The organism is Xanthomonas hortorum pv. cynarae (assembly GCF_002939985.1).
Taxonomy (GTDB): domain Bacteria; phylum Pseudomonadota; class Gammaproteobacteria; order Xanthomonadales; family Xanthomonadaceae; genus Xanthomonas; species Xanthomonas hortorum_D.
The window spans coordinates 1-49,531 of sequence record NZ_MDFM01000034.1; the positions used below are offsets into that span (position 1 = coordinate 1).

The 49,531-nt window shown below is 63.3% G+C and carries 41 protein-coding genes; 7 read left to right on the forward strand and 34 right to left on the reverse strand.

Annotated elements, in window-relative coordinates; all coding sequences use genetic code 11:
* Positions 1-336: 336 nt before the first annotated feature.
* Both XcyCFBP4188_RS18835 and XcyCFBP4188_RS18840 read right to left on the reverse strand, forming a co-directional pair.
* Positions 337-750: a VanZ family protein gene (locus XcyCFBP4188_RS18835; protein WP_006452636.1), complete on the reverse strand. Its 414-nt coding sequence runs from the start codon at positions 748-750 to the stop codon at positions 337-339.
* Positions 738-1,991 carry a class I SAM-dependent methyltransferase gene (locus XcyCFBP4188_RS18840; protein ID WP_172839279.1) on the reverse strand — a complete coding sequence of 418 codons (1,254 nt, stop codon included), beginning with the start codon at positions 1,989-1,991 and terminating at the stop codon, positions 738-740. The genes XcyCFBP4188_RS18835 and XcyCFBP4188_RS18840 overlap by 13 nt, the downstream gene beginning before the upstream one ends.
* Here XcyCFBP4188_RS18840 and XcyCFBP4188_RS18845 point away from each other — a divergent pair.
* Entirely contained in the window at positions 1,990-2,727 is a 738-nt protein-coding gene (locus tag XcyCFBP4188_RS18845) for a pteridine reductase (RefSeq protein WP_043910734.1), read from the forward strand. The two genes, XcyCFBP4188_RS18840 and XcyCFBP4188_RS18845, sit on opposite strands and share 2 nt — an antisense overlap.
* Positions 2,728-2,866: 139 nt before the next feature.
* Here XcyCFBP4188_RS18845 and folK read toward each other — a convergent pair whose 3' ends face one another.
* The 5 genes from folK to XcyCFBP4188_RS18870 form a co-directional block, all read right to left on the reverse strand.
* Positions 2,867-3,415 (reverse strand): 2-amino-4-hydroxy-6-hydroxymethyldihydropteridine diphosphokinase, encoded by a 549-nt coding sequence (gene folK / locus XcyCFBP4188_RS18850; protein WP_104592625.1) that lies wholly within the window; start codon positions 3,413-3,415, stop codon positions 2,867-2,869.
* 93 nt (positions 3,416-3,508) lie between these two features.
* The gene (locus XcyCFBP4188_RS18855; protein WP_006452632.1) at positions 3,509-5,011 is read right to left on the reverse strand and encodes an ATP-binding response regulator; all 1,503 of its coding nucleotides are present in this window, start codon (positions 5,009-5,011) and stop codon (positions 3,509-3,511) included.
* 3 nt (positions 5,012-5,014) lie between these two features.
* Positions 5,015-5,455, reverse strand: coding sequence for a response regulator (locus tag XcyCFBP4188_RS18860; RefSeq protein WP_006452631.1), 441 nt, complete (start codon positions 5,453-5,455; stop codon positions 5,015-5,017).
* Positions 5,452-7,263, reverse strand: a complete 1,812-nt coding sequence (locus XcyCFBP4188_RS18865) for a sensor histidine kinase (RefSeq protein ID WP_006452630.1) — start codon at positions 7,261-7,263, stop codon at positions 5,452-5,454. The genes XcyCFBP4188_RS18860 and XcyCFBP4188_RS18865 overlap by 4 nt, the downstream gene beginning before the upstream one ends.
* 277 nt (positions 7,264-7,540) lie before the next feature.
* On the reverse strand, positions 7,541-7,912 hold the full coding sequence (locus tag XcyCFBP4188_RS18870; RefSeq protein WP_006452629.1) for a BON domain-containing protein: 372 nt from the start codon (positions 7,910-7,912) through the stop codon (positions 7,541-7,543).
* Between the two features lie 150 nt (positions 7,913-8,062).
* On the opposite strand from XcyCFBP4188_RS18870, the gene XcyCFBP4188_RS18875 reads away from it, so the two are divergent.
* Positions 8,063-9,133, forward strand: coding sequence for an oxidoreductase (locus tag XcyCFBP4188_RS18875; RefSeq protein WP_006452628.1), 1,071 nt, complete (start codon positions 8,063-8,065; stop codon positions 9,131-9,133).
* Positions 9,134-9,187: 54 nt separating this feature from the next.
* Here the strand turns inward: XcyCFBP4188_RS18875 and gnd are convergent, their stop codons facing one another.
* The 8 genes from gnd to XcyCFBP4188_RS18915 form a co-directional block, all read right to left on the reverse strand.
* Complete coding sequence (gene gnd / locus XcyCFBP4188_RS18880; protein ID WP_074058285.1) at positions 9,188-10,129, reverse strand: phosphogluconate dehydrogenase (NAD(+)-dependent, decarboxylating); 942 nt, start codon at positions 10,127-10,129, stop codon at positions 9,188-9,190.
* A gap of 20 nt (positions 10,130-10,149) precedes the next feature.
* Positions 10,150-11,451: a hypothetical protein gene (locus XcyCFBP4188_RS18885; protein ID WP_104592626.1), complete on the reverse strand. Its 1,302-nt coding sequence runs from the start codon at positions 11,449-11,451 to the stop codon at positions 10,150-10,152.
* Positions 11,452-11,576: 125 nt separating this feature from the next.
* Positions 11,577-11,957: a glycine zipper 2TM domain-containing protein gene (locus XcyCFBP4188_RS18890; RefSeq protein WP_023905143.1), complete on the reverse strand. Its 381-nt coding sequence runs from the start codon at positions 11,955-11,957 to the stop codon at positions 11,577-11,579.
* 124 nt (positions 11,958-12,081) lie between these two features.
* Positions 12,082-12,885, reverse strand: coding sequence for a DUF2242 domain-containing protein (locus XcyCFBP4188_RS18895; protein WP_167393572.1), 804 nt, complete (start codon positions 12,883-12,885; stop codon positions 12,082-12,084).
* A gap of 74 nt (positions 12,886-12,959) precedes the next feature.
* Positions 12,960-14,024 (reverse strand): DNA methyltransferase, encoded by a 1,065-nt coding sequence (locus XcyCFBP4188_RS18900; protein WP_104592628.1) that lies wholly within the window; start codon positions 14,022-14,024, stop codon positions 12,960-12,962.
* Complete coding sequence (locus XcyCFBP4188_RS18905) at positions 14,017-15,117, reverse strand: hypothetical protein (protein WP_006452622.1); 1,101 nt, start codon at positions 15,115-15,117, stop codon at positions 14,017-14,019. Before XcyCFBP4188_RS18905 ends, XcyCFBP4188_RS18900 begins: the two co-directional genes overlap by 8 nt.
* Before the next feature lie 22 nt (positions 15,118-15,139).
* A complete protein-coding gene (locus XcyCFBP4188_RS18910; protein WP_074058290.1) occupies positions 15,140-16,543 on the reverse strand; it encodes a nicotinate phosphoribosyltransferase in 1,404 nt (467 codons plus the stop codon).
* Between the two features lie 128 nt (positions 16,544-16,671).
* A complete protein-coding gene (locus XcyCFBP4188_RS18915; RefSeq protein WP_104592629.1) occupies positions 16,672-17,727 on the reverse strand; it encodes a bifunctional nicotinamide-nucleotide adenylyltransferase/Nudix hydroxylase in 1,056 nt (351 codons plus the stop codon).
* A gap of 170 nt (positions 17,728-17,897) precedes the next feature.
* On the opposite strand from XcyCFBP4188_RS18915, the gene XcyCFBP4188_RS18920 reads away from it, so the two are divergent.
* Entirely contained in the window at positions 17,898-18,776 is an 879-nt protein-coding gene (locus XcyCFBP4188_RS18920) for an endonuclease/exonuclease/phosphatase family protein (protein ID WP_043910723.1), read from the forward strand.
* Positions 18,777-19,235: 459 nt separating this feature from the next.
* Here XcyCFBP4188_RS18920 and XcyCFBP4188_RS18925 read toward each other — a convergent pair whose 3' ends face one another.
* From XcyCFBP4188_RS18925 to XcyCFBP4188_RS18940, 4 genes are all read right to left on the reverse strand, one after another.
* The gene (locus tag XcyCFBP4188_RS18925) at positions 19,236-21,395 is read right to left on the reverse strand and encodes a carboxy terminal-processing peptidase (protein WP_174705863.1); all 2,160 of its coding nucleotides are present in this window, start codon (positions 21,393-21,395) and stop codon (positions 19,236-19,238) included.
* 256 nt (positions 21,396-21,651) lie between these two features.
* The gene (lipA, locus tag XcyCFBP4188_RS18930; protein ID WP_023905152.1) at positions 21,652-22,665 is read right to left on the reverse strand and encodes a lipoyl synthase; all 1,014 of its coding nucleotides are present in this window, start codon (positions 22,663-22,665) and stop codon (positions 21,652-21,654) included.
* A gap of 15 nt (positions 22,666-22,680) precedes the next feature.
* The gene (gene lipB, locus XcyCFBP4188_RS18935; protein WP_006449337.1) at positions 22,681-23,379 is read right to left on the reverse strand and encodes a lipoyl(octanoyl) transferase LipB; all 699 of its coding nucleotides are present in this window, start codon (positions 23,377-23,379) and stop codon (positions 22,681-22,683) included.
* Positions 23,367-23,645 (reverse strand): YbeD family protein, encoded by a 279-nt coding sequence (locus XcyCFBP4188_RS18940; protein ID WP_006449336.1) that lies wholly within the window; start codon positions 23,643-23,645, stop codon positions 23,367-23,369. The genes lipB and XcyCFBP4188_RS18940 overlap by 13 nt, the downstream gene beginning before the upstream one ends.
* Positions 23,646-23,918: 273 nt before the next feature.
* On the opposite strand from XcyCFBP4188_RS18940, the gene XcyCFBP4188_RS18945 reads away from it, so the two are divergent.
* Positions 23,919-24,980: a lipid A deacylase LpxR family protein gene (locus XcyCFBP4188_RS18945; RefSeq protein ID WP_074058294.1), complete on the forward strand. Its 1,062-nt coding sequence runs from the start codon at positions 23,919-23,921 to the stop codon at positions 24,978-24,980.
* A 123-nt stretch (positions 24,981-25,103) separates the two neighbouring features.
* Here the strand turns inward: XcyCFBP4188_RS18945 and XcyCFBP4188_RS18950 are convergent, their stop codons facing one another.
* The 4 genes from XcyCFBP4188_RS18950 to XcyCFBP4188_RS18965 form a co-directional block, all read right to left on the reverse strand.
* Entirely contained in the window at positions 25,104-26,309 is a 1,206-nt protein-coding gene (locus XcyCFBP4188_RS18950; RefSeq protein ID WP_006449334.1) for a D-alanyl-D-alanine carboxypeptidase family protein, read from the reverse strand.
* Positions 26,310-26,594: 285 nt separating this feature from the next.
* On the reverse strand, positions 26,595-27,995 hold the full coding sequence (locus XcyCFBP4188_RS18955) for a septal ring lytic transglycosylase RlpA family protein (RefSeq protein WP_006449333.1): 1,401 nt from the start codon (positions 27,993-27,995) through the stop codon (positions 26,595-26,597).
* Positions 27,992-29,131 carry a lytic murein transglycosylase B gene (gene mltB, locus XcyCFBP4188_RS18960; RefSeq protein WP_104592631.1) on the reverse strand — a complete coding sequence of 380 codons (1,140 nt, stop codon included), beginning with the start codon at positions 29,129-29,131 and terminating at the stop codon, positions 27,992-27,994. Before mltB ends, XcyCFBP4188_RS18955 begins: the two co-directional genes overlap by 4 nt.
* Positions 29,132-29,592: 461 nt before the next feature.
* Positions 29,593-31,002 carry a glycoside hydrolase family 28 protein gene (locus tag XcyCFBP4188_RS18965; protein ID WP_104592632.1) on the reverse strand — a complete coding sequence of 470 codons (1,410 nt, stop codon included), beginning with the start codon at positions 31,000-31,002 and terminating at the stop codon, positions 29,593-29,595.
* A gap of 30 nt (positions 31,003-31,032) precedes the next feature.
* Here XcyCFBP4188_RS18965 and XcyCFBP4188_RS22690 point away from each other — a divergent pair, with 30 nt between their 5' ends.
* Positions 31,033-31,410, forward strand: coding sequence for a hypothetical protein (locus XcyCFBP4188_RS22690; RefSeq protein WP_139051539.1), 378 nt, complete (start codon positions 31,033-31,035; stop codon positions 31,408-31,410).
* 6 nt (positions 31,411-31,416) lie between these two features.
* Here XcyCFBP4188_RS22690 and XcyCFBP4188_RS23685 read toward each other — a convergent pair whose 3' ends face one another.
* The 11 genes from XcyCFBP4188_RS23685 to XcyCFBP4188_RS19015 all read right to left on the reverse strand — a co-directional run bounded on the left by XcyCFBP4188_RS23685 (position 31,417) and on the right by XcyCFBP4188_RS19015 (position 45,268).
* The gene (locus XcyCFBP4188_RS23685; protein WP_325176181.1) at positions 31,417-32,406 is read right to left on the reverse strand and encodes a peptidoglycan-binding domain-containing protein; all 990 of its coding nucleotides are present in this window, start codon (positions 32,404-32,406) and stop codon (positions 31,417-31,419) included.
* Positions 32,387-35,023 (reverse strand): hypothetical protein, encoded by a 2,637-nt coding sequence (locus XcyCFBP4188_RS23690; protein WP_325176182.1) that lies wholly within the window; start codon positions 35,021-35,023, stop codon positions 32,387-32,389. The genes XcyCFBP4188_RS23685 and XcyCFBP4188_RS23690 overlap by 20 nt, the downstream gene beginning before the upstream one ends.
* A gap of 29 nt (positions 35,024-35,052) precedes the next feature.
* Entirely contained in the window at positions 35,053-35,706 is a 654-nt protein-coding gene (locus XcyCFBP4188_RS18975; RefSeq protein WP_043909304.1) for a DUF1629 domain-containing protein, read from the reverse strand.
* Positions 35,707-35,981: 275 nt separating this feature from the next.
* A complete protein-coding gene (locus XcyCFBP4188_RS18980; protein ID WP_006451130.1) occupies positions 35,982-36,479 on the reverse strand; it encodes a hypothetical protein in 498 nt (165 codons plus the stop codon).
* 67 nt (positions 36,480-36,546) lie between these two features.
* Positions 36,547-36,969, reverse strand: a complete 423-nt coding sequence (locus tag XcyCFBP4188_RS18985; protein ID WP_006451131.1) for a hypothetical protein — start codon at positions 36,967-36,969, stop codon at positions 36,547-36,549.
* A gap of 86 nt (positions 36,970-37,055) precedes the next feature.
* Entirely contained in the window at positions 37,056-38,753 is a 1,698-nt protein-coding gene (locus XcyCFBP4188_RS18990) for a type IV secretory system conjugative DNA transfer family protein (RefSeq protein WP_046933762.1), read from the reverse strand.
* 292 nt (positions 38,754-39,045) lie between these two features.
* Entirely contained in the window at positions 39,046-40,164 is a 1,119-nt protein-coding gene (rodA, locus tag XcyCFBP4188_RS18995; protein ID WP_104592633.1) for a rod shape-determining protein RodA, read from the reverse strand.
* On the reverse strand, positions 40,161-42,221 hold the full coding sequence (gene mrdA / locus XcyCFBP4188_RS19000) for a penicillin-binding protein 2 (protein ID WP_104592634.1): 2,061 nt from the start codon (positions 42,219-42,221) through the stop codon (positions 40,161-40,163). The genes rodA and mrdA overlap by 4 nt, the downstream gene beginning before the upstream one ends.
* Positions 42,222-42,224: 3 nt before the next feature.
* Positions 42,225-42,710, reverse strand: coding sequence for a rod shape-determining protein MreD (mreD, locus tag XcyCFBP4188_RS19005; RefSeq protein ID WP_006451888.1), 486 nt, complete (start codon positions 42,708-42,710; stop codon positions 42,225-42,227).
* Positions 42,707-44,056, reverse strand: coding sequence for a rod shape-determining protein MreC (gene mreC / locus XcyCFBP4188_RS19010; protein WP_046933158.1), 1,350 nt, complete (start codon positions 44,054-44,056; stop codon positions 42,707-42,709). Before mreC ends, mreD begins: the two co-directional genes overlap by 4 nt.
* Before the next feature lie 165 nt (positions 44,057-44,221).
* Entirely contained in the window at positions 44,222-45,268 is a 1,047-nt protein-coding gene (locus XcyCFBP4188_RS19015; RefSeq protein ID WP_006452025.1) for a rod shape-determining protein, read from the reverse strand.
* A 276-nt stretch (positions 45,269-45,544) separates the two neighbouring features.
* Between XcyCFBP4188_RS19015 and XcyCFBP4188_RS19020 the strand changes: the two genes are divergently transcribed.
* Together XcyCFBP4188_RS19020 and XcyCFBP4188_RS19025 are read left to right on the forward strand one after the other, a co-directional pair.
* Complete coding sequence (locus tag XcyCFBP4188_RS19020; protein WP_006452026.1) at positions 45,545-46,477, forward strand: carbohydrate kinase family protein; 933 nt, start codon at positions 45,545-45,547, stop codon at positions 46,475-46,477.
* Positions 46,478-46,831: 354 nt separating this feature from the next.
* Positions 46,832-48,805 (forward strand): sigma-54-dependent Fis family transcriptional regulator, encoded by a 1,974-nt coding sequence (locus XcyCFBP4188_RS19025; RefSeq protein ID WP_006452027.1) that lies wholly within the window; start codon positions 46,832-46,834, stop codon positions 48,803-48,805.
* Positions 48,806-49,531 lie beyond the last annotated feature (726 nt).

Below are 49,531 nucleotides of genomic sequence, written 5' to 3' on the forward strand. Positions count from 1 at the left end.
CGTATATCGCTTGCTGCTCATAGACACCTCCGAATCGACCATTTTCCATGGCCTTGAGATGTCTAGGAAACCCTGGGCGTATCAGTGAGTCGAGCGCGCGGTGCCCTCACCAAACAGTTTGCTGGTTGCTTGAAAACATGCACACCGACCATCTCGACTGGTCCTTGCCCGCCCACCGTCGCGGGACCTTACGCGGCATGGATGCCGCGTAAGAACCTACATGGACGTACTTGCGGCGTGTCCCGCGACGGTGGGCGGGCAAGGGCCCTGCAGCCAAACTGCAGCCCTGAGCACTACGTTTTGCCAGTCATTCCAAAACCGCAAAACACAGAAAAATCAGCGCGCCCCAAACACCCGCTGATCCACCCGCAACATCACCAATCGCAGCCGCGTCCACGCAAGACACAACCCGGCAAGGATGCCCAAGGTATCGGCCAGCGCATCGTAGGGATCAGCACTGCGATTGGTCGTCAATGAACCTTGCGCAATCTCGATACCGATCCCCAGCAACACCAACCCGAACGCCGCAAACAACAACGCCCGACGTGTGGCGAACAATTGCACCGCACCCCAACACAACAACGCGAACGTCAAAAAGTGCTCGGCCTTATCGCTGTTGGAAGGTAGCTCCGGAAACTCTGGCGGTGGCCCCAGGCACACCGCAATCACCACGAAAATTGCCGCGATCCACAAACCCACCCACAACCACGGCCGATGAAACGGACGCAGCGCAGACGTTACAGCCGCCATGTGAGATCGCCCGCCAGAAATGCAGGCGCAAAATCGACATCGCGCGCAAAACCCATCACCTGGAATCGCTCGCCCATTTCGCTGGGCAAGGTCAAGCGTTTGATCTGCTCGCGCAAGCGCATGCGCCCCACCTCATCGGTGCGCGTATCGGCCTGGGCCAGCAATGCATCCAGACCGTTGCCGAGCAGAAAGCTCGATTGCGTGCAGTAACCGGCCAACTCGAAACCGGCACCGGTGCCGGCCTCGGCCAATGCCGTGAAGTCTACCGACGCGGTCAGATCCTGCAGACCCGGCCAGCGATACAGATCTTCATGCATGCGATGGCGATAGAACGCACGCAAGGTGCCGTCTTCGCGTTGTGCACGATAGAACTCGCCACGCGGGTAACCGTAGTCGACAAACAACATCGCTCCGCGCTTCAGACCACCGGCCACCGCCTGAATCCAGTACGGCAACTGCGGCAACAACTCCGAACGATAGCCATCGGCGAAGGGCTGCTGCAGATAGCGCTCCAGATGACGCACCGCTGCACCCAGCAACGCATCGGCCGGCTGCTCGCCACGTGCAAACTGCTGCTGCGCATCCAGCACCACGGTTTCCTCATACACCTGCCCATCGCGCAGTGCGAAGCGCGGCGTGGGCAATGCATCGATCACTTCGTTGGCGAACAGCACGCCGTCCCAATCGTCCGGAAACGGTGCATCCAGCCACTCAACCAGATCGAACACCGGCGGTATCAGCGTGCGCCCCAACCGCTCGCGCTGACGTTCGCGCAAGTCTGCACTGGGCTCCAGAATCGCGTAACGCTCGGGCAGCGCATCCAGCTCGAGCAGGCGCTTGAGCGTGACTTCGGCAAATGCGCCGCTGCCACCGCCTACTTCGAGCACGCGGGCAGTTGGGCCAAGTTGCTGCAACACCGGCGCCAACGCACCGGACACGGTCGCTGCGAACAGCGGCCCAAGCTCGGGCGCAGTGACGAAATCGCCGGCCTCGCCAAATTTGCTGGAGCCGGCGCTGTAATAGCCAAGACCCGGCGCATACAGCGCCAGCTCCATGAAACGCGAGAACGGGATCGCACCACCGGCAGCGGCGATTTCGGCGCGCACATGCGCAGCCAGGCGGTCGCTATGCGCCAAGGCGTCCGAATCGGGAATGGGGAGGTCGGCGTGCATGCGGGCACCGGTTGCGGGGACAATGCACAGGATAGCCGAGCCCTTTGCAACGCCGAGCGAGTACGCCATGACAGACAGTTCCAAGGTGGTCTTGATCACCGGCGCAGGCCGCCGTATCGGCGCCCAGATCGCCACCACCCTGCATGCGGCAGGCTATCGCGTAGCCTTGCATGCACACCGCTCCGGTGAGGCGCTCAGCGCGCGCGTGGCCGCGTTGTGCGCGCAACGCGCAGGCAGCGCACTGGCCTTGCACGCCGATCTGCGCTTGCCGGAGGCACCGGCGCAACTGGTCGCCGACTGCATCGCCGCATTCGGCCGCCTGGATGGCGTGGTCAACAACGCCTCGGCGTTCTATCCCACCGCGCTGGGCGAAGCGACCGCAGCGCAATGGGACGAGTTGTTTGCAGTCAACGCGCGCGCGCCGTTCTTCATCGCCCAGGCTGCGGCCGCACAACTGCGCCAGCACCGCGGTGCCATCGTCAACCTCACCGACCTGCATGCCCAGCAACCGATGCGCAATCACCCGCTGTACGGCGCCTCCAAGAGCGCGCTGGAAATGCTGACGCGCTCGCTCGCACTGGAACTGGCACCGCAGGTGCGCGTCAATGCGGTCGCCCCCGGCGCGATTCTGTGGCCGGAAGAAGGCAAGTCTTCCGACGCCAAGCAGGCCCTGCTCGCGCGCACGCCGCTGGCACGCATCGGCACGCCCGAAGAGATCGCCGAGGCAGTGCGCTGGTTGCTCGATGAAGCCAGCTTTGTCACTGGCCATACCTTGCATGTGGACGGTGGCCGCCAGCTCAGTTGAGCAACTGTCCAGGCGGCCAGGCGTGCTGCCGCGCACACTCGCTCCATGTGCGCTGCGGATAACGCGCTACCTGCAGACTCGACCATGACGGTTCCGGGCGGCATCTTTCACGCCTGCCTACGACGATCCGCAAGCGTTGTCAGTCACGCCTTGCCGGTACTGCAGCGCTGCGCCACTGCGCCACAGCCGCCGCGACGGGGGCCGCATCCAGCTCCACCGTCGTAAACGCGGTGCCGTGTTGCGAGTGCGACTGCCACAGCGCCGCCAGCGTCTGCCCGCTCAACGGGTCGATGAAATCGGGTGCGATATCGGCCAGCGGCTTCAACACGAACGCATGCTTGAGCTCCGGCCGCGGAATACGCAGATGCCCGGGCCCTTCGATGATGCAATCGCCGAAGAACACCACATCCACATCCAGCGTGCGGTCGCTGAAACGCGGGCCGCTGCGGTCGCGGCCGTGCGCGTCTTCCAGCGCATGCAGCCAATGATCGAGCGCGTGCAGATCCAGATCGGTGTCCAGCACCACCGCGCTGTTGACGAAATCCGGCCCGTCGAAGCCCACCGCCGGCGTGCGGTACGCAGGCGACACGTCGAGCTGGCCAAAGCGCGCGCGCAAGGCGTCGACGGCCAAGCGCAGGTAGTGGGTCGGCTGGACATTGCTGCCGAGGCTGAGAAGCACGGTGGTCATGCGTTATTCGCGCATGCGGCCGGCGTGGGCGTCAACTGTTGCAATCGCATTGCACTTGAACAAGCACGCCCGCAACGCGCGAAAACCCCTGGATCAGGCCATTTCGAGCGCGTGCGACACGGCACGGAACACCCGGCGCATTTCCAGCGGCTTGCGCAGCACATGCACCGGGATATCCGCCGGAAAGTGCATCCGCTGCAGCGGCGCACCGACATCTTCCAGCACGATCGCCGGGCCCTGATAGCCCAGCTCCTGCATGCTCAACAGCACGCTCACGGCCGAGAGCAGAATGATGTCGCTGTCGATGATCACCAGGTCGGGCATGGCGTGTGGCTGCACCAGTTGCAGCGCGGCCGCGCCATCGGTGGCCAGCTGCGGCTGATAGCCCTGGCTGGACAGTGCATTGCCCAGCAGCGACAGGCGCGTGGCTTCGCCGTCCACCAGCAGGATGCGTTGCCCATGGCCCAGCGGCAGCGGCGGCTCGGTGTCGGCAATCGCCACCGCGTTCGAGCGCATCGGCACCAGCATGTCGAAATGCGTGCCCTCGCCCAACCGGCTGTCGACCAGGATGCTGCCGCCGTAGCTTTCGATGATGCGCTTGCACGAAATCAGCCCCAGCCCGGTGCCATCGGCCTTGGTGGTGAAGAAGGGGCTGAACAAGCGTGCGCGGGTTTCATCGCTCATGCCCACGCCGGTGTCGGCCACGCTCATGCGCACACGCGCATCGTCATGGCGATCGGCCGACAGAATCAATGTGCCGCCACCTGGCATCGCCTGGATCGCGTTCAAGCCCAGGTTGAGCAGGCATTGCTGCAGTTCGGTGTAATTGGCCTCGATGGTCAGATCCAGGGCGATCGTCTCCATCTGCAGGCGCACGCCATCGGGCAGGCTGCTCCTGAGCAGCATCTGCACGCCCTGGAACAGACTGGCGACGGACACCTGCTCGCGCGGCTTGTTGGAGCCGCGCACGAACGAGAGCATCGACTCGGCCATCTCATGCCCGCGCCGGCCGCACTCGGCCACCACCTTGGCCAACTGACGCAGCTGCGGGTCATCGGTGCGCCCGGCCAGCAGGTCGGGCACGATCAACAACGGCTGCAGAATATTGCGCAGGTCGTGACTCAAGCCGGCCGCCAGCATCGCCAGGCTTTCCAGCCGCTGTGCGCGCATCAGCTCGCTCTCCACGCGCTGACGTTCCAGGTCGGCACGCGCTTCGCGGATCGCGCGGATCACCGCACTCGGCAAGCGGGTCGGGTTGTGCTTGATGATGTAGTCGTTGGCGCCGTCCTGCAGCGCCTTGACCGCAGTCTCCTCGCCCATGGTGCCGGAGACGAAGATGAAGGGCGTGGCGCCGTTCTGGCGCACCAGACGCAGTGCCTGGTGGCCGGAAAACCCGGGCATGCTCAGATCCGACAGCACGATGTCCGGCTGGAATGCATCCAGCGCGCTGCGCAGCGAGCGTTCGCTGTCCACGCGCTCGAACGCCGCGTCGATGCCGGCATCCAGCAGCTGATCGGACAACAGCTCGGCATCTTCCGGTGAATCTTCCACCAGAAGGATCTTCAGCTGCTCCAGTTTGCCACCCTCTTGCAGCATGGTTCAGTCCAGCTCCGGTGCCTGATTGATGACCGCCCAGAACGTGCCGAGCGTCTTGACTGCATTGAAGAACTGATCGACATCCACCGGCTTGACCACATAGGCATTCACGCCCAGGTCCCAGCTGCGGGCCAGGTCGCTCTCTTCGCGCGAGGACGACAGGATCACAATCGGCAAGCGCTTGAGCGTCTCGTCGCCGCGCACCTGCTTGAGCACTTCCAGGCCATCCAGCCGCGGCATCTTGATGTCCAGCAGCAACACCGCCGGCAAGCCTTCCTCGCGATCGGCGAACGCGCCACGACGCAGCAGGTAGTCCATGGTTTCCACACCGTCTTCGACGTGCACGATGGGGTTGGCCAGGCGGGCTTCACGCAGGGCGTCGACCGCCATTTCTGCATCGGCCGGGCTGTCTTCTGCCAGAAGAATGGTACGGATGGCACTCATGCATTGAACTCTTGGTTGGGCGCTTCATGCGCAGGGGGAAGCACAAAATGGAACGTGGCGCCCTCGTCGACGACACCCTCGGCCCAGACCCGGCCGCCGTGGCGCGTCAACACGCGCCTGACGCTGGCCAGGCCAATGCCGGTACCGGCGTATTCGCTGGCCTTGTGCAGACGCTGGAACACACCGAACAACTTTGCGCTGTACTCCATATCGAAACCGGCACCGTTGTCGCGCACGCTGAATTGATGGCCGCCGTCCGGCAGCGGCCGGTAGCCGACCTCGATCTTGGCCACTTCGCGCTTGGCGCTGTACTTGACCGCATTGCCCAGCAAGTTCATCCACAGCTGGCGCATCATGTTTTCGTCGGCCACCAGCACCGGCAGCGGGGCGATATGCCATTCCACACGGTGGCCGGTGTTTTCGCTCTGCACGCTGGAATCCAGGATCGCGCGCGTCTCCGACACCAGCGATTGCATGTCCACCGCCTGCAGGCGCAGCGCACTGCGGCCCAGGCGCGAATACACCAGCAGATCGTCGATCAGCGACGCCATGCGCCGCGCCGAGCTGCTGATCACTTCCATGTAGTGACGCGATTTTTCGTCCGCCGCATCGCCCAGGTGACGCGCCAGCTTGTCCGAAAAACCGGCCACATGCCGCAACGGTGCGCGCAGATCGTGCGAGACCGAATAGCTGAAGGCTTCCAGCTCGCGGTTGACCTCGGACACCTGATCGACCTTGCCTTCCATCTGCCGGTTGAGTTCCTGGATGCGCTGTTGCGAGGCTTTCTGCAGGCTGATGTCGCTCACCGTCATCAGCACCACATCTTCGTCGTTGGTATCGGGCAACGGCATGCGTCGCGCGTTGATCAACATGGTGCGCAGCACACCATCGGCGCCGCGCTGCTCATGTTCGTAATCCCACAACTCGCGGTCGCGCAGCAACACGTCGGCAAGCCGCTGATGAATCTGCGCATCGCGCCACACGCCCTCGCCCACGTCCTCCAGCGACATCGATTCGTTACCGCGCTCTTCCAGGCCATACAACTCGGCGAAGGCCGGGTTGTGCAGCATGATGCGCTGTTTGTCATCCAGCAGCACGATCGGCTCGCGCACGGTCTGCAGCACCGAACTGGCGCGGCCATTGGCACGCAGATATTCCTGCTCGGCCGCCAGGCGGCGGCGGATCTGCCGCTGCAGCAACCAGATCACCGTGCCCAACAGCAGCAACTGCACGGCCAGCGTCGCCCAGCTCAATACCGCGTAATGCGTGCGTTCTTTGGCGGCGCGCGTACTGCGCAGTTCCAGCAACTTGCTTTCGGCGCTTTGCAACTCGTCGATCAACAGCCGGATCGGGTTGTTCAAGGTCATGTCGTCGATCAGCGCACGGATCAGCGCCGGATCGGTCGCCACGGCGATACGCTCGGCCAGTAGCAAGCGGCGCTCGATCGTGCTCTGGATACGCCCCATGCGCACTTGCTGAGCCGGGTTGTCCTTGGTCAGCACGATGAGCTGATGCACCGCCGCCAGCGCTTCACGCCGGCCACGCCGCATGCGCTCCAGCAAGGCAGGGCGCACCACACCATGCGAGCGCATCAGCGCCGCCGATTCGGTGTCGCGCATCGCCGCTTCCAGACGCTGCGCGGTCTCCTGCACGTCCTGGCTATGCGAGACCCACACCGCAGCCTGATTGGCGTTGTGCGCCATCTGCTGCAACAGCAACGATGGCACCACCACAATCAGGAACACGGCAACTGCCAGCAAAGGCAGGCGCCAGCGATCCCATCTGTCTGCTTGGACCGTTGTCTGCATTACTCGATCTGTATCCGCTCGCTGCAAGGACCCGAAGGCGCGCCGGTATTATCCCCGACCAGACCCAAGGTGAGATTAATGATTCAGATTTGTCACGCCGATCCGCGACATAGCTGAATGGGCATATCATAAGTGCAGCAAACGTGAAAATGGTGAGAGCGAACGCCACCTGTCGGCTGGCCTGCGACACACCAACAAAAAAGGCGCACTCCGTAGAGTGCGCCTTCGTGCTCAGGCCAACCGCCTCGTCGCGGCGGCCCGGCATCCGTGACTGCGATTACTTCTTCGCAGCAACAACCTTCAGACCCACCGACTTGACGCTCTTGACGCCTTCGATGCCCTTGGCCACAGCCACGGCCTTGTCGTGCTCGGCCTTGGTCGCGACCGAACCGGTCAAGGTCACGATGCCGTTCTTGGTCTCGACCTTGACGTCGGTACCCGACACGTTGTCGGTGGCCAGCAGATCGGCCTTCACCTTGGTGGTGATCCAGGTGTCGGTCACCGGCTTCTTGGACTCGTCCATGCTGGCAGCGTGGTCCTTGTGATCGGCATGTTCCTGCGGCGCCGCGAATGCCTGCGAGGCACCCAGCGTCAGGCCGAGCGACAGCGACAGAGCCAACAGCGTGCGTGCATGCGTCATGTTCTTCATCCGATACCCCTTCCAGTGAATGTGGCCGCAGTCTGCAGTGGCGCTCGTCGTGCAGGTGTGACTGCCGGATGCAGAGGTTGTGAACCTGGCGCACACGGCTGTGTGCAATACCATGCACGCTTCCTCAGTCGTTGCGATGAACCGTTTTCAATGCCTAAACCGTTCAATCTGGCCGTCGTCGGCTATGGCTATGTCGGCCGCACCTTTCATGCCCCGCTGATTGCCAGCACGCCGGGTTTGCAGTTGCACAGCGTGGTGTCGTCCAAGCCGCAACAAGCGCAGGCCGACTTCCCCGACGTGGCCGTGCTTGCCGATCTGGAAACCGCGTTGGCCGACCCCGCGCTCGATGCGGTGGTGCTTGCCACGCCCAACCAGACCCATGCCCCGTTCGCCTTGCAGGCACTGGCCGCCGGCAAGCACGTGCTGGTCGACAAACCCTTCGCACTGGATGCCGCACAGGCGCGCGAGGTGGTGGACGCCGCTGCAGCGGCCGGGCGCATCGTCAGCGTGTTTCAGAACCGCCGCTGGGACGCAGACTTTCTCACCGTGCGCCGGCTGATCGACGAAGGCCAGCTGGGCGAAGTGGTGGAGTTCCATTCGCACTTCGACCGTTACCGCCCGCAGGTGCGCGACCGTTGGCGCGAGAGCGACATCCCCGGCGCCGGGCTGTGGTACGACCTGGGCCCGCATCTGCTCGATCAGGCACTGCAATTGTTCGGCACCCCGCAGGCGATCAGCGCGGATCTGCAGCGCCAACGCAGCCAGGCACGCAGCGACGATTATTTCCATGTGACCCTGCGTTACCCGCGCCTGCGCGTGATCCTGCATGCCGGCTCGTTGGTGGCCGACAGCAGCCTGCGCTTTGCCGTCCACGGCACTCGCGGCAGTTATCTCAAGCACGGGCTGGATACGCAGGAAGACCAACTCCGCGCCGGGCGTCGCCCGGGCACCGCCGGCTGGGGTGTCGACCCGCTGCCCGGCACCGTCACCCGCGTCGATGAAGAAGGCCGCGTGCACACCCATCAACCCGACACCCTGCCCGGCGACTATCGCAACTGCTACGCCGCATTTCGCGATGCATTGGCCGGCACCGGCCCGGCACCGGTCAGTGGTGCAGACGCCGTGCAGTTGATGGAACTGCTGGAACTGGCGCAACGCAGTGCCGCGTCGGATCAGGTGCAGTGGCTGGATGGTGCCGGCGCCACGTCTGGCGACCGCTGAAACGACTGCGCGCCCGCAAGGCAGGCGCGCATGACTGCTTCACTCGCTGACGCGTTACGCGTCCTTGCTGCCGATTGTCGGCGATGTCGCGGTGGTGGTCATCACCGCATGCCCACCGAACTGGTTGCGCATCGCCGCCAGCAACTTGTCGGTGAACGAATCCTTGTCGCGCGAGCGCAACCGCTCCATCAACGACAGCGTGATGATCGGCGCAGACACTTCCAGATCGATTGCCTCGGCCACCGTCCAGCGGCCTTCGCCCGAATCGGCCACGAACGGTGCGATGCCGGCCATGCTCGGGTTGTGCGCCAGCGCATCGGCGGTGAGATCCAGCAACCACGAACGCACCACACTGCCATCGCGCCAGATCTCGGCGACCTGGTGCAGATCCAGCGCGAAATCGGTCTTGTGCTGCATCAGCGCAAAGCCTTCGGCATAGGCCTGCATCATTCCGTACTCGATCCCGTTATGGACCATCTTGGTGAAGTGGCCGGCACCGCTCGGGCCAACACGGCCCCAGCCCTTGTCCGCTGCCGGCGCCAACGTGGCCAGCATCGGATGCAGCGTGGTCACTGCCGCCTCGTCGCCGCCCACCATCAGGCTATAGCCTTCCTGCAGACCCCAGACGCCACCGCTGGTGCCGCAGTCGACAAATGAAACACCGCTGGCCTGCAACAGCGCGGCACGGCGTTGCGAATCCTTGTAATACGAATTGCCGCCATCGATGACGATGTCGCCGGCCTGCAACAACGGCAGCAGCTGCGCCAGGGTGTCATCGACGATCTTGCCCGCCGGCACCATCAACCACAGCACCCGCGGGCTCGGCAGCGCCGACACCAACGCTGCCAGCGCATCGGCAGTGACAATGCCCTTGGCCTGCGCACTGCTACGCGCGCCCTCGCCCGGGTCGTAGCCATGCACGCGATGCCCGCCGTGCACCAGGCGCTCGGCCATGTTGGCGCCCATGCGGCCCAAACCCACCATACCCAGTTCCATAATCGCTCCTCATGATCTGATCAGTGCAGGGTGCCACGCCGGGCGTACGCTGGCGTGGCGGAATTCTCAATGGATCGTTCCGCAGCGGTGCCGGCGCTGCACTGTTGCAGCTGCCAATCGATCCAGCGCCAGTACAAGGTGCTGCGCAAATTGTGCAGGGTCAGGTCGATGGCATACGGCGTGCGCGGATTGCGGTCGAGCAGTCGCGCCACGTGATAGCCGATCGGCTTGACGCCCTTGGGATGCACGTAGACCAGAAAGCCTTGATAGAACGGATCGTCCAGCAATGTCTGCAGCGTCTGCAGCTGTGCCTGTTGTTGCGCATCGAGCGTGGCGCGCAGCTGCGCATCACGCTCGTACAGCAAACGCTCGAAGCGGCGCTTGCCCCGCCCGCGCAAGTCCTTGGCCAGTTCCCAGATCTGTCGATTGAGCGCGTCGTAATGCGCAAAGCCGCCGTGCTGCGCCAACGCCTGCGCCGCCGCATCGCTGACATCCACCACCACGAAGTTTTCGGCCTGGTTATGGATGTCGTCCAGATACGCCTTGTCGAACACATGCGCGATAAACCCCGGCGCACCGACAAATGCCTGGCGCCCCAGTTGCGCCGTCTTGACTGCCTTGCCGTCGGCAAAGAATTCGCCGGCATGCGCACCCAGCAAGATGCTGTCGGTGTCGTGCAAGGTCAAAAAGGTACCGATCGACAACTCGCCAGGCGTAAACACCTGATCGAATCCGGCATCGCCATACAGCTCGCGCTGCGTGGCCAGCTGCGCCACCTGGCGCCCCACCCCGCATTCGGAGCGCACCTGGCCGCTGTAGAACGCATCCAGCGCCTGCGCATTGCTGCCACGCGGCTGATAGCCGCGCCCGAAACTGCGAAAACCGCTCCAGCCCTGCGCCGCTGCACCACGCCAGCCAAACCCGATCCAGCCCAGTTGCACGGCCGAAAACCGATAGTGCGGGTTGTCTTGCAGCTGCGTCGTTGCACGCCGCGTGGCCGCGCCGACTTCAAAGGCATAAGCGCACTGTGTGGCGGAATCGTTCAGCAAGGCCTTTAGCGCTGCGCCGCGTTGTTGCGCGTTCCAATTTAGTGGAAGCATCAGCTGCAGGTCGCCGGCGGCGCGTGCCTGCGCGAGCGAGCCGCGCGTACACGGTTCTCCACGTTGGATCACCGGCGCAGTGACCGCAGCGCTGCGGATGTCCCAGCCCAGACGCCGCAGCAAGGCTTCGACGCAGTCCACCCCTGCAGCGTTTGCTGCCTCACTCGGCGCGGCAACGGCGACCTGCAGCAATTGCGCGGCCAACAAGGCCAGAGAAAACATCCCGTTGCGGCAAGTGCGAAAAAAACTCATCGCTGCGATGTGGTGTGGATCGACAACACGGCGCTGCACCCTCAAACGTAGAAAGCCCCGGCATGACCGGGGCTCGTAAATTCAATTCAGCAGATTCAACGACGTTCGCAGACGCGCTCGACCTGACGATTGCCGTTGGCTTGCTGACGATTGCCCTGGATGGTGCGGCCCGCAGCACCGCCGGCGACTGCACCGGCCACGGTTGCCAACTTCTTGCCGTTACCGCCACCTACCTGATTACCCAGCAGACCACCAACCACTGCGCCTGCAACGGTGCCGCCGACGCGATTGGGGTCGGTCGAATTCTTCTGCACTTCGACATTGTGGCAGCGCACGCGCGTGCCGTCGTTGAACTTACGGCCTTCATCTGCTTCCGTATAACGGTGCTGACGCGAATGGGTCTGGGCCTGCGCGAAGGTGCTCGTCGCCATCAGGCCGATCAAGGAAATACCCAGCAGGGAATTGCGCATCTTCATCGTGGTCTCCGTCGTTCTCGCCCACTCGGCGAGTCATGACTGCACTCTCGCGGCTCGGTCGAGAACGCAACGTGAAGCGCGCAGCCGGCTATTCAGGTTCCGGAGCGAAGCGTGAACTCTGACGTCACGGCTGAGTTGCGGGCTCGGTCTGCGGCACGTTCGCCGGCGTGGATGCAGGTGCCGGTGCAGGGGGCGGATCCTGGGCCTCGACCGGTAGCGGCGCAACCGGCGGCTGTTCGACGGTTGTGGAAGCAGACGTTGCGGCAGTGGCCGGCACTGCAGTCGCGGGCGTTGCAGCCGCTGCGGTCGGCACAGGTGCCGCCGCAGGTTTGGCCGCTGCCGGATGCGGCGGTGCAACCGGTGCGGGGGCCGCACTCGCAGCGGCAGGCACGGCCTGGGTCACATTAGGCAGATACGAGTTCAAACGCTCGAAAAAGCGCTTGTAGAAGGCCGCGTCCTGCACTGTGGTGGTGGACACACGCACCAGCGAGTCGCCGGTACTGCCCACCGGCAGCGACAACGAGCCCAGCACGCCGACACCGACGCTGGCCGAGGTCGAACTCTTCTTCAGCGCGTAACGATCCTGCAGCGCGCTCACGAAGACCTGCGCCTTGCCGCCCTCCTGCGTGGCACAGGAAATCCGCAGATTGAGCTGCTCGCTCTGGTCGGCCTCCTTGAGCTGGAAGTTCTTGCTGCCTTCCACGCCTGCGGCATCGGCGCGCGTGACCGCGTAGCCCTGGCTCAACAACACGCGCCGCGCGGCCTCGCAAGCCTGCACCGAGGTGGCCGCCACACTGCGCGAATAGGTGTCGTCGGAATTGAACGACTCGCGCATCAGCATCGTGTCGCCCTTGCTGCCACCGCAGCCAGCCAGGGTTGCCAGCGCGCCAAACAGCGCAGTGCGCGCGATCAGGGAAGAACAAGACATAGAAAATTTCCGGCATCCGAAACCGGCAACGAGCATAGCCGCAACCCATGTGCGCGTGGCGTGGCGTTGCCGGATCAGGGCAACGGCGGTTCATCCGCCGGCAATTGCAGGTCCAGCTGCAGGCGGATGCCGTCTGCGCCGATGCGCTCGGCGCGCAGATAGTGGTGCGCACGCACCGCGGCCAGCGCCACCGGCGCCCGGCACGGCTCGCCCCACAGGCTCAATGCAAATCCCTGCGCCTGCAGCCAACCGGTGAAGCGGTCCCACAGTGGCTGCTCGGCTTGCAGGATCAGGTCCAGATCGGCCGGTGCCTGGGGCACCAAGTCCGGCGACTCCAACCAACGCGCGTAGCTCCCGTGCACCACCACCGGCAGGCCTTGCGCCCGCACCGCCTGCAGCAACTGCGCCGCCTGCTGCAGGTCCAGCCGCGGACGGCAATGCTGGAAAATCAGTGCGTATTCGTGGCTGCGATTGCTCTGCGTGCCGGCATGCGTCAGCGCTGCGCCCGGCCGTTGGTAGCACAGCACCCGTTCCTCGCGCAGCGTGAACAGGCTGGCGAGGATCCGGCCCAGATCCCACGCCTGCGGGATCACCCGCCCACCGACGGCGACATTCTCCACCATCGCCACGCCGAAGCCATCCGGCCGCAGCCGCTTTCGCAATGCATGCAACACCGCGCGCATGCCGGACAGATAACCCGCGTAATCGGCACTGGCATAGAGCTGCCCAGGCAGTGCTTCACCGCGCCAGTGGCAACCGAAATACGGCACGCTGGTCAGACACAGATCGATCGCCGCAGCAGGCGCGGTGTCGACCAGCGAGCCGACCACGACCGGCGCGTGCACACCATGCCGTTGCAGGCGCGTGCGCGCCAGGTGCGCACGTGCGGGATCGATCTCCATGCCATGCGCGTTGCGCCCTTCCATCGCCGCCGCCAGCAGCGTGCTGCCGAAACCGCAGAACGGATCGAACACCTGCTCCCCCGGCGCACTGAAATGGCGTACGAACGGGCGCATCTGGTTGACCCAGCCACAGTCGCGCCCGCCAAGCGGATCGGCTGCGCACAGGTCATCGGGTAGTGCCCACGCGGGGTTATCCGGCGTCGGCGTCCACCAGCTGTGCTGATCGAGCTCATCCATCGGATGGGTCCCACAGCACATCGGCATCCGGATCCCAACCTGCGCACAAACGGCCGTTGGCGAAAAACACCAGCTTGTAGAGGTCGCCGGTGGCGTGCCGCGCGTGCATGGCCGCATAGTCGGCGCTTTCGAACACCACTTCCAGGCCATCCTCACTGCGCATGCGCAGATTCCAGAAGTAATAGCCCTCGGTCATGCCGTCCGCTTGCCAACGCGACCACCACGGCTGCTGCATGCACTGCGCCAACAAGGTCTCCATAGCGATGCGGTGCTGGGCGATATAACGCCAGGTGCCATTGCTGCGATACGCATTGTCCAGACGCGACAACTCGCGAAAGATCACCTGGCTGGCGCCACAGCTGCGCGCCCACGCGATGTACTGCGCCACGGCATCGGCACTGTCCACACCACCGCGTTGCACGATGCAGACCAGTCGTACCGGCACGCGCGCCGAAATGCCTCGTGCCGTATGCGCGAAAGTGGCCGTATCGGCAATCGGCTCGTCGGGACGAAAGCGCATGATCGCGTCGTTGCCCGCCTGCAGCGGGTGGTGACGCGACAGCTCGATCCACGACAGACCGAAGTCCACCAAGGCATCGATCAACTGCGCACCTTGCGCACGCGCAAACCCGGCACCATTGCTGTACAGCACGCGCTGCTCCACACGCGGGCCGTTGGGCGTTGTTGACAAGGTGTGCAGCAAGGCCTGCAACCAATCCGGATCGTCGGTCATCTCCAACCCGGACAAGGAATACGACAACGGCACCTTGTGCAGCAGCTGCAACGCAGCGCTCAACTGTGCGAAATAGTCCGGCCCCGGACGCAACATCGCTGCGGCCAGGCCGCCACCGTGCTGGCGCAGGTTTTCCGAACAGAAACCGCAGCGCGCCGAACACGGCCGCACCGACGCATACGGCGTAAAGGTGATCGGCAACGCCACCCGATACGTGCGCTCGCCGATGCGCAGCGCATGCCATCGGTTTGTCTCGCGCTGCTGCGGCACGCGCCGCCGCAGGCTGGGCGCCGCAGCGCGCAGCCCGGCCAACAGTGGCGATGCAGACAGCAACGAAGCCTCGTCGATGGAAGCGTCCATGCCGCCGCCTGCGCGCCGAACGTCAGCGACGCGCGGCGTCGGCACGCGCGCGCACCTGCTCCAAGGTCCACTCCTGCTGCATGACGCCGTTTTCCCATACTGTCACCAGCGCATCTTCGCTGTCGGCGCTGGCGGCCACTTCGTCGAGCAATGCACTGCGGTAACGACCATCGCGGCGGTCGCGCAGCAAGGTCAGACGCCCCCGCTTGCTCTGCTTGCCCTTGTCGGTAATCGGGTCCTTGTAGACATCGATCCACTCGCCATCCACACGCACTGCCGAGCACTTCAGCGCGAACTTCTGCGTATCGCGGTCCACCTTCTGCAGCAACGCACCGCCCATGCCGAAGGCGACGTTGTCGGCGGCATACCCGGCGGCAGTGATGCGTTCGAGAATGGCGTGCAGCGATTGCGGATTGATGCCATCGCCCTGGATCACCCGCACATGGTTGAGCACCTTGTAGCCCTTGCCGTTGCGCTGATGGCCGAAGGCGTCGTCCAGCAGCAGCAGGCACTGTTCGACCACATCCACCGGGTCGCCGGAATCGGGGCGGATCACCACCGTCGCGCCGGAGGCAATCACCTCATCGCGCAGCGTGGTGCCCCAATGCTCGCGAATGGCACGGTAGATGTCGTAGCTGTCGGACACCACCGCCACGATGGAACCGGGCCGTGCGAATTGCGTGAGCATGTTGCGATACGCATCCACCTCGCGCTCGCGGCCCCAGCTGGTGATGGTGCTGTGCTCGGCGGCGGGAATCGAAAACCCCGCCACCGGCGTGTGGTAATGCGCACGTGCCAGCAACAACGCCGACAAGGTATCGGTGCCGAGGAAGTTCACCAGATGCGCCGCGCCACCGAGGGCGGCCGAGCCAAGACTGGACACGCCACGCGCGCCAAAGTCATGCAGCTTGAAGGGCAGCTGTCCTTCCGGGTCGTCGCTGGTGCGCTCCAGGTAATCGCGCACGATCTGCTTCACCTGCCAGCTCACCGTGGCCACCGTCACCGGGTACCACACGCGCAGCAACAAGGTTTCCAGATACGACGGCACCCAGAACGCCTTGGCGTCGGTGGATTCGATGGTCATCAACACGTTGTGCGTGGGCACCACTGCGCCTTCGGGCACGGCGCGGATGCGGATCGGCAGCTGTCCGCCAAGGCGGTCGACGATATCGCGCCAGCCGGCTTCGTTGAACGGCTCGCCATGCGCGGCCAATAGTTCCTTCGCATCGTCGATATCGGCGTGCGTCACCGGCCGGTTGATGGCTTCCTTCAGGATCGACTGCAGGCCGAAGAACACGGTCTGGTCGTACACGCCACCGCGCGATTCCACATAGAAAAACGCCGCATCGGTGCCGGGCGGGTATTGCAGCCAGTGGCTGGCCTTGTAGCTGTCGGTATTGAGCAGCAGGTTATCGAGGTAATGCATGACGGAAGCTCCTTCGCGTCGAGTGAACCAGCGGTCTATCCGCCGGCGGGAGGTCATGGTTCAAGCCGACACCTGTGATGAGCTGCTGCTTGATAGTCAGCAGCAGCACGCAGCAGGTGGTGTCGCTCTCAGCCACGGCCCAGGAAAAATTCAAGAATATGCAGATGGTCTTCGTACAAGCGCGGGCCCATCGCCATCACTTCGGCGATCGGAATCCAGCGCGCCTTGTCGGCATCGTCGCCGCCGCGTACCGCAGGCAACTCGCCGGCCGGAAATTCGAAATGGAACGCATGGGTGATGGTGCGTCCACGCAGGCTGCGCTCGGGATGATCGAACACCTGGCGCCCGCGCAATGACCCCTTGAGCACAGGCACCGGCACCTTGAGCCGGGTTTCCTCGCGCAGCTCGCGCAGACAGCCGTCCAGCAGACCTTCGTCCTGGCCGATGAAACCACCCGGCAACGCCCACAACCCCTTACCCGGCTCGGCGCGACGACGCACCAGCAACACATGGCCCGAATGCACGACCACCGCATCGGTGGTGACGAAGGTCGGCGCATACGGCGCGTCCTTCCACGCGGCGCGGTATTGCTCGATGAAGCGGTACTCGGCCACCAACTGCGCATAGCTCGGGGAGTTGCGCCGGAACGCCTCCAGCATGTCGTACACCGGCGCCGGCACATTGCCGCGCAACATCAGCAAGCCACCGTGGAAACCGATCTCGCCGGCTTCGAACAGATAACGACGCAACTCGGTGGCCGACAGCGTGGCGGTGTGTTGCACATCTTCCAGCGGCCACTGCGGAAACTCACGCAGGTAATAACTGCTGGCATCCTTGTCCATGCCGATCAAACCGATGCGCGCATCGAGCGTGCCGCCATCGGCCTGCACGGCTTCCGCCACCTGGCGCTGCACGTCGGCGATCCACAGGCTTTCGTTATAGAGATGGTCGCGCAATGGCCGCACTATCAACCGGGCGCTCTCGCCCGGCAACGCGGACTCGATCATCACCGCGCGTTCGGCGACGGTCCACGGATTGCGAATGGTGCGGGGCGTGTCGGCAGAGCCGATCAACACAATGAGCTTGTTCGCCTTGCCCAGCGCGTGGCGGGCGACGGCGGCGTGGCCGTTATGAAAGGGCTCGAAACGCCCGATAAACACGAGATAGTCGTACTGCGTTGCCATGAGAATCCCTCACGGTTGAGTGGTCAGCCAGCGGTCTATCCGTTGGCTTGGTGCAAATGCTACGCCGATGTGCGGCGGCGTCAAGCCTGCGATGCAGCGATGCACAGTGATCTATCGGTCATGCCAGCTGACTAGACTTGGCAGTCTGCCCTTATCAGGAATTCGCCTGTATGCCACGCCAATCCACACGCCAATCCATTCGCGTTGTGTCACGTTGCTTGCTCGCTGCACTCGCAGTGCTGTGCATCGCAGTACCTGCATTGGCCGCGCCTGCGCCCGCACCACTGCGCGTGATGTCGTTCAACGTGCGCGTGCCGGTGGATACCGACGGCGACAAACGTTGGGAGGTACGCCGCACGGCGATGGTCGCGCTGATTGAACAAGCGCATCCCGACGTCTTCGGCACGCAGGAATTGGTTGAGGAACAGGCGCAGTACCTGGCGGCGCACCTGCCCGCCTATCGCTGGTTCGGCAAGGGCCGTCGCGCCGATGGTAGCGACGAACATATGGGTGTGTTCTACGACAGCCGTGTCCTGACGGTGGTGGAATCGGGCGACTTCTGGCTGTCCGAAACGCCTGAAATTCCCGGCAGCAGCAGCTGGAACACCGACCTGCCGCGCATGGCCACCTGGGCGCTGTTCGAGCGCCGCAGCGACAAGCGCCGCTTCTATCTGTTCAACACCCACTTCGCCCACCGCGACCAGGACGAAGCGGCGCGCGAGCACAGCGCGCGCGTGATCCTGTCGCGTATCGCGACACTGCCCGCCGATATTCCGGTGGTGGTGACCGGCGACTTCAATAGCGATCCCGACAACGGCACCTACCGCACGCTCACCGCGGTACTTGGCGATGCACGCGCACATGCGACCAAGCGGCAAGGCCCGGAGAAAACCTTCCAGGATTTCACCACCCACCCGACCCGACGCATCGACTGGATCCTGTTCCGCGGCCTCACACCGACGCGTTTTTCCACGTTGGAGACGCGCCCAGGTGGGATATTGCCGTCCGACCATTATCCAGTGCTGGCCGAATTCGCTTGGCCACAGTAACACCGCTACAGCCCGTGTCCCGCGATGCTAGGTGGGCAAGGCCCTGCAGCCAAGCGACAGATCAACAACCAAAGCTCAGGTCGTCGAGGGCGCGGTGCCCTCACCGCTCGCGGGACACGCCGTAAACCCGTCCTTGGGGGCTCGGTGGCGGCATCTATGCCGCCACACGGTCCCGCAATCGGCGAGGACACCGCACCAGAGAGTCTGCTGGTTGCTTTGTTGAAAGCCACCGACCATCTCGACTGGCCCTTGCCCGCCCACCGTCGCGGGACCTTACGCGGCATGGATGCCGCGTAAGAGCCTACATGGACGTACTTGCGGCGTGTCCCGCGACGGTGGGCGGGCAAGGGTCCTCCAGCAAAACCACAGGTCATCCGCTCTCAGAGCCGCTCTTAGTCGGCATCAAAAAAAGCCACCGCATGCGGTGGCTTTTTTTGCACTACAAACAACCCGCCAAGATCAATCAGCCCAACGTCCCGGCGCAGTCGACTGCGGCAACACCTGCGCCGATAACGGCTGGTCCTGCGACAGCAGGCCCAGCGCGTCGGCAATGATCGCAGCCGATTCGTGCAACAACGGATCCGGACGCTTCTCTGCGGCCTTTTCGCGTGCGGTGTCCTTGACGATGTCGCGCTCGTTGCCGGTCAGGCCGTCGTCGCTGTCTTCGGCAAGCGGGTCCAGCGGCAAGCCCAGCTGCTTGCGCACCTGCTGGCGATCCTTGCGCTGCTGATCCTGCTTCTGACGCTCGGCGACACGCTCGGCTTCGTTCAACGAGATGAACTTCTTGGCCTTCTCATCGCGGAACTGCTTGACGTCTTCTTCCCACCACTGGAATTCCTTGTCGGTGGCGATACGCGCGGTATGCAGGCCCTGCAACTTGGGCAACAGCGGCGCGAAGTTGCCGTACTGGGTATGCGGTGCAGCGGCGATGCGTGTCCACGGCAGCGCGTTGTCGTAGGTGCTTTCACCGAACTCGGTGGCATCCACGCTGGCCGGGAATGCGATGTCCGGCACCACGCCCTTGTGCTGGGTGCTGGAACCACTGACGCGGAAGAACTGCGCAATCGTCAGCTTGACCTGACCATAGCGCTGACCTTCGGCAGCCGGCCAACGATCAAGATCAACGATGTTCTGCACCGTGCCCTTGCCGAAGCTGGTCTCGCCGATCACCAACCCGCGACCGTAATCCTGGATGGCGCCAGCAAAGATCTCCGATGCCGATGCCGAACCGCGATTGATCAACACGCCCAGCGGGCCGTCCCATGCCACCTTGGGATCGCTGTCGCCGTTGACGGTGACGCGGCCGCCGGATTCGCGCACCTGCACCACCGGGCCTTGCTGGATGAACAGGCCGGTGAGCTCAATGGCTTCGTCCAGCGAACCGCCGCCGTTGTTGCGCAGGTCCAGCACCACGCCGTCGACCTTGTCGGTCTTGAAGCCGGCCAGCAGCTTGGCCACATCGCGCGTTGCCGAGGCATAGTCGGCCGCATTACGACGACGGCCTTCGAAATCCTGATAGAAGCCCGGCAACTTGATGATGCCGATACGCCGCTCCGGCTCGCTGCCCTTGGCCGGCAACGTGATGGTCTCGCCCTTGGCGGCCTGCTCGGCCAGACGCACCTTCTGCCGGGTCAGCGTCACGGTGCGGTGCTTGCCGTCGATGCCCGACTCGGCCGGGATGTACTCCAGGCGCACCTGGGTGTCCTTGCTGCCGCGGATCTTGGCGACCACATCGTCGATGCGCCAACCGATCACATCTTCGATCGCACCGTTCTTGGCCTGACCCACACCGACGATACGATCGCCCGGCTTGAGCGTGCCATCCACGGCCGCCGGACCACCCGGGATCACCTCGCGGATCACCACCATGTCGTCCTGCTTCTGCAGCTGCGCGCCGATGCCTTCCAGCGACAAGGACATCTGCTGATTGAAGGTCTCGGCGGTGCGCGGGGTGAAGTAATCGGTGTGCGGATCGACCGCATTGGTATAGGCGTTGACGAAGAACTGGAACACATCCTCGCCCTTCAACTGCTTGACCGAGTCGGCCAGCGAGACATAACGCTTATCGAGCGTCTTGCGAATGTCGTCAGGCTTCTTGCCGGCCAGCTTGAGGCGCAGCCAATCGTTCATCACCGACTGCCGCCACAGCACGTCCAGCTGCTTGTCGTCTGCCGCCCACGGCACGTCCTTGCGGTCGTACTCGAACTTGTCGCTGCCGGAGAAATCGAAGTCCTGCTTGAGCAAATCGCGTGCGTACTTGACGCGCTGATCGACGCGCTTCTTGTAGACCGAAAACACCTGGAACGCCGGTTCCAGATTGCCGCCACGCAGCGCATCGCCAACGCCCGTCTGCAACGGCGCAAAGCTATCGATGTCGGCCTGGGTGAAGAACTGTTTGCTGCCGTCCAGCGTTTCCAGATAGCGCTTGAAGACGTCCTTGGACATCGCCTCGTCCAGCGTGCGCGGACGGTAGGCATAGCGGCTATCGGAGAGCAGACCGTAGACCAGCTTGGTCGCGGTGGCCTGGTCGGGCGTGGCTGCGGCCGGCAACGCCGTATCGGCGCGTGCGAGCAAGGCCATCGGAGTGGTCAACACCAGCGCCAGCAGGCCGGCCTTCATGGACGTAGAAACGTTGTAGGTCATCGAATGGCTCTCGGCACGGGGCCGATGAAAGGAAGGCGGTGAACGGATCAGACAGCATGACAGTGCCGAAAGTTGCTGGCGTTGTCATCCGCTGCTGAATCAGCCTAGCGCCGGGCCTGTAGCGGATTGTGAACGCGACCGTACCCTGCAGCCGACTGCGCATGGGCCGGATACGACACGGCCCCGCGCTGAAAGCAGGGCCGTGTGGCTTACTCGACTGCCAGTGCTGACCTCAGGCCGCGACGCCAGCGCCGGCTGCCTGCCGGTCGGCGTGATACGACGAGCGCACCATCGGCCCGGAGGCGACATGACTGAAGCCCAGCGCGTTGCCGTAGTCTTCCAGCGCCTTGTACTCCTCCGGCGTCCAGTAACGCATCACCGGGTGATGGTGCGGCGTCGGCTGCAGATACTGGCCGATGGTGATCATGTCCACATCGTGGGCGCGCAGGTCGCGCAGGGTAGCCTGCACCTGCTCCATCGTCTCGCCCAGGCCAAGCATGATGCCGGACTTGGTGGCGATGGACGGATGCTGCGCCTTGAAGCGCTGCAGCAAGGTCAGTGACCACTGGTAATCGGCACCGGGGCGCACGTTCGGATACAGGTCCGGCACGGTTTCGATGTTGTGGTTGAACACGTCAGGCGGGCTCAGCGCCAGGATCTCCAGCGCGCGGTCCATGCGGCCCTTGCCGCGGAAATCCGGTGTCAGGATCTCGATGCGGGTCTTGGGCGAACTGACCCGGATGGCCGAAATGCAGTCGACGAAGTGCTGGGCGCCACCATCGCGCAGATCGTCGCGATCCACGCTGGTCACCACCACGTACTTCAGGCCCATATCGGCCACGGTGGTCGCCAGGCTGGCCGGCTCGCTGGCGTCCGGCGGCTTGGGCCGGCCGTGCGCCACATCGCAGAACGAGCAGCGCCGCGTGCACACCTCACCCAGGATCATGAAGGTCGCGGTGCCATGGCTGAAGCACTCGTGGATGTTCGGGCAGCTGGCTTCTTCGCAAACCGTGACCAGGCGGTTTTCGCGCAGCTTGGCCTTGAGGTTCTGCACCGCGTTGCCGGACGGAATCCGCACGCGGATCCACGACGGTTTGCGCAGCACCGGCGCATCGACGAACTGCACCGGCGAGCGATTGATCTTGTCGCCACCGATCTGCTTGACGCCGGTCTGCAGCGGCGCAGGCGCGGCGGTGTCGCCGGAGACGACCTGCAAGGGGATGGAACGGGCGATAGGCTGGGTCATGGCAATAACGGGCGCTCAGGCCGGAAGCGAAAGGTCGGGCAATGCGGAAACAGGCTGCAACACGAGACCGAACTGGCGCGCCAGCTGATCGAGCAGCACCGCCTTGACGGCGTCCATCCCGGAAGGGCCGCCCAAGTCTAGCACCGAGGTCACTTGCAGGCCCTGGTAGCCACACGGGTTGATGCGCTGAAACGGCTCCAGATCCATCGCCACGTTGAACGACAGACCGTGGAAGGTGCAGCCGCGCCGCACCCGGATCCCCAGCGCGGCGATCTTGGCCCCGCCCACGTACACGCCGGGCGCGCCATCGCGGCGCTCGGCGACGATATTCCATTCGTCCAGCGTGTCGATCAGTGCCTGCTCGATCTTGCACACGTAATCGCGCACGCCGATCTTGAGCCGGCGCAGGTCCAGCAGCGGATAGACCACCAGCTGGCCGGGGCCGTGATAGGTGACCTGGCCGCCGCGATCGACCTGCAGCACCGGAATCTCGCCCGGCGCCAGCACATGCTCGGGCTTGCCGGCCTGGCCCAGCGTAAACACCGGCGCATGCTCGACCACCCACACTTCGTCGGCGATGTGCTCATTGCGCGCATCGGTGAAACGCTGCATCGCACGCCATACCGGCGCGTAGTCCTGGCGGCCGAGATCGCGCAGTTGCGCCGGCAGGATCGGAACCGAGGCGAGCACAGGCTCGGCCGCTACAGCGTCCACTTCACTTCCGGGTGTTCGCGCAGCGCCTGATGGGCGGCATCGAACTGCGCCCGGTCCTCTGCGCGAAAGCCGATCCGGATGGACACGTATTTGCCGGTGGACGAGTGCTTCCAGCTGATGCTTTCTTCCAGCAACTCGACGCCAGTCGCGGCGAGCAGACGCGGAAGTTCGGTTTCCAGCCCGCGTTCGGCCGCGCCCATGGCGGTGAGCTCGAAGGTGCCGGGAAACTGGAAGCCGTGATCGGGGTTGTCGGAGCTGATTTCCATCAGCCCATTATCGGGCCGGTGGCGGGCAAACCCAAGCCTTCAGCTGTCGAACTGATGAGCTTGTTGCTGCCAACAGCCGGGTGAGCAGCCCCAACGTTTTAGCAAAACACTGCCATTACAGTCCCGGACCAAACACATCTACTTGCTGGTGATAGTTCTCTACAGGACAGCACAGGCAGAGAATGCTCCAGCTCCCGGCACATTCACGCGGCGCAGCAGCGGCCGCAGGCACCTTTGCCGAACACCGTCCTTTCCTACCTTTCCAGGCCCTCCATGCTTCGACCGCGCGCGTTGTCTGCTGCCCTGCTGCTTTCTCTCACCGGGCTGTCGATGCCGGCCCTGGCGGCTGATCAATGCGACTCCAGCAGGCTGGGACGGACCCCGCCGGCGGTGAATTTCCGGGTCGACAACGATTTGTTCGGTGGGGAGGATCAGGATCAGGGCTATTCCAATGGCGCGGTGCTGACGCTGGTGTCGCCCAACCTGGTCGACTACACCGACGACCCCTGCCTGCCGCGCACCGCGCGCTGGGTCAACGGTTACCTGGAACGTCTGCATCCGGGCGAGTTCGACCAGCAGAACATGGTGTTCTCGATTGGCCAGGGGATCTTCACGCCGACCGATTCCACCCGGCGCGATGTGATTCCCGACGATCGCCCGTATGCGGGCATCCTGCTGGCGAGCTTCGGCTACAACGCGCGCAACGATGCGCACCTGCGCACGACCCAGTTACAGATCGGCGTGGTCGGCCCGTGGGCGTTTGCACAGGAAGCGCAGGATGCGATCCACGATGCACTGGGCGATGAGAAATTCCAGGGCTGGGACAACCAGCTGCACAACGAGCCGCTGATCAATCTGGTGCACGAGCGCATGCGCCGCTGGCCGGGCGATGCGGCGGTCAATGCAGACGGCTTTGGTTGGGATTTCATTTCGCACTGGGGCGGCGCGGTCGGCAACATGGCCACGCACTTGAATGCCGGCGGCGAAGCGCGCTTTGGCTGGAAGCTGCCGGACGACTTCGGCAGCACCCCGACCCGGCCGGCCGGCGAAAACACCGCGCCCAGCCGCCTGGGACGTGCCAGCGGCTGGTCCGGCCATCTGTTCGTGACCACCGATGCGCGCTGGGTGCTGCGCGACATCACCCTGGACGGCAACACCTTCCGCAGCAGCCACAGCGTGGACAAGCGCGCGTTCGTCGGCGACGTGGGCTACGGCCTGGCGGTGATGTATGGCCGCTGGAAATTCGCCATCGCCCGCTATCACCGCACCCGCGAATTCGATACCCAGCGCGAAACGCCGGTGTATGGGAGTTTCACGATCAGCCGGATGCTTTGAGGGCGGGGAATCGGGATTGGGGAATCGGGAATCGCAAGAGCAAACGCTGTGCTCCTGCATCTACCGATTCCCGATTCCCCATTCTCGATTCCCAAAAAAAAGCCGGCTTTCGCCGGCATTTTTTTATTCAGATTCCCACCACATCCAGAACGCATCCCAGAGGCGCTTGAAGAACCCGCCTTCTTCGACGGCGTTGATCGCCACCAGCGGGGCCTGAGCGATGATCTTGCCGTCCAGACTGACCTTGACGGTGCCGATCTGCTGCCCCTTCTTGATCGGGGCCTGCAGGTTCTTGGCCACTTCCATGCTGGGCTTGAGGTCGTTGTAGCGGCCGCGCTGCAGGCTGACCAGCAGCGGTTGGGCCACGCCCAGTTGCACTTCGTCCTGCTGACCCTTCCACACCTTCTGCTTGGTCACGACCTTGCCGGGCGCGTACAGGCTGTGGGTCTCGAAGAAACGGAAGCCCCAGTTGAGCAGTGCCAGGCTGTCGTCGGCACGCTGGCGCTCGGACGAGTCGCCCATCACCACCGCCACCAGGCGCTGATCGCCGCGCTTGGCCGAGCTCAGCAGGCAATAACCGGCTTCGGAGGTGTGGCCGGTCTTGATGCCGTCCACCGCCGGGTCGCGCCACAACAGCAGATTGCGGTTGTTCTGCTTGATGGTGCCGACCTGGAATTCCTTGATCTTGTTGTAGGCGTAGGTCTCCGGGTAATCGCGCACCATCGCGCGGCCCAGCATGGCCAGATCGTAGGCGGTGGAGTGATGGCCTTCGGCGCTCAGACCGTGCGCGTTGACGAAGTACGAATCCTTCATGCCGATCTTGGCGGCGTAGCTGTTCATCAGCGAGGCGAAGGCTTCTTCGCTGCCGGCAACATGCTCGGCCAGGGCGATCGCGGCGTCGTTGCCGGACTGGATCGCCATGCCCTTTTCCATGTCTTCCAGACGCGCGGTCTGGTTGACCGGGAAGCCGCTGTAGCTGCCGTCGGTGCCGGCGCCGCCCTCGCGCCAGGCGCGCTCGCTCATCATGACCTGGTCGTCGCGCTTGACCTTGCCGTTCTTGATCTCGGCAGCGACCACGTAGGAAGTCATCACCTTGGTGATGCTGGCCGGCGCCAGCTGCTGGTGGATGTTTTCACCGGCCAGCACCTGCCCGGTGGCGTAATCCATCAGGATCCAGGACTTGGACACGGCCGGCGCGGGTGCAGGCGGAACCGGCACGGCGGCCGGCGCCGCAGCCACTGCGGGAGTCGGCTGCGGCGCAGGTGTCTGGGCGCAGACCAGGCCGAAGGCAAACGTGGCCACGACAGCGGCGGCGAAGCGGAATTTCATTGAAGAACGACTCCTGGCGGGCCCGAAGGCTGGGTAATGCGAAATTGTAAGGTGCGACGGCGATCAAGGCGACGCGCCGCAGGGCATGCACGCTTGCAGAGTTCAGCGTTGGCGTAACCGTGCGGGCCGAGAATGCCTGCAGCAGCGCGCGTCGGGATCGAGCGAGGCAGACGACGCTGCATCCAGAGTGAGCGAGTGGACCAGCCGATTCAGTGCGCCAACCCTGCCGGCCGCCCAGTCGACGACTGGGCGGCTGCCTTGATCCCTGGGCTTAAGACGCAACGCTTAGTTGGCGACGATTTGCGGGCGCCCGAAGCCCAGCCCGGCGATGCGCTGGGCGATCTCCGAAGCATTGGCGTGGTCGCGTGCATTCACCCGCAAGCGCCACAGGGTGCGCCCGCCACTGACGATGTCGCTGACGCTGGCACCGGCGATGCCGGCCGAAGCCAGCTGCGACAGCGCCCGATTGGCGTTTTCGCGACTGGCGAAGCTGGCGACCTGCAACAGGATGTCGCCGAGTGCGGTCTCGGCAACGCTGGGTGCCTTGGCAGGCACCGGTTCGGGCTTGGTCGCACGTAGCGGCGCGCTGCCTGCAGGCTTGACCACAGCGACCGCAACCGGTGCGGCAGGCGCAGGCGTCGATGCCGTGGCCGATGCCGGCCGCGGCGCAACCGCTGCCGGCTTGCCGGTCGCAACACGCACGCCTTGCGACTTCATCCACGCATCGAAATTGTCCGGATTGCCCGGCTGGCGCGAATCGGCCACGTGATAGCGCCAACGCTCACCTGCCGCAGTGACCGGCGCGGCGGCGATCGATGTCGCCACGGGTACGGCAGCCGAACTTGCCGCCACCGCGCGCGGAGCAACCGTGCCGTTGGGCAGACGCTGCACCAGACCATCGATCTGACTGCCGCCCGAGGCTGGCCGCGCTGCGGCAACGCCGGTAGCGACAGGTGCCACGCCATTACGGCGCTTGGCCAGCAGATTGCCGTTGTCGGCTTCGGTCAGGCCGCGCACTTCGACATTGCCGGTGCCCTTGCCGGTGATGCCCAGCTTCACCGCAGCGGCGTAGCTCAGATCGATCACGCGGCCATCGTGGAACGGACCGCGGTCGTTGACGCGCACCACCACCGAGTCGCCGGTGTCGGTATTGGTCACCAGCGCGAAGCTGGGCAGCGGCAAGGTCTTGTGCGCGGCGGTGAAGGCGTACATGTCGTAGACCTCCTTGTTGGAGGTCAGCCTGCCGTGGAATTTGCTGCCGTAATACGAGGCGGTGCCACGTTCGACATAGTCGCCGGGGTTGTCCATCACCACGTAGCGCTTGCCCAGCACTTCATACGGCGAGCGATTGCCCACCGCCGAGCGCGGCTCGTTGCTGACCAGCGGCTCGGGAATGCAGGCCACGTTGGGAACATGGTCCGGGGTGGTGTCCTTGACGCCGGGTTTGTACAGGCCGCCGGCGGTGTAATCGCCACGCGTGGACGGATCTTCCTTCGCTGCCGCGTACGGTGAGCTCGACGGGCATCCGGTGGCGACATACGCCGGCCCCTTGCCTTCGACCTTGACGCCCTTGATCGCGCCGCTGCCTGCGCTGCCCGAACTCTTCTTCGGTGCACTGCTACAGGCCGCCAGGCCGAGCATCAGCGCCATCGGGATCAGCCACTTGGGGCCTGTCATGCTGTTCATGCCGGGGGTAACTCCTTGCCGGCGATGGCCTCGGACAGCTGGAACACGGCCATCGCATACATCTTGGAAATGTTGTATCGGGTGATCGCGTAGAAGTTCTGGAAGCCGAGCCAATATTGCTTGCCGTTGGCATCGTCCAGGCTGATCGGGGTGGCGGTGCTGCCGGCCACCACCGGTGCGTTGGGGTGGTAGCCACGCGCGGACAGGTCGGCCAGCGTGTACACCGGCGACCAGTCGGTGGGATTGAATTCCTCGCGCCCGGCCGCCAGCGTGGCCGGTACGGCGACCTGACCACCGCGCACCCAACCGCCCTTCTTGACGAAGTAGTTGGCGACCGAGGCGAACACGTCGTTGTGGTCGGTGAACAGATTGCGCTTGCCGTCGCCATCGCCATCCACCGCAAACTGGCGGTAGCTGGACGGCATGAACTGGCCCATGCCCATCGCGCCGGCATAGCTACCGATCAGCGTGGTGACATCGAGTTGCTCTTCCTTGCCGAGCGCGAACAGCTGGCCGAGTTCATCGCGAAAGAACAGCTCGCGACGCACTTCGCGTTCGAGCTTGGCCGGGTCGCCGCTGCGCGGATAGCGGAACGCCAGCGTGTACAGCGCATCCAGCACGCGGTACTTGCCGGCGTTGCTGCCATAGCTGGTTTCCACCCCGATGATGGCCACGATCACCTGCGCCGGCACGCCGGTGGCCGCTTCGACCTTGCTCAGTTCGGCGCGGTGCTCGGCCAGGAACTTGCGGCCGCCGTCGATCCGCGCCTGGGTGATGAACATCGGGCGGTATTCGTTCCAGGGCTTGACCCGCTCGGCCGGGCGCGACATCGCGGTGACGATCGCATCCTTGAATTGTGCCTGTGCCAGCACCGCTTCGATCTGGGCCGCGTCGATACCGTACTTGGCGGCGGTGTCGCGCACGAAGTTGGCACGGGCGATCTCGAACGGCACCGGGGTCAGGTCCACCGGCGGCAATGCGGGCGCTTCGGCGGCGGCACTGGCAGGTGCGACCGGCGTGCTCGGCGGCTTGGCCGGGGGCGCGCTGGCGGCCGGCGGCGGGGTCGGAAGACTGGGCTGGGTCGCGCAGGCGACAAGGCCGAGGGTGAGCAGGCAGGTCAGGGTGCGTCGAATCATCGGCCGAGAGTAACAGAGACCAGATGAACTTCTGGCAATAAGACCATGAAACGAAAGAGCTTTAGTGGGATTCCAGGCAATGCTGCAGCATTGACGGGCGCTCGCGGTACGCGCCACATGCGCGCGTACCGCACGAAAACGCTCTGCCGGCACGGATGCGCCCGCTGCGAAGAAGTCGGATGCCTGCGGTGAAGGCACGGCATGACGCGGGCTGTGAGCAAGGGCCAACGCGCGCGGGAGGTGGAGATCGCAGCGGCGAATCGCCCAGCGGCGGTGTACTGAATGTCGAAGGCCAGTGCTGGTGCCTCGCCGCCCGAACGTCGGTAACGCAGGGCGGCGTTCCGCCTCAACCCATCAGTGTCGATGCTCCAGACGACGCATCACTTTTCGGCGCTGCATCGCCTTGGAACGTAGAACCACCAAGATCAGGCGCGGCCGAGACTTCGGACGCGCCTGATCGATCACAGTGCCGGGAAACGCGGCGCTGTGGAGCAGGTCGGAATAGCCCCACTCAGTTGCACCGGGCCGGTAGTGACACCGGCGCCCTGCAACTGAGTCTCCGTCAGGTCACTGTTGACCAGCCCGATCCGGGCATTGCTGGCAGTGACGGCGGTGTTGCCTGTCGCAAGATTGGCCAGCACCAGATCCAGCGGCGTCTGCGCATCAAAGCCTTTCAGGATCCAGCCCTTGCCCTTGAGGCCGACATCGCCCGTGGTACGCAGGCCGTTAACGACAATCTCGCTGAAGCTGGGCTTGGTGCCGCTGCCGCCCGTCGAATAGAACGGGTTGATCACCAGCGGGCTGGTCACCCCGAACAGGCAGGTATTGCGATAGGTGATCAGGCTGACCGGCCCGCCCTTGGCGATGCTGGTCTTGATGCGCAGCCCGTTGTTGTCGGTGCTGCGGTTGCCGGCATCGTCGGTGGCAGTGATGACGTTGTTATCGACCAGCACGTTGTTGACACCGGACATCACTTCGCTGCCGATCGAAATGCCGTGGGTGCCGTAGCAGCGATTGTCGCGCACGGTGATGTTGCCGGACTTGGAGGCGATGGTCTTGATGGCCACGCAATCGTCGCCGCCCATCACATCGTTATCGACCAGGCTGGCGTTGACCACGCTGTCCAGATCCAGGCCATCGGTATTGGGGCTGGTGGCCGGCGATTTCACCCGCACGCCCCAGATGGTCAGGCCATCTACGATATGCGCGAAGAAATGAAAGTACGCCGCGTTGATCAGATTGACGTTGTAGAGGGTGAAGGTGTTGGAATTCTGCACCTTGATCAGGTCCGGGCTGTTCTGCACCTGGCCGGCATTCTTGGCGTTTTCGCCGAATTCCCACCAGGTGGTGCTCTTGCCGAGCATGGGCAGATCGCCGCGGCCGTCGATGGTGCCCTGGCGCCCGCCGGTGCGCATGCCCATCACGCCCGACTTGGTGCCCTTGATGCTGATCAGCGGCAAACATCCACCGCTCTTGGCACCGGCAGTGCCGCAGCCGCTGCCGTAGTCGGCCGGATTGCGCGAGCCATACAAAGTGACGCCCTGATCGACGACCAAGGTGACACCGGTGGGAATCGACAGCGGCCCGCTGAGAAACGCAGTGCCGGTGCCGGCCTTGAGCAGCACGCTGCCGTTTTTGCCGGTGCAGGCGGCCAGTGCGGCCTGGATAGTTTTGGTATCCGGCGGCGCACTCTCCGATGCAGCGTCGAACAGGCGCGCGCTCGGTGTGTGGCTGGCACTCACCGATTGGCAGGTGGCAGGAATCGCCGGCTCGGACACAGCGCGCGTATCGCCGGTTGCAAGATTGATGGCGCCGGCTTGTGCGGCGAGCGTAAGACAGACACCGCCGATGGCGGCGGTTAGCAATTTCATGGGAAAGATCACCTGAAAGAGGAATGGCGCGTGCCTGCTGAAGCAACGCGACCCGGCCGCGGCAAACTCAACGGCGTGACGAACTCTACGGAGCAACGCCCGTACATGCGCAAGGCAAGCGAACCCGCCGCCGCACGAACGAAGCCGCACTGCAGCGGTGTGTCGTCATTGCAACGTAGCGCGCAGAACTTTGCGCAATTTGCAAAGTGTCAGCTGAGTGACATGTGCGTGTCGTGTGTGTTGTGGTCTGCGCAGGGTTTCAGCAATCCAGGGACTTACCCGATCACCACACCGTATTTCAAGCAGCCGTATCGGACGTCGAAGCGGCGCGCGAACAGACTCAAACTCGGTACTCAGCTCGATGTCGTGTTGATTGTCATTAGACAAGAAATCTTTCTTTCTGATTGACCAGCATCAACCGCCACCTCCATCGCCACTGGACGCATCCGACATGGCTTGGTGTTGAGAGCGCACAGCAAGCGTCATCATTGGGCCCGACGGGTTCTTGTCGATCTCCTCACGCTGGCGCTGGAACTGCACCATCTCCTGCGCCCGTTGCTGATCCAACGTCTCCGTCTTTCGCAAGGTTTCATCAATGCCAGGCGATGGTGTGTTGAGCGCGACTTCCGAGTGGAACCCCGGCGTTTTGCCAAAAACAAAGGCGACATCATCGTGGACGGTCACTTTCCGCAGCTCATCCGCGCGCTCGATCCCCGACTCTTTGACGGCATGCAGCACTTCGGCCGTTTTCTCATCAGAAGTGCCCTTCGGAAGTTGCGCCTGGATGGCAGAGAACAAGGCGTAATCCCGATGATTAGAGGAAAACCCCTGTTGAGCGACGTCTTGGGATGGCCTGATTTGCTCGACCCGACCCTCATCGTGTTCGTATGCGTTTGAGCGGGCAGTTGTCCCACCGAAGCCAGGCGATAACGCATAGGAGGACGTGCGCTCAGGCAAGACGATCTGTGCCGGCGCTTCGCTCTGCGTTGGGATTGCCGGCGACGACGCTCGCACCGCATCTTGCTGCTCTGCCTGCACCGAAGTAGACGATGGCACATCGTTCTGTGGCGTGACTACTCGGGCTTGCTGCTCACTGCCCTGCTCCACTGCTGCATTTGCCGATGTCGGCTCTGTGGGTTTCAAGGACACTCGGCGCGCGTGTTGTGCCTGCGACAGCGCTGCATCCAGTTCTTGGCCGGCAATGCCTGTTGCCGGCAAGCCCTGGTCTTGCTGGAACTGCCTTACCGCATGTTCGGTCTCCGGACCGTAGTGCCCGTCTTGCGGCACGGCCTGGCCGTTCGGTCCCCGGGCATCTAATTGCTGCAAGCGATACTGCAAGAACTCGACCTCTCGCCCTCGGTCGCCCAGGCGCAGCCCTTCCACTTCATGGGATGCCGGCGACACTGGCGCAGCGGCCTGAGTAGGCGCTTGATCGGCAGAGGTCGAAGCGGATGATGCCGGCCCGGCACTCGGCGCAGATGCGCTTGCCAAGGCTGGGAAGGTCGCCTCTGCCTTCGGCTGGACTGCGCTGACTGTCGAGGGTGCAGCAACCACAGGCGGTTGGGTCTCTTGTGGTTCGCGTTGCGGGACAGGCTCGGGCTTCGGTTCGGCAGGTTTGGCGATCGGGCGCGCGTCTTCCTGCAGAGGCGCGCTGGCGGATGCAGGCATAACGACCGGGGGCAGGCGTTGCCGTCTCCGCAACAGCAGGCGCGTCGGGTGTGCGTGCAACATCTCGATCCCGCCGCACGTCAATGGCTGCCTGAGGCGCTTGGGTTCCATCCACACGCGGGGCAGTGACGGTCGTTGCTGCGAAGCTTGCGACCTGTTGCGCTTCTTGCGTGGAAACCCCTTGCCGATTGGCCTCCCGCAACGCTTGCTCGTAGGCGTCGCGCTCCTGAGGCGAACGATGTTCGATCTGCTGTTCGCCAAGCTCGGGCACAGGAGACGCCTGGGCGTGAGCTTGCACCTGCTCCCGCGCGTGTTGGATGTCTTCGCTACTGGTGACCGCTGCTACTCGGATGACACCGTCGCTGCCGCGTTGCAAATGGGCAATGGGGCTGTCGAGCTGACGCGCGCCTTGTGCATCGGGATCGAGCGTCAAAGAAGAATTTGACGCATCCAGGCCCGAGTTTGCACGCGTGGTGTTGATGGCCAACTGGATGGCAGCAAGGGACTCGACATTCGGATTGAGGCCATAACCTGCATAGGTTGTCGCCAGGCTCGAAAGGTCCAACTGATCCTGAGTCGGGCGCTGCCATGCTGGGAGCGCAGCCATCGTTTGTTCGTGTTGTTGGAGATGTGGCTGTATGGCAACGCGTGTGGCCGACAGTTCCGCAGCGATTGTGCCGGTTGCCACCTCGCCGTTATGGCGCCACACACCGTCAGCAAACTGATATTGCTTGCTGTTGGACGCCTGTAAGTTGTCCGTGTCAAGCGCAGTAGTGACGGCTGACGGCGATTGAATGCCGGTTATCGTGTCCCAGCCATCCAGGCGGTGCGCGACCTGATACCGAGCGGCGAGCGCCGCTGGCCCCTGCACGATATTGCTTTCCAAGACCTCGGCAGCTTGCGCGTCCAATTGCGCAGCACGCGCAGCCGGCGCAAATTCGGCCTGAGTGGTGTTGCCGCCATTTGGATCAATGTCGGTAACGCGGGTGCGCTGCCACTGACCGGTGTCGGCGTCACGCGTCCAGTTCGCCGGCAACAAGCTCGGAAGATCAGTGCTGCTGGCTTCCAAGTTGTAAGGGCTACGCGGTGGCGGCATCCGGCTCATTGCCAGTTCGACCGATGTATTGGCGGCTCGGTAGTCCAACTCACGGCGGGTATCGAAGTCTGCCGAAAACGTTGTCTGCTGAGGACGGTCAATTGCATCGGCGCGAAGATCAGCAGCCATCGGCTGCACCCATTGCCGCCCGTTGAAGCTCCACTGCCTGCCCAAGGAATCTACTTGGTGCGTGATCGCGCGCTCATCCAAGGTGGCCATCACCTTGCCAGACACCACGTAACCGGCAATGCCCCCCACTGCCCCACCAACGGCAGCGCCAACTGGGCCACCAAATGCGCCGATCTCCGCTCCTGCCCAAGCACCGGCCCAGGCGCTTGCGTTGTTAGCGGCGTAGTTGCGCAACTCCTGTTTAGCACCCAGCAGGTTGTCTTGCGCGAGCAATGTGCTCACCCGTTGACTGGTCCCAATCGCATCGGTCGCCGATGCCAGCAATCCCGTTACACGAAGTGCTTGGCCTGCTGACAAGCTACCTGCCAGAAGCTCGGGCGTGGCAAAGCCGCGCTGGCCTGCGGGAATGCGTAGCGGCCTCGCCGCATCCGCTCCTAAAGCCTGCTCGACTTGCAAAATCCCCTGCTCAGAGAAGTTCAAACGGCCATTCGCGTGTGCCTCGGCAATGGCTTGCGAAAGCACAGTGCGTTCGAGAGCAGGATTGCCGCCCTTGGACAGGTTCTCGCTCGCTTGAGCCATCACTTGCAGTGTGCGGGAAACATGCATTTCGGACTGCGTGATCGATGACCAGGCCAGCTCTGACGGCAGCATTTGTCCAAAGCGGCTAATTTGTGCTTGGTGCACTTGTTCGTAGCTGGGGACGTTGCCGAAAAAGGACTGCACCCTTGGCCGAATGTCGTCCGCTTTCAGGCCTAATGGCGCATTGGTGTAAAGATCACTATTGATCAGCCCCGTTCGCATGGTGTCTTGCAAGCGTTCTACTTTCGCGGCAAGCCTCTGCGCCGCATCGGGATCACCCGCTAGCATCTTCTGACCGTCAGCGCTCCGTTCAAACCGATCGAGCCAAGTTAGTGTGCCAGACTGATACGTGCCAATTGGTCCTCCACTGTGTGGTGGCAAGTGGAGCGCCGATGCAAGATTTTTATTTGCTGGCATAAAGATGCGATTGCGCTGCGCATCCATCTCAAAGAAGCCGTCGTCAGCAAGATTTCTTAGCAACGGACTGTTATCGAGTGTTTGCTGCTCGATAACATGATGATCCTGAAACAACGGGCGCGGTCTTGCCATGAAGCCACCTCTACATGGTTTGAGCAGTCTTACTGATCAGCAGCGTCGGCAAACCACAGCCCGTCCGAATGACTCTTGGCTCCAATCCCGGCATGCCTGACAGCCTCGCGAAGCACGCTATCGCACACAACAAGTATTCCTGAGTAGGGAACGCGAAAAATATGCGCCGACCCAATAACGCCTTTATCAAAGGCCAGCTTGGCGCCACCGGAAAGGTCATAGAACTTACCATTGACGAAATCATCGCTGATCTCAACCTTCAACTCTGATGCTTCTTCGTCCACCGCATCGAGCACACGCACAACATCACAGAGGTAGTGTTTTGGGCCAACTGACCCATCGGGCAATCGAAATTCACATTCGGCAAACTCAAATCCCTGCGGATCAACCGCCTCAAAGACGTTCTTTAAGCGCTCCGAGACAAGCCAGTAGCCGCTATAGATGCCTTCAAGATCGCGGGGCATCTTGCCCTTTTTGGGATCGTAGACAAGCAGTGGCGTTTGACGAAGTGGCGGAATTCCGCCCTTGACTGGACGCAAGATGCGACGAGGCGGCGTAAGAAGCTCTTTCTCGTTTTCAAATACGACGCCCGAGGTCTTCCAGTTGCTGCGGATGTCCGGCATCAATGTGTAGAACTCACCTTTCTTTGGACCACTCTGGACAGTCATATTGTCTTCTTCCATTTCTATATCCAAGTCAAAAGCATTTCGCCCCTTACATCCATCCATCATGACAAAGGTGGATTTTATTTTCCACTTCTCTGTCCAAGGACATGCATCCTTAAAATTTCATCATACACATCCTCAACAAGCCATCTTCCAACCCATAAGCACTGATTAATACTCCACATCATTAAAGTTCACCTGCACCACAAGTGCACGCAGATCTCCGCCTGAGCGATATGCATCCGGTCGTCCCCTCAGTGAAGTAATGGCTTCTTCCGCACTCAATGCACTTTTCATCTCACACAGCCCTCCGATATCTCGACCTGGGCGTCGTAATCGATATATCTTGAGTGGACCCCTCCAAACCCCTTGTGCGCAGTCAATGCCAAACCCAAGTCTTCGATAAATTGTGGCACATCTGAATTTAGATGAGCCGGCAGGCCTTTCCCGCCATTGATCCAAATTAGCATCCAACGAGACCAACCGGCTCCATTTCTTCCTCCACCGCTTTCAAGCATATCAATTCGCAACGTCAGCAATTCGCCACGCCAATAAAAAGTCCATTGTGTTTGATTGCGAATTTCAGATTCACCGCCACCACCATGTGCCACGTTTCGCAAATAGATTTCACGATCGCGATCGATGACCCAATCTCTTGCCCTGGTCCCTCCAACCAAAAATTTACTGTCAATCGACAAAATATCATATCTAGCAATATCGTCAGATGAAATAAACTCGCTCACGAATGCCATATTGATATCCCAACCTTTAATGATTTCATGAACAGGCATTGAAAATGCATATCGACACCGTTTTAAGAAAAAAAACAAATCAATAAACAGCTAGACTACCGATAAATTATTTTCCGCGCGACGCAAGATATTCAACTACAGGCGAAAGATCGGAAAAGTAGTCGCGATACACGGGGAATGCCGAAAAATCCCTGTATCTTTTTTCGGCGACTTCTCGAAAAAAAACATTTTTCGTCTTGTCACCGACTGATTCAGCAAGCCTCACGCTTACAATTGCAGCATCAAGATCTTGGGATGCCTCACGATGAAATTCATTCAGCGTGGCGCACACCATATCCATCATTCTTTTGTAGGCGGGCCCGTATTTTTCCGTCGAGAACTCACCGCCCGGCAAATTTTCCGAGAATTGATCAAGCGCATTCTGCAGTCGCGATAGATACGCAGGATGACTTTTTAAAATATTGTCCAACTCCTGTGGAATTGGACATTTCAATTCATACTGCCGATTTTCATTTTCATGGACTGACATCCCACCTTCTCACATCAGTGATTTGGAATCAAAAATTAACTACCAACGCACGTCATCATTGCAATCGTTCTGACACACACCTTTGCTCATTCAACTAGCGACCTCAACGCCTTAACTTCTACTTTCGCTAATAGCCGTTTGGTGAAGTAGGCATCTTCGTAATACTTGATCTTCTCGCAGAGCACCGGGCTTGGGATGCCTTCGTAGAGGAAGACTTCCTTGTCAAAGCCCATTGCCTTCAACTCCTGCGGCAACATCAAGGCACGGCGTTGCTCGGTCTCAGAGTAGGACACACTGCTTTGCTTGCCACTGGTATGCGACTTGTTCTTCTTGCGCACCGTGGTGTAGCCGAGCATGTCCGAGTAGTCGTTGGCGTCTTGCTGCTCGCGTGGGGCGTAGACGATTTGCAACGCATGGTTGGTGATGATCGTACGCGAGACATCCTTGCCATAGGTCGCGTCCAGCTGCGCCATGCTCTGGATGATCGGCAGCAAGCGGATGTTGTAGCCGGCCATGTAGCTCACCGCGCTTGCAATGATGTCGACCCGGCCGATGGATGTGAACTCGTCCATCAACAGCAAGCACTGGTGTTTGAGCGCCGGGTTGTTCTGCGGCAACTCTTTGGTGTTGAGATTGATGAGCTGACTAAACAGCAGATTGATCAACAAGCGGCTTTCGGCAAGCTTGTTCGGCTGGATGCCGATGTAGATGCTCATCTTCTTCTTGCGCACATCAGTCAGCAGGAAGTCGTTGTCGCTGGTTGATGCATCCAGGATCGGATTGATGAACTGGTTGAGCGGCTCCTTGAACGTGCCCATGATCGAGGCGAAGGTCTCTTCGGCTTGCGAGAGCAAATTGTCGAACGCCATCTTGGCGTCGCGGCCCAGGAAGTCGCGCTGCGAGAGCTTTTTGAGATAGCCCTTCAAGTCGCTCCCATCCCCAGACGACACGCGATAGAGCATCCCAAGGGTTGGGAACATCCAGGTGTCTTTCGGGTGCTTGCGCTTGATCTGATCGTCCAAGCTATCGAACAAATAGAGCGTAAACGCCATGAAGGCGTTGCGGGCTTGGCTCACCCAGAACTTCTGGGCGTCGGAGCCATCCGGGTAGAGCATCGCCGCAACACTCATCAGATCCGACACGCGAAACGCGGGATCCGGTGAGATGTAGCTGAGTGGGTTCCAGCGGTGGGTGCGCCCGTCTTCGGCAAAGGGGTTGAACAAAAAGACCTCTTGGCCTTGGCTCTTGCGCCAACCCGAGGTCAGGTCGAAATTTTCTTGTTTGATGTCCAGGACCACCACCGAGCCTTGGTAGTCGAGCAGATTGGGAATGACGATGCCCACGCCCTTGCCCGAACGCGTGGGCGCGGCCAGGATCACAAACTGCTGGCCGGGCAAGCGCACCAACTTGCCGCCGTGCTTGCCGACCACGATGCCGGTTGGCGACGGCTTGAGCATGTCTTTCTTGGCCAGATCACTGCCAGAGGCAAAGCGCGCGTCGCCATGCAAGGCGGCGGCCTTTGGCTTGAACAGCGGGATCAGCAGTGCGAACCAGGCCAGGAGTGGCACACCAAAGCCGATGGCGCCGGCCAGCTTGATCTTGGTGGCATAGGGAGCGAACTGCGGGAGGTCGAGCGCTTTGATATAAGACCAGTAGGTGCCAAAGCTGAGCGGCCCAGCCACCTTCAACAGCATCAGGATCAACTGACCGGAGAGGAGAACCCCTCCGATTAAGGCAAACAGCAAGAGCCCAATGGCGACGCCGATCTTGATCTTTCCTTTCATGATGCGGTGCCTTTCATCCTCGGATCCTTGGCTTTTTCATCAGACAATCGTCTATCAGATTACAGGATCAGCCTACGGCACAGGATCGGTACGCACCGCCACAAAAGCTTGGGCACCTGATTACTCATATCGAGTAGAACGCATACCTAAGCGGTAATTCAGATCGTGGATTACACGCTAGATGTCCCCTCCAGATCGGATCGAGTGCCTTGGCTTTAAGTGGTCCTTGCAATCGACGGTTTGTCGCTAGGCGATGTAATGCTTTGCATCTGCCTGCATACCCAGGCCTAGCTCAATACCCATGCACAGGACGATGCGCCTTGACCGCCATCACCAGGCCCAATCCGGCCAGCAGCGACACCGCCGAGGTGCCGCCGTAACTCATCAGCGGCATCGGCACGCCGACCACCGGAAGCAGGCCGGAAATCATGCCGCCGTTGACCAGCACGTAGACGAAGAACGCCAGCCCGGTGGCACCGGCCATCAGCCGCGAATAGGTGTCGCGCGCTTGCGAGGCGATCCACAGGCAGCGACCGATCACGATCAGATACAAGGTCAGCACGGTGGCCACGCCGATCCAGCCGAATTCTTCGCTGAGCACCGAAAACGCAAAGTCGGTGGTCTGCTCGGGAATGAAGTTCAGATGCGATTGCGAACCCAGTCCCCAACCCTTGCCGTCGAAGCCGCCGGAGCCAATCGCGATCTTGGACTGGATGATGTTCCAGCCCGCGCCCAGCGCATCGTTTTCCGGGTTGAGAAACATCATGATGCGGTCCTTCTGGTATGGCCGCAGCAGCCAGAACCAGGCTACCGGCGCGGCCGCCGAAACACCGCCCACGCCCACCGCCGCCCACCACCACGGCAGCCCGGCCAACAGCAGCACGAACACGCCGCTGGCGGCGATCAGCACGCCGGTGCCGAAGTCCGGCTGCAGCATGATCAAGGCAGTGGGCACGCCGATGATCATGCAGGTGACCAACACTGTGGAGATGCGCGGTGGCAGCGGCATACGATGCAGATACCAGGCCGCCATCATCGGCAGGCTGATCTTCAACAACTCGGCCGGCTGCAGGTAGAACAATTTCAGATCCAGCCACTGGCGGCCGTACTTGCCGGTGCCCAGCGCGAATACCGCCAGCAGCGGCAGCATCGACAAGCCGTAGACCCACGGGGTCCAGGCGCGCAGGCGCAGCACCGACATGCGCGAAATCCCCCACATCGCGGCCAGGCCGATGACGAAGCGCACGCCCTGCGCCATCACCAGATGATCGCCGCTGGCGGCGCCGCCGGCGCTCTTGAGCACCGACAGGCCGATCACCATCAGCGCGCCCAGCGCCAGGCACAGCACCCAGTCCAGGCTGCGCGTGAAGCGCGCAACCATGTCCACCAGCCAGCGCAGGATGTCACTCAATGGTCGGTCTCCTGGACCGCATCGGGCACATCCGGCACTACCGGCTGCGCCGGCGTGTTGGGGTCCAATGCCACGGCAGTCTGGCCGATCACCACCGGCAACTCGGCCAGTGTGGCTGCGGCCGCATCGCCGGCCGCACGCGCATCGGTGGCGCCGGCCTCGAACTGGTTGACGCCCACGGCAGTCATGCCGAGCTCGCTGTCCAGCGGCTCCAGGCCGGCGGGCATCTTGCCCAGCAGCCAGGCGTCGAAGATCTTGCGTGCGATCGGTGCCGCCGAGCTGGTACCGAAGCCGCCGCCCTCCACCGCCACCGCCACCGCGATCACCGGGTTGTCGGCCGGTGCGAAACCGACGAACAGGCCGCGGTGACGCAAATGCATCGGCAGGCTGCGCGGGTCCACCGCCGCCACGCCCCTGCGGCTGACCACCTGCGCGGTGCCGGTCTTGCCGGCCATCAGGTACGGCGCGCCGGGGGTGATGGCATAACCGGTGCCGCCGGGGCGCATGGTGTCCATCATGCCCTCGCGCACCACCTGCACATGCGCCGGATTCGGGCTGATCGGCTTGCCCGGCGGCTGGATCATCGGCTGCCACGGATGATCGAAGCCGGTGCGCTCTTCCAGCACCAGATGCGGGCGCTGCAGCAGGCCGCTGGCGATCCCCGAGATGCCGCGCACCAGTTGCAACGGTGTCACTTTCCAGTCGCCCTGACCGATGGCGATATTGACGGTGTCGCCGGGGTACCAGCGCTCCTTGCGGGTTTTGTACTTGTAGGCCGGCGACGGCAGGATGCCGCCGATTTCGCCGAGCAGATCCACGCCGGTGGGCGCGCCGAAGCCGTAGCCGCCCATGTAGTGGTCGAAGCGCTCGATGCCCATGTCCACCGCAAGGCGGTAGTAATAGGTGTTGACCGACTGGGCGATCGACTTGCGCAGATCGGTCCAGCCATGGCCGCCGCGGTGCGAGTCGCCCCAGCCGCGGCTGACGCCGGGCAGGTAGAACATGCCGGTGGACAACACCCGGTCTTCCGGCCGGCGCAGGCCGCTATCCAGCCCGGCCAGCGCGATCAGCGGCTTGAGCGTGGAGCCCGGCGCCACGCCGCCCAGCACCAGCCGGTTGAACTGCGGCCGCGAGGGGTTGTCGTTGAGCATGCGGAAGTCGGTATGCGAGATGCCGTTGACGAACAGGTTGGGGTCGTAGCTGGGCAGGCTGACCATGCCCAGGATCTCGCCGGTGCGCGGGTCCATGGCGATCGCCGCGCCTTCGTGCTCGCCGAACGCCGCCACCATCGCGCGCTGCAGGTCGGCATCCACCGACAGCCGCAGGTCCGCGCCCGACTGCGGCGCGACCCGGCCGACGGTGCGGATCGCCCGGCCCTGCACATTGGTTTCGACCTGCTCGTATCCGACCTGGCCGCGCAGATCCTGCTCGTAGTACCGCTCCAGCCCGGACTTGCCCATGTGGGTGAGCGCGGCATTGCCCTCGCCCAGCACCGCCAGATCTTTTTCGTCGATGCGGCCGACGTAGCCGATGATGTGCGCGAACAACGGGCCGAACGGATAGCGCCGGGTCAGATACGGCTCCAGCTCCACGCCGGGGAAGCGCCAGCGCTCCACTGCAAAGCGCGCCATTTCCTGATCGCTCATGCGCAGCTTGAGCGTCACCGGCAGAAAGCTGCGGCGCGCCTTGCGCTCACGATTGAAGCGTTCCAGATCCTCGGGCGCGATCGGGATCACCTTGCCCAGCGCGGCGAGCATGGCGGCCATGTCGGTGACCTTGTCGGGGGTCACGTCCAGGCGAAACGCCGGCACGTTTTCGGCCAGCAGCCGGCCGGTGCGGTCGTAGATCATGCCGCGCCCCGGAACCACTGGCTTGGGCTTGATGCGATTGGCTTCCGAGCGGGTGGCGTAGACCTCGTGGTCGAGCACCTGCAGCTTGAAATACCAACCGCCCAGGCCGACCAGGCACACCACCACCATCACAAAGCCCAGCACCGCACGCCGGCGGAACTGCTCGGCCTCCGCGTGCGGGTTCTTGGGGTGACGACGCCCGTGCATGGCTTACTTCTTGCTCCGCTTGCCCAGCCGCACCGCATCCAGCAACACGAACAGCGGCGGCCACAGCGCCATGCCCAGCAGCGGCGCCCACCAGTAACTCCACGGCAGGGTCGGCTCGCCCACGGCCAGGTGCACCGCCGAGGACACGATGCGGTCGTTCAGCAGCAGCCCGCCGATCGCCAGCGCCTGCTGCGAGACCGGAAAGAAGCGCATCCGCGCGCGGAAGCGCTGCAGGATGAAGGTCATGATCACCAGCCGCAGCGCCTGCTCGCCGAGCAGCCCGCCATACAGCAGATCGGCCAGCACGCCGGCCACGAACGCGATGCCCAGCCCGACCCGGTCAGGCTCCTCGATCACCCAGTACGCCAGCACCAGCGCCAGCCAGTACGGCCGCAGCGGCTGCACCACGAGCGGCAGCGGCAGCAGGCCCAGCACCAGCGCGATGACGAAGCTCGCCGGCAGGATCCAGGTGTTGCGCATGCGGGTCATTGGTCCGTCTCCGGTGGAGCCGGGCGGGAATCGGGAGTCGGGAGTGGGGAATCGTTAGGAGCGGTGTTCTGCGGCGGCCGCGCACCGCTCGCACGGCCAGCTGGCGTCTGCGCGCCGCTGCCATTCCCTGTTCCCGCCGCCCGCACGCCCTGCGGCGAAGCCGGACGGGGATCGGGAATCGGGCTGTTGGATGCGTTCGACGCGGGGGGGCGGGCCAGCGTGGTGGACGGACGGACGGACGCTGGCGCGCGGGCCGGCTGCGCGGCGGGCGCGGCAGGTGTCGACGCGGACCGTGCACGCGGCGCGGTGCCGGTGCCCGATGCCGCTTCGGCCGTCGGGTGTGCCGGATCAATCGCTGTGTTGGAAACTCCGCCCGCCGGCGTGCGTGGTGTTGCGGTCACCGGCGCGCTCGCTGGCGCGCTGGCCGCAGCCGCCTCGACACTGTTGCTGTTGCCGTTGCGAATCCCATCTCCCGACTCCCCACTCCCGGCCCCAGGCACCACCCGCAGCGGTTTGCCGGCGCGTAGCAACAACACGTCGCGGCCGCGATCGAGCTTGGCGGCGGGGGTGAGTTCGCCGACCAGGAAGGCGTGGGTGTCGTCCGGATGCAGCTCGGACACCTTGCCGACCGGGAAGCCGGCCGGGAAGCGGCCACCCAGGCCGGAGGTGACGATCTCATCGCCCACCTGCACGCCGGCGCTCAGCGGGATATCGCGCAGTTCGAGCCGGTCGCCGCGGCCGTAGACGATTAGCCGCACGCCGTTGCGCGCGACGCTGACCGGGACTGCGTGGTCGGGGTCGGTGAGCAACAGCACCGTCGAATGCAGCGGGGTGACTTCGATCACCTGGCCCATCAGGCCGCCGGCATCGATCACCGCCTGGCCCATCAGCACGCCATCGCGGCTGCCGGCATCCAGCAACAGGCGCTGACGGGTCGGGTCCAGGTCGATATCCAGGATCGGCGCCAGCTGCACGTCCAGGCCGCGCCGCTCGGCCACGTTGAGCAGTTCGCGCAGCTGCGCGTTGTCCAGCGCGGCGGTCTGCAGCCGGGTCAGGCGCGCATTGGCCACCAGCAGCTGATTGCGCAGCGAGCGGGTTTCTTCCACCAGCTGCGCGTGGGTGGCGGCGTTGTCGCGCACCTGCGAACCGATCCGCCCCGGCAGCCCGGCCACCGCCCAGATCGGCTGGATCAGCAGATTGGCCTGCATGCGCAGCTGGCTCAGCCAGCTACCGCGGCTATCGAGCGCGATCAGCACGATCGCCAGCACCAGATAGACCAGCAGGCGCAGCGTGGAGGTGACTTCGCCAGGACGGGAGGCGACGGGAGGACCGGCGTAGGAGGGCACTTTAAGGCCGGGATTTGAGAGTCGGGATTGGGGATTCGAGGAGCGGTCGACTGCCCCCGATACGACTAAGCGTTAGACAAACAGGGCTGTAACGCAATCGGTCAAGGCCGAAGGCCGGGACACGCGTTGCGAATCCCCAATGCCGACTCCCGAATCCCGAAAGCTTCACTCCGGCGCGAAGAACTCGTTGCCGTGCATGTCCACCAGCTCCAGCGCGCGACCGCCGCCGCGGGCCACGCAGGTGAGCGGGTCGTCGGCCACCTGCACGTGCAGGCCGGTTTCTTCGGAGATCAGGCGGTCCAGGTCGCGCAACAGCGCGCCGCCACCGGTGAGCACGATGCCGCGCTCGGCGACGTCGGCGCAAAGTTCCGGCGGGGTCTGCTCCAGCGCCAGCTTGACCGCGGAGATGATGCCCGACAGCGGCTCGTGCAGCGCTTCGAGCACTTCGTTGGAGTTGATCTTGATCATCTTCGGCACGCCCTCGGCGAGGTTGCGGCCGGAGATTTCCATCTCCTGCACCTCGTCCTGCGGGTAGGCGCAGCCGATCTGCAGCTTGATGCGCTCGGCGGTGGCTTCACCGATCAACATGCCGTGGTTGCGGCGCACGTAGTTGGTGATCGACTCATCGAAGCGGTCGCCGCCCACACGCACCGACTGCGAGTACACGATGCCGTTGAGCGAGATGACTGCCACTTCGGTGGTGCCGCCGCCGATGTCGATGACCATCGAACCGCGCGCTTCGGTCACCGGCATGCCGGCACCGATCGCAGCAGCCATCGGCTCTTCGATCAGATACACATCGCGCGCACCGGCCTCTTCCGCCGATTCCTTGATGGCGCGGCGCTCGACCTGGGTGGAGCCGGCCGGCACGCACACCAGCACGCGCGGGCTCGGGCGCAGGAAGCGCGACTTGTGCACCTTCTTGATGAAGTGCTTCAGCATCGCCTCGGTGTAGGTGAAGTCGGCGATGACGCCGTCCTTCATCGGGCGGATCGTGGTGATGTGGCCGGGCGTGCGGCCGAGCATCTGCTTGGCTTCGGCGCCGACGGCGGCCACCGAACGCGTACCGCCGATTGCGCGGTCCTGACGTACCGCCACCACCGATGGTTCGTTCAGTACGATTCCCTGCCCGCGCACGTAGATCAGCGTATTGGCCGTGCCCAGGTCGATGGACAGGTCGTTGGAGAACATGCCGCGGAGTTTCTTGAACATCGGGGGAGCCGTTCCTGAGGAGTCGCGTGCCCTGCCGCCAGAGTGGCGAAAAAATGGGCGAAAAACGAAGTCCACTAGCCTAGCAATCCCCCCCGGTGCGAGCAAGGAAAAATCAGGTATTTCGGCCGGGTTTTCATGTGCCGGTCACGCCGGGCATGGCATGCGGTTGTGGCTCTGATCGGTCGCAGCCGTTACCCTTTGCGCCGCGGCGTTCGCGCCGCCCCGCTGCCATACCCGGCAACTGGCGGGTATTTCCCTACGCAAAGGCCTGACTCGATGTCCGCACTGATCTGTGGTTCCCTCGCCTACGACACCATCATGGTGTTCCCGGACCAGTTCAAGAATCACATCCTGCCGGACAAGGTGCACATCCTGAATGTGTCGTTCCTGGTACCGCGCATGCGCCGCGAGTTCGGCGGCTGCGCCGGCAACATTGCCTACAACCTGCATTTATTGGGCGGCGCGCCGATTCCGATGGGCACCGTTGGCCAGGACTTCGGCCCCTATCGCGAACACTTCGAAGCGCTGGGCATCGACCTGTCGCGGGTGAAGATCATCGATGATCTGTTTACCCCGCAGGCGTTCATCACCACCGACCACGACAACAACCAGATCACCGCGTTCCATCCGGGCGCGATGATGCGCAGTTACGAAAACCACGTGCGCGACGTGCCCGGCGTGACCCTGGGCCTGGTCGGCCCGGACGGGCGCGAAGGCATGATCCAGAACGCGGAAGAGTTCGCTGCCGCCGGTATCCCTTTCATCTTCGATCCCGGTCAGGCGATGCCGTTGTTCAACGGCCCGGAGCTGCGCCAGTTCATCGAGCAGGCCCAGTACGTGGTGGTCAACGACTACGAGTCCAACCTGCTGCAGGAACGCACCGGCTGGGACGAGAAGGACATCGTCTCGCGCGTGCAGGCCTACATCACCACGCAAGGCCCGAAGGGCGCGCTGGTGCATACGCCGGAGAAGACCTACGACATCCCGCCGGCGCACGAGCGCCGCGTGGTCGACCCGACCGGCTGTGGCGACGCTTTCCGCGCCGGGCTGATCTACGGCATCCAGGGCGGCTACGACTGGCTGACGATCGGTCGGATGGGCAATTTGATGGGCGCACTGAAGGTGGAACATCCAGGCACGCAGAATCAGCGCTTCGATTTCACCGAGTTCAACGACCAGTTCAAGCAGCAGTTTGGTTACGCGCTCTGAGGCTGCTCAGATAAGCAGCGTAGAGCCCGCTCTACCCTTCTCCCATCGGGAGAAGGTGCCCCGCAGGGGCGGATGAGGGTACGAGCGAAGCCACGTGCAGTTTGAACAGCACAAGGCTTCGCACCGTACCCTCACCCCAACCCCTCTCCCGCAGGAGAGGGGCTCGTTGGCCTCGCTCGGTATTGAGCGGACAACCGCCACACCGGCACCTGCCATCGCTGACCGTGGCATCCGCATCAGCAATGCAGTTGATGCAACGCAATTTGCTGCAATGCAGTTGCTGCAATGCAGTTTGAGCATCAGCCCGATCTGTGCCTCTACTGACGCTTCGCGCTCACTGAGGAACGCTGGCCCATGTCCGAGCCAAGCGTTGTCGCCGCTACGTCCATCGCCCTGCCTGAGATCGAACCGGATGTGCTCCGGCAGATCCGCCGGCTGCGCGACATCGCCCCGTTGGCCGCGCCACTGTCGCGCTCGTGGCGACGCTGCCTGGACGAGCATTCGCTGCTGCCCGAGGCACCACCCGAAGCGCTGGTGCACGACGCCTTGCACGTGCGCGAGCGCCAGCAGCTTTTGGGCGAGGTGCTGCGCATCGCCAAGGTGGAAATGGAAAACCTCTACGAGCAGATCGCCGGCAGCGGTTATGCGGTGATCTTTGCCGATGCCGAAGCGACCGTGCTGCACAGCGTGCACGACCCGACCCTGCTGCGCGAATTTCGCCAGGCCGGCCTGTTCTGCGGCGCCAGCTGGGCCGAATGTCATCAGGGCACCAACGGTCTGGGCACCTGCGCGGTGGAGCGCACGGCGGTGAGCGTGCACCGTGGCGAACACTATCTGACCCGCCATCTGCCGTTGTCATGCTGCGGCGCGCCGATCCTGGACCCGCACGGCGGCCTGCTGGCGGTGCTGGATGCCTCCACGCCCGATGCGCAGGACGGCAAGCAGATCCAGCGCCACACCGTGGCGTTGGTGAGCATGTCGGCGGCGCAGATCTCGCGCTCGCATTTTCTCAACCAGTTCGGTCACGCTTTCATCCTGCGCTTCCATAGCCGGCCGGAATTCGCAGGACTCTTGCACGAAGCATTGATCGCGATCGATACCGACGGCCGTGTGCTGGCGGTCAACGAGGCGGTGCTGGAGCAACTGGGCAAGGTCGATCGCAGCCAGCTGGTGGGCCGCAATATCTCGCAGGTGATGCAGCTGGATTTCGATACCCTCGAACACCGTGCCGGCAGCGACGCGGGCACCTTGTGGTCGATCCGCTGTGCCTGCCACGGGCGACGTTTCTACGCGTTGGTGCGCCCGCCCCGTGCGCGTCCTGCGCTGCCGGCGGTAGGCGGGCCGGCACAGCTGGCGCCGGATACCGAGCTGCAACCCGGTGAGCATGTGGGCTCGGATCCGCGCATGCGCCACAACCTGGCCAATGCGTTGAAACTGGCAGCGCATCGCGTGTCGATTTTGCTGCGCGGCGACACCGGGACCGGCAAGGAAGAGTTTGCCAAGGCGGTGCATCGGGGCTCGCCATGGGCGAATGGTGCGTTTGTGGCGATCAATTGCGCGGCGATTCCAGAAGCGCTCATCGAAAGCGAATTGTTCGGTTATGCACGCGGCGCCTTCACCGACGCGGCGCGCGAAGGCCGCCACGGTAAATTGCTGCAGGCCAGTGGCGGCACGCTGTTTCTGGATGAAATCGGCGACATGCCGCTGCCGTTGCAGAGCCGCCTGCTGCGGGTGCTGGAAGAACAATCCGTCACGCCGTTAGGCAGCGAACGCGCGGTACCGTTGGAACTGCACGTGATCAGCGCCAGCCACCGCGATCTGGCACAGCGGGTGGCAGCCGGCGAGTTCCGCGAGGATCTGTATTACCGGCTCAATGGCGTGGTACTCCATCTGCCGCCGCTACGCGAGCGCAGCGACAAGGCCGAGCTGATTCGCACCTTGCTGCGCGAAGAAAACAGCGAGCACAGCGTGCGCATCAGCGAAGAAGCGATGCACAAATTGCTGAGTTACGCCTGGCCAGGCAATCTGCGCCAGTTGCGCAACGTGCTGCGCACGGCGGCGGTGCTGTGCAGCGATGGGGTGATCCGGCTACCAAATCTGCCGCAGGAAATCGTCGATGCCGGCAGCGCGCCGTGTCTGGTCGATGGCCGCGCGGTGGCGGCCGACGACATGCCCGGCCGCGTCGCACTCGATCAGGCCGAGCGCCTGGTGCTGCAGCAGCAACTCGAACGCCATCGCTGGAACGTCAGCCGCACCGCCGATGCCTTGGGCATCAGCCGCAATACGCTGTATCGCAAGCTGCGCAAGCATGGGTTGGATACGGGCTGATTGGGGGGGCGGTGATTTGGGATTGGGAATTGGGGATTCGTAAAAGCCAAAGCAGGGTCTTGGTGCTGGTCCTTACCGCGATTAAGAACTACTTCTTGGCCATCAGGCGGTGACGCTGTTGCTCGGGCGGTATGCACCACGTAGATGCCGTGATTGGGGAGCGGATGATCTGTAGCTCGGCTGCAGGGCCCTTGCCCGCCCACCATCGCGGGACACGCCGCAAGTACATCCGTGTAGGCTCTTACGCGGCATCCATGCCGCGTAAGGTCCCGCGATGGTGGGCGGGCAATGACCAGTCGAAATGGTCGGTGTGCATACTTCAAAAGAGCAACCGAATAACTTTCTGGTGCGGTGGCCTCGACTTACTGCGCTATTGACTGAATCTAAATGCCGCTAAGAGTCGAAATCTCGGTTGTCTTGGAGCGATTGGATAGCGCGGACAAATCGCTTGCAGAGCGGCTGATCTGCGCTTGGCTGCAGGGTCCTTGCCCGCCCACCATCGCGGGACACGCCGCAAGTACGTCCGTGTAGGCTCTTACGCGGCATCCATGCCGCGTAAGGTCCCGCGACGGTGAGCGGGCAAGGACCAGTCGAGATGGTCGGTGTGCATGGTTGCAAGCAATGCATGACGTGCGTTGTTCTGAGAGCCTGTTCAAAGTCTTCTAAGCAGCAACGCCAGGAATGCCAGGTGGATCATCTGCAAGCTGGTGTTGAGTTGACGCTCGC

Bases quoted from the DNA above. Each gene is read 5' to 3' on its own strand.
- XcyCFBP4188_RS18865 (WP_006452630.1), bottom strand. From the start codon at position 7,263: ATGCAGACAACGGTCCAAGCAGACAGATGGGATCGCTGGCGCCTGCCT.
- folK (WP_104592625.1), bottom strand. From the start codon at position 3,415: ATGACCACCGTGCTTCTCAGCCTCGGCAGCAATGTCCAGCCGACCCAC.
- XcyCFBP4188_RS18980 (WP_006451130.1), bottom strand. From the start codon at position 36,479: ATGCCTGTTCATGAAATCATTAAAGGTTGGGATATCAATATGGCATTC.
- XcyCFBP4188_RS18940 (WP_006449336.1), bottom strand. From the start codon at position 23,645: ATGGAAATCAGCTCCGACAACCCCGATCACGGCTTCCAGTTTCCCGGC.
- XcyCFBP4188_RS18915 (WP_104592629.1), bottom strand. From the start codon at position 17,727: ATGGCAACGCAGTACGACTATCTCGTGTTTATCGGGCGTTTCGAGCCC.
- XcyCFBP4188_RS18860 (WP_006452631.1), bottom strand. From the start codon at position 5,455: ATGAGTGCCATCCGTACCATTCTTCTGGCAGAAGACAGCCCGGCCGAT.
- XcyCFBP4188_RS19015 (WP_006452025.1), bottom strand. From the start codon at position 45,268: ATGTTCAAGAAACTCCGCGGCATGTTCTCCAACGACCTGTCCATCGAC.
- mrdA (WP_104592634.1), bottom strand. From the start codon at position 42,221: ATGCACGGGCGTCGTCACCCCAAGAACCCGCACGCGGAGGCCGAGCAG.
- XcyCFBP4188_RS18890 (WP_023905143.1), bottom strand. From the start codon at position 11,957: ATGAAGATGCGCAATTCCCTGCTGGGTATTTCCTTGATCGGCCTGATG.
- XcyCFBP4188_RS18840 (WP_172839279.1), bottom strand. From the start codon at position 1,991: ATGGCGTACTCGCTCGGCGTTGCAAAGGGCTCGGCTATCCTGTGCATT.
- XcyCFBP4188_RS18950 (WP_006449334.1), bottom strand. From the start codon at position 26,309: ATGAAATTCCGCTTCGCCGCCGCTGTCGTGGCCACGTTTGCCTTCGGC.
- lipA (WP_023905152.1), bottom strand. From the start codon at position 22,665: ATGACCCAGCCTATCGCCCGTTCCATCCCCTTGCAGGTCGTCTCCGGC.
- XcyCFBP4188_RS19025 (WP_006452027.1), top strand. From the start codon at position 46,832: ATGTCCGAGCCAAGCGTTGTCGCCGCTACGTCCATCGCCCTGCCTGAG.
- XcyCFBP4188_RS18905 (WP_006452622.1), bottom strand. From the start codon at position 15,117: ATGGACGCTTCCATCGACGAGGCTTCGTTGCTGTCTGCATCGCCACTG.
- XcyCFBP4188_RS18835 (WP_006452636.1), bottom strand. From the start codon at position 750: ATGGCGGCTGTAACGTCTGCGCTGCGTCCGTTTCATCGGCCGTGGTTG.
- XcyCFBP4188_RS18870 (WP_006452629.1), bottom strand. From the start codon at position 7,912: ATGAAGAACATGACGCATGCACGCACGCTGTTGGCTCTGTCGCTGTCG.
- mreD (WP_006451888.1), bottom strand. From the start codon at position 42,710: ATGACCCGCATGCGCAACACCTGGATCCTGCCGGCGAGCTTCGTCATC.
- XcyCFBP4188_RS19020 (WP_006452026.1), top strand. From the start codon at position 45,545: ATGTCCGCACTGATCTGTGGTTCCCTCGCCTACGACACCATCATGGTG.
- XcyCFBP4188_RS18910 (WP_074058290.1), bottom strand. From the start codon at position 16,543: ATGCATTACCTCGATAACCTGCTGCTCAATACCGACAGCTACAAGGCC.
- gnd (WP_074058285.1), bottom strand. From the start codon at position 10,129: ATGGAACTGGGTATGGTGGGTTTGGGCCGCATGGGCGCCAACATGGCC.
- XcyCFBP4188_RS18920 (WP_043910723.1), top strand. From the start codon at position 17,898: ATGCCACGCCAATCCACACGCCAATCCATTCGCGTTGTGTCACGTTGC.
- mltB (WP_104592631.1), bottom strand. From the start codon at position 29,131: ATGATTCGACGCACCCTGACCTGCCTGCTCACCCTCGGCCTTGTCGCC.
- XcyCFBP4188_RS18885 (WP_104592626.1), bottom strand. From the start codon at position 11,451: ATGTTTTCTCTGGCCTTGTTGGCCGCGCAATTGCTGCAGGTCGCCGTT.
- XcyCFBP4188_RS18965 (WP_104592632.1), bottom strand. From the start codon at position 31,002: ATGAAATTGCTAACCGCCGCCATCGGCGGTGTCTGTCTTACGCTCGCC.
- XcyCFBP4188_RS18875 (WP_006452628.1), top strand. From the start codon at position 8,063: ATGCCTAAACCGTTCAATCTGGCCGTCGTCGGCTATGGCTATGTCGGC.
- XcyCFBP4188_RS18855 (WP_006452632.1), bottom strand. From the start codon at position 5,011: ATGCTGCAAGAGGGTGGCAAACTGGAGCAGCTGAAGATCCTTCTGGTG.
- XcyCFBP4188_RS18900 (WP_104592628.1), bottom strand. From the start codon at position 14,024: ATGGATGAGCTCGATCAGCACAGCTGGTGGACGCCGACGCCGGATAAC.
- XcyCFBP4188_RS18895 (WP_167393572.1), bottom strand. From the start codon at position 12,885: ATGTCTTGTTCTTCCCTGATCGCGCGCACTGCGCTGTTTGGCGCGCTG.
- XcyCFBP4188_RS18985 (WP_006451131.1), bottom strand. From the start codon at position 36,969: ATGTCAGTCCATGAAAATGAAAATCGGCAGTATGAATTGAAATGTCCA.
- XcyCFBP4188_RS18845 (WP_043910734.1), top strand. From the start codon at position 1,990: ATGACAGACAGTTCCAAGGTGGTCTTGATCACCGGCGCAGGCCGCCGT.
- XcyCFBP4188_RS18925 (WP_174705863.1), bottom strand. From the start codon at position 21,395: ATGAAGGCCGGCCTGCTGGCGCTGGTGTTGACCACTCCGATGGCCTTG.
- XcyCFBP4188_RS23690 (WP_325176182.1), bottom strand. From the start codon at position 35,023: ATGGCAAGACCGCGCCCGTTGTTTCAGGATCATCATGTTATCGAGCAG.
- XcyCFBP4188_RS18955 (WP_006449333.1), bottom strand. From the start codon at position 27,995: ATGAACAGCATGACAGGCCCCAAGTGGCTGATCCCGATGGCGCTGATG.
- XcyCFBP4188_RS18990 (WP_046933762.1), bottom strand. From the start codon at position 38,753: ATGAAAGGAAAGATCAAGATCGGCGTCGCCATTGGGCTCTTGCTGTTT.
- XcyCFBP4188_RS18945 (WP_074058294.1), top strand. From the start codon at position 23,919: ATGCTTCGACCGCGCGCGTTGTCTGCTGCCCTGCTGCTTTCTCTCACC.
- XcyCFBP4188_RS18975 (WP_043909304.1), bottom strand. From the start codon at position 35,706: ATGGAAGAAGACAATATGACTGTCCAGAGTGGTCCAAAGAAAGGTGAG.